52 protein-coding genes and 1 pseudogene (2 of these 53 only partly in view) are annotated in these 56775 nt (G+C 62.2%); 27 read left to right on the forward strand and 26 right to left on the reverse strand.

Annotation, left to right across the window (positions count from 1 at the left end):
* Positions 1–151: the 5' portion of a LysE family translocator gene (locus ACODTZ_RS29685; RefSeq protein WP_489030115.1), read on the reverse strand. Its footprint begins 485 nt before the window's first position; 151 of the gene's 636 nt are visible here — the first part of the coding sequence; its start codon is at positions 149–151; its stop codon lies off the left edge, out of view.
* A 128-nt stretch (positions 152–279) separates the two neighbouring features.
* On the opposite strand from ACODTZ_RS29685, the gene ACODTZ_RS29690 reads away from it, so the two are divergent.
* Complete coding sequence (locus ACODTZ_RS29690; RefSeq protein ID WP_489030117.1) at positions 280–984, forward strand: helix-turn-helix transcriptional regulator; 705 nt, start codon at positions 280–282, stop codon at positions 982–984.
* A 45-nt stretch (positions 985–1029) separates the two neighbouring features.
* Here ACODTZ_RS29690 and ACODTZ_RS29695 read toward each other — a convergent pair whose 3' ends face one another.
* On the reverse strand, positions 1030–1809 hold the full coding sequence (locus tag ACODTZ_RS29695) for an SDR family NAD(P)-dependent oxidoreductase (RefSeq protein WP_489030119.1): 780 nt from the start codon (positions 1807–1809) through the stop codon (positions 1030–1032).
* Between the two features lie 160 nt (positions 1810–1969).
* On the opposite strand from ACODTZ_RS29695, the gene ACODTZ_RS29700 reads away from it, so the two are divergent.
* The 3 genes from ACODTZ_RS29700 to ACODTZ_RS29710 all read left to right on the forward strand — a co-directional run bounded on the left by ACODTZ_RS29700 (position 1970) and on the right by ACODTZ_RS29710 (position 4227).
* A complete protein-coding gene (locus ACODTZ_RS29700; protein WP_047507681.1) occupies positions 1970–2884 on the forward strand; it encodes an AraC family transcriptional regulator in 915 nt (304 codons plus the stop codon).
* A 78-nt stretch (positions 2885–2962) separates the two neighbouring features.
* Positions 2963–3433 (forward strand): hypothetical protein, encoded by a 471-nt coding sequence (locus tag ACODTZ_RS29705; protein ID WP_489030122.1) that lies wholly within the window; start codon positions 2963–2965, stop codon positions 3431–3433.
* Positions 3430–4227: a DUF1828 domain-containing protein gene (locus ACODTZ_RS29710; protein WP_489030124.1), complete on the forward strand. Its 798-nt coding sequence runs from the start codon at positions 3430–3432 to the stop codon at positions 4225–4227. Before ACODTZ_RS29705 ends, ACODTZ_RS29710 begins: the two co-directional genes overlap by 4 nt.
* Here ACODTZ_RS29710 and ACODTZ_RS29715 read toward each other — a convergent pair.
* Entirely contained in the window at positions 4224–5072 is an 849-nt protein-coding gene (locus ACODTZ_RS29715; protein ID WP_489030126.1) for a metallophosphoesterase, read from the reverse strand. The two genes, ACODTZ_RS29710 and ACODTZ_RS29715, sit on opposite strands and share 4 nt — an antisense overlap.
* A gap of 97 nt (positions 5073–5169) precedes the next feature.
* A complete protein-coding gene (locus ACODTZ_RS29720; RefSeq protein WP_018902494.1) occupies positions 5170–5772 on the reverse strand; it encodes a superoxide dismutase in 603 nt (200 codons plus the stop codon).
* A 254-nt stretch (positions 5773–6026) separates the two neighbouring features.
* Here ACODTZ_RS29720 and ACODTZ_RS29725 point away from each other — a divergent pair, with 254 nt between their 5' ends.
* From ACODTZ_RS29725 to ACODTZ_RS29740, 4 genes are all read left to right on the forward strand, one after another.
* Complete coding sequence (locus ACODTZ_RS29725) at positions 6027–6359, forward strand: hypothetical protein (protein ID WP_489030128.1); 333 nt, start codon at positions 6027–6029, stop codon at positions 6357–6359.
* Between the two features lie 136 nt (positions 6360–6495).
* Positions 6496–6945 carry a M15 family metallopeptidase domain-containing protein gene (locus ACODTZ_RS29730; protein ID WP_489030130.1) on the forward strand — a complete coding sequence of 150 codons (450 nt, stop codon included), beginning with the start codon at positions 6496–6498 and terminating at the stop codon, positions 6943–6945.
* A gap of 136 nt (positions 6946–7081) precedes the next feature.
* Entirely contained in the window at positions 7082–7672 is a 591-nt protein-coding gene (locus tag ACODTZ_RS29735) for a TetR/AcrR family transcriptional regulator (protein ID WP_489030132.1), read from the forward strand.
* An 82-nt stretch (positions 7673–7754) separates the two neighbouring features.
* Entirely contained in the window at positions 7755–8258 is a 504-nt protein-coding gene (locus tag ACODTZ_RS29740; protein ID WP_489030134.1) for a hypothetical protein, read from the forward strand.
* Positions 8259–8266: 8 nt separating this feature from the next.
* Here the strand turns inward: ACODTZ_RS29740 and ACODTZ_RS29745 are convergent, their stop codons facing one another.
* Positions 8267–8614, reverse strand: a complete 348-nt coding sequence (locus ACODTZ_RS29745) for a nuclear transport factor 2 family protein (protein WP_489030136.1) — start codon at positions 8612–8614, stop codon at positions 8267–8269.
* Positions 8615–8894: 280 nt separating this feature from the next.
* Between ACODTZ_RS29745 and ACODTZ_RS29750 the strand changes: the two genes are divergently transcribed.
* A complete protein-coding gene (locus ACODTZ_RS29750; RefSeq protein ID WP_489030138.1) occupies positions 8895–10130 on the forward strand; it encodes a multidrug efflux MFS transporter in 1236 nt (411 codons plus the stop codon).
* Positions 10131–10417: 287 nt separating this feature from the next.
* Here ACODTZ_RS29750 and ACODTZ_RS29755 read toward each other — a convergent pair whose 3' ends face one another.
* The gene (locus ACODTZ_RS29755; protein WP_489030140.1) at positions 10418–11344 is read right to left on the reverse strand and encodes a bestrophin family protein; all 927 of its coding nucleotides are present in this window, start codon (positions 11342–11344) and stop codon (positions 10418–10420) included.
* A gap of 249 nt (positions 11345–11593) precedes the next feature.
* Positions 11594–12481, reverse strand: a complete 888-nt coding sequence (locus ACODTZ_RS29760) for a branched-chain amino acid aminotransferase (protein ID WP_112979789.1) — start codon at positions 12479–12481, stop codon at positions 11594–11596.
* Positions 12482–12749: 268 nt separating this feature from the next.
* Between ACODTZ_RS29760 and ACODTZ_RS29765 the strand changes: the two genes are divergently transcribed.
* The 10 genes from ACODTZ_RS29765 to ACODTZ_RS29810 all read left to right on the forward strand — a co-directional run bounded on the left by ACODTZ_RS29765 (position 12750) and on the right by ACODTZ_RS29810 (position 21687).
* Complete coding sequence (locus ACODTZ_RS29765; protein ID WP_489030141.1) at positions 12750–13790, forward strand: zinc-dependent alcohol dehydrogenase family protein; 1041 nt, start codon at positions 12750–12752, stop codon at positions 13788–13790.
* A gap of 103 nt (positions 13791–13893) precedes the next feature.
* Entirely contained in the window at positions 13894–14943 is a 1050-nt protein-coding gene (locus tag ACODTZ_RS29770; RefSeq protein WP_489030143.1) for a patatin-like phospholipase family protein, read from the forward strand.
* Between the two features lie 155 nt (positions 14944–15098).
* Positions 15099–15533 (forward strand): cupin domain-containing protein, encoded by a 435-nt coding sequence (locus ACODTZ_RS29775; protein ID WP_047507707.1) that lies wholly within the window; start codon positions 15099–15101, stop codon positions 15531–15533.
* Positions 15534–15926: 393 nt separating this feature from the next.
* Positions 15927–17486 carry a TerC family protein gene (locus ACODTZ_RS29780; RefSeq protein ID WP_489030145.1) on the forward strand — a complete coding sequence of 520 codons (1560 nt, stop codon included), beginning with the start codon at positions 15927–15929 and terminating at the stop codon, positions 17484–17486.
* An 18-nt stretch (positions 17487–17504) separates the two neighbouring features.
* On the forward strand, positions 17505–18275 hold the full coding sequence (gene tam / locus ACODTZ_RS29785; protein ID WP_489030147.1) for a trans-aconitate 2-methyltransferase: 771 nt from the start codon (positions 17505–17507) through the stop codon (positions 18273–18275).
* A 76-nt stretch (positions 18276–18351) separates the two neighbouring features.
* Positions 18352–18633: an antitoxin of toxin-antitoxin stability system gene (locus tag ACODTZ_RS29790; protein WP_183901090.1), complete on the forward strand. Its 282-nt coding sequence runs from the start codon at positions 18352–18354 to the stop codon at positions 18631–18633.
* A complete protein-coding gene (locus ACODTZ_RS29795; protein WP_489030149.1) occupies positions 18630–18920 on the forward strand; it encodes a type II toxin-antitoxin system RelE/ParE family toxin in 291 nt (96 codons plus the stop codon). Before ACODTZ_RS29790 ends, ACODTZ_RS29795 begins: the two co-directional genes overlap by 4 nt.
* Positions 18921–18985: 65 nt before the next feature.
* Positions 18986–20509 (forward strand): glucose-6-phosphate dehydrogenase, encoded by a 1524-nt coding sequence (gene zwf, locus ACODTZ_RS29800; protein ID WP_489030151.1) that lies wholly within the window; start codon positions 18986–18988, stop codon positions 20507–20509.
* Positions 20510–20950: 441 nt separating this feature from the next.
* Positions 20951–21079 carry a hypothetical protein gene (locus tag ACODTZ_RS29805; protein ID WP_018896989.1) on the forward strand — a complete coding sequence of 43 codons (129 nt, stop codon included), beginning with the start codon at positions 20951–20953 and terminating at the stop codon, positions 21077–21079.
* A gap of 179 nt (positions 21080–21258) precedes the next feature.
* On the forward strand, positions 21259–21687 hold the full coding sequence (locus ACODTZ_RS29810; RefSeq protein WP_489030153.1) for a hypothetical protein: 429 nt from the start codon (positions 21259–21261) through the stop codon (positions 21685–21687).
* Positions 21688–21838: 151 nt separating this feature from the next.
* Here ACODTZ_RS29810 and ACODTZ_RS29815 read toward each other — a convergent pair whose 3' ends face one another.
* The 3 genes from ACODTZ_RS29815 to ACODTZ_RS29825 all read right to left on the reverse strand — a co-directional run bounded on the left by ACODTZ_RS29815 (position 21839) and on the right by ACODTZ_RS29825 (position 23475).
* On the reverse strand, positions 21839–22516 hold the full coding sequence (locus tag ACODTZ_RS29815; protein ID WP_489030155.1) for a transposase: 678 nt from the start codon (positions 22514–22516) through the stop codon (positions 21839–21841).
* Positions 22477–22788 (reverse strand): hypothetical protein, encoded by a 312-nt coding sequence (locus tag ACODTZ_RS29820; RefSeq protein WP_489030157.1) that lies wholly within the window; start codon positions 22786–22788, stop codon positions 22477–22479. Before ACODTZ_RS29820 ends, ACODTZ_RS29815 begins: the two co-directional genes overlap by 40 nt.
* Positions 22789–23079: 291 nt before the next feature.
* Positions 23080–23475 (reverse strand): hypothetical protein, encoded by a 396-nt coding sequence (locus tag ACODTZ_RS29825; RefSeq protein ID WP_111564431.1) that lies wholly within the window; start codon positions 23473–23475, stop codon positions 23080–23082.
* 232 nt (positions 23476–23707) lie between these two features.
* On the opposite strand from ACODTZ_RS29825, the gene ACODTZ_RS29830 reads away from it, so the two are divergent.
* The 3 genes from ACODTZ_RS29830 (at position 23708) to ACODTZ_RS29840 (ending at position 27506) form a co-directional block, all read left to right on the forward strand.
* Positions 23708–25264 carry a helicase HerA-like C-terminal domain-containing protein gene (locus ACODTZ_RS29830; RefSeq protein ID WP_489030159.1) on the forward strand — a complete coding sequence of 519 codons (1557 nt, stop codon included), beginning with the start codon at positions 23708–23710 and terminating at the stop codon, positions 25262–25264.
* Between the two features lie 34 nt (positions 25265–25298).
* Positions 25299–25685, forward strand: a complete 387-nt coding sequence (locus tag ACODTZ_RS29835; RefSeq protein WP_489030161.1) for a hypothetical protein — start codon at positions 25299–25301, stop codon at positions 25683–25685.
* 294 nt (positions 25686–25979) lie between these two features.
* Positions 25980–27506 (forward strand): ABC-F family ATP-binding cassette domain-containing protein, encoded by a 1527-nt coding sequence (locus ACODTZ_RS29840; RefSeq protein ID WP_489030162.1) that lies wholly within the window; start codon positions 25980–25982, stop codon positions 27504–27506.
* Positions 27507–27592: 86 nt separating this feature from the next.
* On the opposite strand, the gene ACODTZ_RS29845 is transcribed toward ACODTZ_RS29840, so the two are convergent.
* From ACODTZ_RS29845 to ACODTZ_RS29855, 3 genes and pseudogenes are all read right to left on the reverse strand, one after another.
* The gene (locus ACODTZ_RS29845) at positions 27593–27913 is read right to left on the reverse strand and encodes a YccF domain-containing protein (protein WP_489030214.1); all 321 of its coding nucleotides are present in this window, start codon (positions 27911–27913) and stop codon (positions 27593–27595) included.
* Positions 27899–28024 (reverse strand): annotated as a pseudogene (locus ACODTZ_RS29850) (YccF domain-containing protein); the annotation flags it as partial. The gene ACODTZ_RS29845 and the pseudogene ACODTZ_RS29850, both read right to left, overlap by 15 nt.
* 179 nt (positions 28025–28203) lie before the next feature.
* Positions 28204–29436 carry an ABC transporter substrate-binding protein gene (locus ACODTZ_RS29855; protein WP_489030164.1) on the reverse strand — a complete coding sequence of 411 codons (1233 nt, stop codon included), beginning with the start codon at positions 29434–29436 and terminating at the stop codon, positions 28204–28206.
* Positions 29437–29849: 413 nt separating this feature from the next.
* Between ACODTZ_RS29855 and ACODTZ_RS29860 the strand changes: the two genes are divergently transcribed.
* The gene (locus ACODTZ_RS29860) at positions 29850–30647 is read left to right on the forward strand and encodes a transglutaminase-like cysteine peptidase (RefSeq protein WP_489030166.1); all 798 of its coding nucleotides are present in this window, start codon (positions 29850–29852) and stop codon (positions 30645–30647) included.
* Positions 30648–30764: 117 nt separating this feature from the next.
* Here ACODTZ_RS29860 and ACODTZ_RS29865 read toward each other — a convergent pair whose 3' ends face one another.
* Together ACODTZ_RS29865 and ACODTZ_RS29870 are read right to left on the reverse strand one after the other, a co-directional pair.
* On the reverse strand, positions 30765–31193 hold the full coding sequence (locus tag ACODTZ_RS29865; RefSeq protein ID WP_489030168.1) for an SRPBCC family protein: 429 nt from the start codon (positions 31191–31193) through the stop codon (positions 30765–30767).
* Positions 31194–31197: 4 nt separating this feature from the next.
* A complete protein-coding gene (locus ACODTZ_RS29870; RefSeq protein ID WP_047507735.1) occupies positions 31198–31521 on the reverse strand; it encodes an ArsR/SmtB family transcription factor in 324 nt (107 codons plus the stop codon).
* A gap of 153 nt (positions 31522–31674) precedes the next feature.
* Here ACODTZ_RS29870 and ACODTZ_RS29875 point away from each other — a divergent pair, with 153 nt between their 5' ends.
* Positions 31675–32067 carry a GFA family protein gene (locus tag ACODTZ_RS29875; protein WP_489030170.1) on the forward strand — a complete coding sequence of 131 codons (393 nt, stop codon included), beginning with the start codon at positions 31675–31677 and terminating at the stop codon, positions 32065–32067.
* Between the two features lie 6 nt (positions 32068–32073).
* On the opposite strand, the gene ACODTZ_RS29880 is transcribed toward ACODTZ_RS29875, so the two are convergent.
* Genes ACODTZ_RS29880 through ACODTZ_RS29895 form a run of 4 tightly spaced genes read right to left on the reverse strand, consistent with a single transcriptional unit; the run spans position 32074 to position 37821 of the window.
* Entirely contained in the window at positions 32074–32733 is a 660-nt protein-coding gene (locus ACODTZ_RS29880) for a ribbon-helix-helix domain-containing protein (RefSeq protein WP_047507740.1), read from the reverse strand.
* 2 nt (positions 32734–32735) lie between these two features.
* Positions 32736–34025 carry an HlyD family type I secretion periplasmic adaptor subunit gene (locus ACODTZ_RS29885; protein WP_489030172.1) on the reverse strand — a complete coding sequence of 430 codons (1290 nt, stop codon included), beginning with the start codon at positions 34023–34025 and terminating at the stop codon, positions 32736–32738.
* On the reverse strand, positions 34022–36439 hold the full coding sequence (locus ACODTZ_RS29890; RefSeq protein ID WP_489030174.1) for a type I secretion system permease/ATPase: 2418 nt from the start codon (positions 36437–36439) through the stop codon (positions 34022–34024). The genes ACODTZ_RS29885 and ACODTZ_RS29890 overlap by 4 nt, the downstream gene beginning before the upstream one ends.
* 20 nt (positions 36440–36459) lie before the next feature.
* Entirely contained in the window at positions 36460–37821 is a 1362-nt protein-coding gene (locus tag ACODTZ_RS29895) for a TolC family outer membrane protein (protein WP_047508392.1), read from the reverse strand.
* 454 nt (positions 37822–38275) lie between these two features.
* Between ACODTZ_RS29895 and ACODTZ_RS29900 the strand changes: the two genes are divergently transcribed.
* On the forward strand, positions 38276–38902 hold the full coding sequence (locus ACODTZ_RS29900) for a GGDEF domain-containing protein (RefSeq protein ID WP_245205369.1): 627 nt from the start codon (positions 38276–38278) through the stop codon (positions 38900–38902).
* Between the two features lie 542 nt (positions 38903–39444).
* On the opposite strand, the gene ACODTZ_RS29905 is transcribed toward ACODTZ_RS29900, so the two are convergent.
* From ACODTZ_RS29905 to ACODTZ_RS29915, 3 genes are all read right to left on the reverse strand, one after another.
* Positions 39445–50607 carry a T1SS-143 repeat domain-containing protein gene (locus tag ACODTZ_RS29905; protein ID WP_489030177.1) on the reverse strand — a complete coding sequence of 3721 codons (11163 nt, stop codon included), beginning with the start codon at positions 50605–50607 and terminating at the stop codon, positions 39445–39447.
* 257 nt (positions 50608–50864) lie between these two features.
* Entirely contained in the window at positions 50865–51644 is a 780-nt protein-coding gene (locus ACODTZ_RS29910) for a VOC family protein (RefSeq protein ID WP_489030179.1), read from the reverse strand.
* A gap of 73 nt (positions 51645–51717) precedes the next feature.
* Entirely contained in the window at positions 51718–52446 is a 729-nt protein-coding gene (locus ACODTZ_RS29915; protein ID WP_489030181.1) for a DUF899 domain-containing protein, read from the reverse strand.
* Positions 52447–52530: 84 nt separating this feature from the next.
* Between ACODTZ_RS29915 and ACODTZ_RS29920 the strand changes: the two genes are divergently transcribed.
* Positions 52531–52977 (forward strand): MarR family winged helix-turn-helix transcriptional regulator, encoded by a 447-nt coding sequence (locus ACODTZ_RS29920; RefSeq protein WP_111564413.1) that lies wholly within the window; start codon positions 52531–52533, stop codon positions 52975–52977.
* Here ACODTZ_RS29920 and ACODTZ_RS29925 read toward each other — a convergent pair.
* The 4 genes from ACODTZ_RS29925 to ACODTZ_RS29940 all read right to left on the reverse strand — a co-directional run bounded on the left by ACODTZ_RS29925 (position 52974) and on the right by ACODTZ_RS29940 (position 56364).
* A complete protein-coding gene (locus ACODTZ_RS29925) occupies positions 52974–53732 on the reverse strand; it encodes an RES family NAD+ phosphorylase (protein ID WP_489030183.1) in 759 nt (252 codons plus the stop codon). The two genes, ACODTZ_RS29920 and ACODTZ_RS29925, sit on opposite strands and share 4 nt — an antisense overlap.
* A complete protein-coding gene (locus ACODTZ_RS29930; protein WP_489030185.1) occupies positions 53692–54075 on the reverse strand; it encodes an antitoxin Xre/MbcA/ParS toxin-binding domain-containing protein in 384 nt (127 codons plus the stop codon). The genes ACODTZ_RS29925 and ACODTZ_RS29930 overlap by 41 nt, the downstream gene beginning before the upstream one ends.
* Positions 54076–54210: 135 nt before the next feature.
* Positions 54211–55542, reverse strand: coding sequence for an MFS transporter (locus ACODTZ_RS29935; RefSeq protein ID WP_018898984.1), 1332 nt, complete (start codon positions 55540–55542; stop codon positions 54211–54213).
* 399 nt (positions 55543–55941) lie between these two features.
* Positions 55942–56364, reverse strand: coding sequence for an organic hydroperoxide resistance protein (locus ACODTZ_RS29940; protein WP_018898985.1), 423 nt, complete (start codon positions 56362–56364; stop codon positions 55942–55944).
* A 120-nt stretch (positions 56365–56484) separates the two neighbouring features.
* Here ACODTZ_RS29940 and ACODTZ_RS29945 point away from each other — a divergent pair, with 120 nt between their 5' ends.
* A protein-coding gene (locus tag ACODTZ_RS29945) for a MarR family winged helix-turn-helix transcriptional regulator (RefSeq protein ID WP_489030188.1) crosses the window boundary here: on the forward strand, positions 56485–56775 show its 5' portion. Its footprint extends 180 nt past the window's final position; 291 of the gene's 471 nt are visible here — the first part of the coding sequence; the start codon lies at positions 56485–56487; its stop codon lies beyond the right edge, outside the window.

Raw genomic sequence — 56775 nt, forward strand, 5'->3', positions numbered from 1 at the left:
CGCCCGCCATGATGCCCGCCGTCGCCGCCATGCCGGCGCGCCGGCCTGATGTCAGCGAATTGGCGAGCACGAAGAGCATGTCCATACCCGGGACGATAATGATGCCGAAGAGAAGGGTGAAATAGAGCCAGAGGTTTTCACTGTAGGTCATGTCAGTTGCCCATCGTCGATCCGCGATGCAAAGCTTGCGGATACCGTTGAATTTCAATTCGATAGGGTGATCTGTACGACGGCCCAACTGACAGTGTAGTGTCAGGAGCGTTTGACGGAGGAGAGGATATGCGCAAGGCGTCCCGGCTTTTCGAGATCATCCAGCTGCTGCGGCTGGCGAAGCGGCCGGTGACGGCCGCCGTCATGGCCGAGGCGCTGGAGGTGACGGTTCGCTCGATCTATCGCGACATCGCGGCGCTGCAGGCGATGCGCGTGCCGATCGAGGGCGGGCGTGGGATCGGCTATATTCTCCGGCCCGGCTTCGACCTGCCGCCGCTGATGTTCACGATCGAGGAAATGGAGGCGATCGTGCTGTCGCTGGCGCTGGTGGAGCGGACCGGCGACGCGGCACTGAAGCAGGCCGCCAAGAGAGTAAACCAGAAGATCGCGGGCGCCGTGCCGGCCCCGCTGAGGGAAGCGATGGAGGGAAAGGCGCTCTACGCCTGGGGCACGATCGCGCCCTCGCCGGAGGGGTTGGACCTCTCGCTGGTGCGCGGCGCGATCCGCGACGAGCGGAAGCTGACGCTCGACTATCGCGACGAGCTCGGCCGGGGCAGCCAGCGCACGATCCGGCCGATCGCGCTGATCTATTATTCGCAGAGCTCGAACATCGTTGCCTGGTGCGAGCTGCGCGAGGCGATCCGCAATTTCCGCAGCGACAGGGTCGAGCGCTGCGTGGAGGCAGAGGGCTTCTTCAAGGGCGAAGGCGATGGTTTGCGGACGCTGTGGACCTCGGGGTGGACGCAGGCGCCGGCTGCCGTTTCGGCCATATGATGCCGTCCCCGTGGCTGGGATCACGGGGACGGCCGTTTCTCATCCTCAGAGGGCGGCGCCGCCGGAGACTTCGATGCGCTGGCCATTGACCCAGCGATTGTCATCAGAGAGCAGCGAGGCGATCATCGGGCCGATATCGTCGGCGACGCCGGGGCGGCCGAGGGCCGTCATGTCGGAGACCATCTTGTTGACCACCGGATTGTCGCGAACGATGCCGCCGCTGAAATCGGTCATGACGGCGCCGGGCGCGACCGTGTTGGCGGTGATGCCGCGGGCGCCTAGTTCCTTGGCGAGATAGCGGGTGAAGACCTCGATGGCGCCCTTCATGGCCGCATAGGTCGAGCTGCCGGGAACGCTGAAGCGGGCAAGGCCGCTCGAGATGTTGATGATGCGGCCGCCATCGGCCATCAGCGGCAAGAGCTTCTGGGTCAGGAAGAAGACGCCCTTGAGGTGGACATTGACGAGGCCGTCGAAGGCCTCTTCGGTCGTCTCGGCGATCGAGGCGTGGTAGCTGGTGCCGGCATTGTTGACGAGGTAGTCGAAATCCTGGGCTCCGAAGGCTTCCAGCGCCTGGCGGACGCTTGCGACGAAAGCGTCGAAGGAGGCTGAATTGCCGGTGTCGAGCTGGAGGGCGACGGCCCGCGCGCCTGCGGCCTCGATCTCGGCGACAGCGCTTTCGGCTTCTGCCTTATTCGTGTTATAGGTCAGGATGACATTGACGCCGCGCCTGGCGAGGCTGACCACCGTATTGCGGCCGAGGCCACGACCACCGCCGGTGACGATGGCGATCTTGTTCCTTGAATTTGCTTGGTTTTCACTCGGCATGACAGGCTCCTTGGGGCTCATTCGATGGCCTGATGCTACGCCCGCACACCCTCTTTGCTGAATGCCGGAACTCTCGAATTTCTTGCCTATTCCTCCAATCGGCTTGCGGCCTGAAGCCAGTGATCTATGATCACTCCCAGTGGTTTTGATGGAGAGCAGGATGGCGGAAGCGCTGAAGGACATGGTGTCGCGCTATATCGACCAAGTGGGTGGCGGCGATGGGTCGTTTGCCATGCCCGTGCCCGTGCCGGGGCTGGCGATCTCGCGCGTCAGCCAGCCGGTGATACCGCATCACCGCATCTACCGGCCGACCATCTGCGTGGTGCTGCAGGGCGCCAAGCGGATCTTGAGCGGCGACCGGGTGCTCGACTATGGCGAAAACCAGCTCCTCATCGTCACCGTAGAGCTCCCCGCCTCCGGCCAGATCGTCGAGGCGAGCCCTGAGCAACCCTATCTCGGCCTCAACATCGATTTCGATCCGGCACTGATGCGCGAGGTGATGGACGATCTCGAAAACCCGCCCAAGCCATCCGGCGACGGGATCGCCTGCGTCTTCGTGCAGGATTTCGACGAAGCGCTGCAGGATTGCGTGCGCCGGCTGCTCAATCTCATGGAGACGCCGAAGGCAATCCCCGTGCTGGCGCGCTCGATCATGCGGGAGATCTGCTACTGGTTATTGACCGGGCCGAACGGCCGCGAGATCTGCAAGCTGGCGCTTCCCGGCAGCCATGCGCGGCGGATGAGCGATGCGATCTACCGGCTGCGCGACAATTTCGCCGAACCGGTGAGGATCGACGAACTGGCGGCCGTGGCGCGCATGAGCCCGTCCTCGTTCCACCAGCATTTCAAGACGCTCACCTCGATGACGCCGCTGCAATACCAGAAGCACATGCGCCTGCTCGAAGCCCGTCGGCTGATGGTCACCGACGGCGCCAACGTGGCAAGCGCCGCCTATCAGGTGGGCTATGAAAGCGCCTCGCAGTTCAGCCGCGAATACACCCGCATGTTCGGCACGCCGCCGAAGCGGGATGTGAGCGAGATCAGAGGTTTGCCGATGGAGACCGCGGCGGCTTAGCACTCAAGCGTTCAGCTAGGCAACGGCTTCATGTTCGGATAGAATGAGATCATATTCCTAAAGTAATAGGTTGGCGGCATGCGCGTCAGGCATCTTATATTGCGCAGGAAGACCATTACCACCGACACTGATTGGCGCGATGATGCCTTGCCGCCAAGGTTTTCGGGCATTTACCCGAAGACGCGACCGGCGAAACCCGGTTGGAAATGGCGCAGCGCGCAGGCACACTGCTCACAGCATGATTATATTCTTCTGTGCGAGATCAACGAGATGAAGGATAACTGGCGGGCGTGGCTTATCAGGAAGAATGACGAGGAAGGCTCCCTTGTCGCACGTTACGAGTTCCATGGCAGCCATCCGGGCTTTCATGTCCATACGGATTGCGAACGCGGCGGCGTCGAAATCGGCCCGACGAGCATTAAGGCTCCATTACGCATTCCGGCCGTAGGCTCGGAGCGAATGCGGCCACCGCCGACACGACCGGGTCTGTTTTGGGAAACGGCACGCCGATACTTTAGGATGGACTACGCCAAAGGGAGTTTGCTGTGAGCGATCTGGCAACAGTTCAGGAATCGTTACATCGTTCGTTCGGCGAGGCGATCTCGGTTCGCCCTGTCGCGGCGGGGCTGGCCATCCGCTCTCCCTTTTTCGACGGAAGTGGCGATCACATCGCCTTCTATGCGCGCGACACCGAAAACGGCGTGGTGCTTGAGGACGACGGCGACTATCTCCCGCATCTGATAGCATCCGGCATCGATATCGAAACAGGGCAGAGACGACAGCTACTGGACAGCCTGCTGGCCGAATCCGGCGCCTATTGGGATGCCGACACATTCGAGATCCGCTCGCAGGAAGTGCCGACCGAACGGATCGGGAGCGCAAGTGTGCGTTTTCTCTCCGGGCTGCTCAGAATTAGAGCGCTTGAGTCGCTGACGAAGGAAACAGTTCGCTCGACATTCAAGGAGGATGCGGCGTCCGCTGTTGTGAAATCGCTGGCCGACATGTTCGACATTTCGGAGCGCAAGCCGTTGACGGAGGAGCTGTCGGAGTTTCCGGCTGATATCGTGCTGACACCACGCGATCCGGGCTTGCGCACGATCGGCCTTTTCCTGGTCAACGGTCCGACGCAGTTTCTCGAAGCCGAGCTTCTGCACACCGAGATCGAGCGGCGCCAACAAGAGAAAGATCTCCAGGCCGTCGCCCTTATCGAAGACAACAGGAAGATGGCGCTGATAACCGAGCGACGGTATCAGCGTGCGGTCAATCGCGGCCTGCAGACGCGCTTCTTCCGCGAAGATGAGACCCAAGCGATCACCGGTCTTCGCAAGCTTGCAACGGCTTAAGACCTCAGCGCCAGCACCCTGCTCTCCTCGCGGCCGAAGCCGCGGATCTCGATGCGATCGTTGTGCACGCCGACGATGGCGAAGGTGTTTTCGGTCTCGGTGTCGACCATGCCCTTGAAGTTGACGAAGTGGCAGCCGTCGACCGCGCCGTAATTGCCGACGTGGTTGTGGCCATTGAAATAGGCCATGACGTTGGGGCTTTTCGCCAGGAGCTCGATCATGCGTTCGCGGTCCCAGCAGTCGTGCTGGTTGGGCGGATAGACCGGGTAGTGGTTCATGACGATGACGCGTTCGCCGCGCGCGGCGGCGTCCGCAATCTCGGCTTTCAGCCAGTCGAACTGACGGTCGCTGATCATGGCGTTCCAGGCTTCAGCGTTGATGGCGCCGGCGGCGCGGAGTTCGGCAAGCTTCTCGGCGGCGATCTCGCGGTAGGGGTGGCCCTCCGGCGGGGCGAAGGTGCTGACTTCGTTGCCATCGAGCATGATGAAGCGCCAGCCGTGATTGGCGAGGCTGTAATAGGGTGCCGGCATGCCGAGGCGGGCGGCGACATCTTCCAGGTGCTCGGGCGCGACGGCGAAATCGTGGTTCCCGAGCAGGAAGAGATTGTCGTGCTTTAGGGCGTCATAGACGGGCAGGATGACGTCGAAGCTTGCGAAATCGCGGTCGATGATGTCGCCCAGTGTGATGACGAAGCTCAGATCCTCCGCATTGAAGACGTCGATGGCGGCTTTGAGTTTGGCGGGGCTGTTTTCGTAATAGCGGTCCATGCCGGCATGCGGCTCGCGGGCGGCATATTGCGGGTCGGCGACGACGCCGAAGCGGAACAGGGGGAGCGGTTGGGTCATGGTGCCGGATTAGGTGGGGTGGGTGACAGGGATGTGACACAAAACAAAAACACCCGGCGTCTCCACCGGGTGTTCTCATCACTCTCTCAAAACCGGCTTACTTGGTTGCGGCTTCGTAGCGTTCCAGGACGTAGTCCCAGTTGATCAGGCTGTCGACGAAGGCTTCGAGGTACTTCGGACGGGCGTTGCGGTAGTCGATGTAGTAGGAATGTTCCCAGACGTCGACGCCGAGGATCGGGGTGGCGCCGTGGACGAGCGGGTTTTCGCCGTTCGGGGTCTTGGAGATTTCGAGCTTGCCGTTCTTGACGGAAACCCAGGCCCAGCCGGAGCCGAACTGGGTGGTGCCGGCAGCGACGAAATCGGCCTTGAACTTGTCATAGCCGCCGAGATCGGAGTTGATGGCCGCTTCGAGCTTGGAAGGCAGCTTGTTGCCGCCGCCGCCCTTCTTCATCCACTTCCAGAAATGGACGTGGTTGTAGTGCTGGGCAGCATTGTTGAAGAGGCCGGCATTGGTGCCGAAGGACTTCTTGACGACGTCTTCGAGCGAGAGGTCGGCGAGACCGGCTTCCGCCGCGAGCTTGTTGCCGTTGTCGACATAAGCCTTGTGGTGCTTGTCGTGGTGGAACTCCAGGGTTTCCTTCGACATGAAAGGCTGCAGCGCTTCGTAGTCGTAGGGAAGTTCAGGCAATTCAAAAGCCATGGTCGTCTCCTTTTGGCAATAGTTTGCGTAATCGGCAGGTGTGCGGGAACATAGGAGCGCAAGCTTGGTGAGGCAACCTGCGAAATGTCAAAAAAGACCGCTGCGGAAGAAAATTTAACCGCGCTAAGGGCTTGGCATGCAAGGCGCAAATCAATCATGATGACAGTGCTTTATGGCATGGCCTTCCAAGCGTGGGCGCGAGGGCCAAAAATGTGCGAGGGCTCAGTATGAGGCTTGGCGTTACAGGGCACCCTATGCTCCGCCCGATCGGCTTTGCGGCCGTCTTCATCGCGGCTTTTCAGATCGCGGGCGGCACCGCCTTGGCCTCCTCGGGCGATGCCTGGCAGGATTTCGCCGCCGAGGTGCAGGGAAAATGCGAGATGGCGGCGCGCGCGCAGATCGAGCTGCCGCATGCCGTGGTCGATCCCTTCGGCAGCGAGAATTTCGGCATGGCGCTGGTGACGGGCAAGCCAAAGGGCGCCAACGGCTTCGTCAGCTACTTCTGCATCTACGACAAGAAGACCAAGGCGGTGGAGCTCGGCACGGAACTCGAGACCGAGCGGATGGGGATTTTGCCGGACGAGTGAGGCGGCGCCCCCCTGTCTTCAGCCACACAGTCGCCCTATGCGCAATCAAGGATTGCACTCGATTTGTGTACGCGCAACCTCCCCTTCGCTAACCTTCCCACGCCGGCCCATAGATGGCGCGGCATGGGAGGATGTCATGTTTCATTTCAGCAGCGCATCGCTTGCCGCCCTTGCGAAATGCCATCCGCATCTGCAGGCCATCGCCCAGGCGGCGATTCGCGAGATCGATTTCAAGGTGCTCGATTCGACGCGCGGGCGCGATGCGCAGGAGCGGGCGTTCAACGGCGGTTTTTCGAAGGTGCATTTCGGCGATTCAGCGCATAATTATGTGCCGGCGATCGCCTTCGATCTATTCCCGGCGCCGTATGACTGGAACGACAAGGAGGCTTTCATCAGGCTCTACGGAGTGATCATGCCGCTGCCGCAAAAGCTTGGGCTGAAAGGCCTCGACGGCAAGACGCTCCTGTTGCGCCCGGGTATCGACTGGAACATGGACGGCAACTTTAGCGACGGCTGGGACATGCCGCATTATGAGCTGCATCCCTGGCGCAAATGGTCGAAGAAATCGAAGCTTTACGAGGATTGACGTCCGCGCGTGGGAGCGGGCCGTAACGGCGTGCGGGTGCCCTGCTCCGCGCTGCCGGCAATGCCAGTTTCAGCTCGCAGTCACGTTTCCGTGCGCCCCATTGACGACCGACCAACTAGTCGGTAGATTCCCATTCATGGCATCGGACACATACACACGCATTCTCGACACCGCGCAGTCGTTGATCGTCAACCGCGGCTACAACGCCTTCAGCTATGCGGATATCTCCGCGGCGCTGGGCATTGGCAAGGCGACGATCCACCATCATTTCCCCGGCAAGGCCGATCTCGTGGTCGCGGTGATCGCCCGCTACCGGCAGGCGACCGAGGATGGGTTGGGGGCGATGGCGGCGCATGAGCCGCACGCCGGCCGGCGGCTTGCCGGCTATGTCGGTTTCTGGGAACAATGCATCCGCGACAGCAACGCGCCGTTTTGCATCGCAGCCCTTCTCGCCGCCGAGCTGCCGAGCCTGCCGGCCGAGGTCGCCGAACAAGTGAAGGCGCATTTCGACGAGCTCACCGCCTGGCTCACCGGCTTCATCGACGAGGGGCTGAGAAAGGGCGAGCTGACGAGTACAGAGGATGCGGAGCGTAGCGCCCGCATTCTTGTCGCCACGGTGCATGGCGCCATGCTGGCGGCGCGGGTCGCCGGTGGCGACGCGGAACTTTATGCAAGCATTACAGCGCCGGCGCTGCAGAGGCTGACCCGCCAGCTCGCCTCGACCTGATACGTGACGTGCATGCGCATTTCCTACCCCTCTTCTCGTTCTTCAAGCCGACCGACTGGTTGGTTCGCAAAAGGAACCAGACATGGCCAATCCGCTTTCGCTTCTCGGTGAGATCCACACCGCCATCAGCATCATCCCTGCCGTTGCCGGGCTCTACAGCTTCGCCAAATACCGGACCATCCGCCCGGAAACGACGGTCGGCAAGGTCTACCTCGCGACGCTGGCTCTATCAGCCATCAGCGCCTTCGGCCTGTCGTCCACCGGCGGCTTCAATCCCGGCCATGCGCTGGCGATTGTCGTGCTTCTTGTCTCCGCCATCTGTCTCGTACTGCCGAAACTTGGCTTCCTAGGGCGGCTGATCCCCTATCTCAGGAACCTCGGCTTCTCCTTCACCTATTTCCTGCTCTGGGTGCCCGGGATCAACGAGACCCTGTCGCGCCTGCCGCCCTCGCACCCGATCGGCAACGGCCCGGATTCGCCGCCGGTGCAGACTGCTTTGCTGATCTGGGTGGTGCTGTTTGCCGCGGGCAGCCTAGCGCAGGCCTTTCTCGTCTCGCGCGGCCAGGCGCGGCGTGTGGTTGCGTAACCCGCTGACTAGGCCTCACGGCCGAAATAGACCTCGACGGCCGCAAGCCTGTCACCCCTGAAGCGGAGCGTTTCCATGTTGCGGAACGCTCCGCCATCGTGTTTGACCGCCCGATAGCGCACCACCGCCTCATCGCCTGACAGGCCGAGATATTCGATCTCCATGCGCGTAAATGGCGGCGGCGTCGGCCAGCACCTCTCGAAATAGGCGTCGCGGTCGATGTGATCGTCGCGCGGGCTGGAGAAGGTGAAATCCTCCGTCAGCATCGCCGCGACAATATCCTGGCGGCCGTCGATATAGGCGGCGTAGAGGGCGCGGACCGTTTTCTCGCGCCTTGTGTCGGTTTCATCCGTCATGTCAGTCGTCCTCCTCCTTCAGAAACTGCGGCCGCCCAAGCAAAAGGCCAGCCCCACGAGGCGAAATCCGACATCGGGCGAACGGAATGGCCCCTTATCCGTCCTTGATGGGCTGTCTGCGGAAGGGCTATACCGATGGCGTGCCACCGGAAACGGAGGCTCTCCTGTCTTTCCTCACCCGCTCCGCCCGGCCCTCGCCCGGGCCCGACCGGTTTGCGATCGACATCAGTGCCGCCTTTCTCTTGCGATGTGGACGATCGATGATGCAGAAGGCCCTGACATGAGTGACAAGACAGAGGATGCAGCCGCAGCCGAACCGGGCTCGATCCATTGGAAACGCAATCTGGCCGTTTCGCTTGTCGGCTCGTTCACGACCATCGTCGCCATGACACTGCTTCTTCCCTTCCTGCCGCTCTATGTCGAGGAGCTCGGCGTCAGCGATCATGCCGCGATCGTGCAATGGTCGGGGATCGCCTATGGCGCCACCTTCTTCGCCGCCGCCTTCGTGGCGCCGCTCTGGGGACGGCTGGGCGATATCTACGGGCGCAAGCTGATGCTGGTGCGCGCCAGCCTCGGCATGACCGTTGCAATCTCGCTGATGGGCATGGCCGGAAACGTCTGGCAGCTGGTGGCGCTTCGGCTCTTCGTCGGGCTCGCGGGCGGCTATTCGTCCGGCTCGATGGTGCTGGTGGCGACGCAGACGCCGAAGGACCGTTCGGCCTGGGCGCTGGGGACGCTGGCCTCGGGCATCATGGCCGGCAATCTCGTCGGGCCGCTGATCGGCGGCGTGCTGCCGCCCCTGATCGGCATTCGCGGCACGTTTCTGGCCGCCGGCGCGATGATCTTCCTCGCCTTTCTGGCGACGCTCTTCCTCATCAAGGAGGAGAAGTCCCCTGCCCGCAAGAAGGCCGCCAAGCAGAGCGGCGGCTGGGCGGCCATCCCGGACAAGCGGCCGGTCATCGCCATGCTCTTCACCGGCATGCTGCTGATGCTTGCCAACATGTCGATCGAGCCGATCATCACAGTCTATGTCGCGCAGCTGGTGGACGACGCGGCGCGAGTAACCATTATCGCCGGCATCGTGATGTCGGCGGCCGCACTCGGCAGCATCCTCTCGGCCTCGCGGCTGGGCAAGCTCGCGGACCGCATCGGCCACTGGCCCGTCATCGCCGGCGCGCTGGCGATTGCCGGCCTTCTGCTCATCCCGCAGGCCTTCGTCACCTCGTCGTGGCAGCTGATCGTCTTGCGCTTCCTGATGGGCGTGGCGCTCGGCGGCCTGCTCCCCTGCATCTCCGCCGTCATCCGCCACAGCGTCCCCGACAGCGCGGCGGGCAGCATTCTCGGCTGGTCGGTCTCCTCGCAATATGTCGGCCAGGTCGCCGGCCCGATCCTCGGCGGCTTCGTCGGCGGGCATATCGGCATGCGGGCGGTGTTTTTGGGCACCTGCGTGCTGCTGCTTGCCGGGGCGGCGTATTCGTGGATGGTGCGGCCGCGGGGGGAAGCAGTGCGTTCGTAAGGTGTTGGGATCGAGACGTTTTCACGTCTGTGGCGTCATCCTCGGGCTCGTCCCGAGGATCTAAGCACGCAGCAACGCACTCGACGTGAATGGATCGACCGGGGGCGTGGGCTAGTGTTCGCGGCCACGGCTGTCATAGAAGCCGCACCGTTGCATTCGCGGAGACGTGCTTAGATCCTCGGCACGAGGCCGAGGATGACGGCGGAGAATTGGATTTCGCCCGTAGGTTATTGAAACAAAACAGTTTTCACGCCTCGCGACACCAGCCGTCGCGGAAGGCGCCACCACTACATCAACAAATAATCCACCGCCACCGGCAGCGCCGGCAGGTCCTTCTCGCCCATGGCTTCGCGGATGTTGATCTCGACGGTATCGGCGATCGCCTCGATCGGGAGTGCGTTGGGTTGTTTGCCGAAGGGCTCTTCCAGTTCGTCGCCCAGCGCGTCGAGGCCGAAGAAGGTGTAGGCGACGAGTGCGGTGCCGAAGGGCATGAACCAGCCGAGCACGTCGTCGAAGCCGAAGGGAAGCATCAGGCAGAAGAGATGGGCTGTGCGGTGGAGGAGTAGCGTGTAGCCGAAGGGTACCGGGGTCCAGCGGATGCGCTCGCAGGAGGCCTGGGCGAGCGTGAGATCGGCAAGCGTGCGGTCGAGCATCTGGTAGTTGATGTCGGTGAGCAAGCCCTTGGCGCGGAGATCGGCGAGTTCGCGGGCGATTTCCAGCGACAGCGCTTCGGGCGGGTTGCGGCTGGCGGCGTAGTGGGCGTTGATATCGTCAGGCAGCAGGCGTTCGACCTTGTGGCGGGAGATGCCGGTGCGCAGGTGCGGGACCAGCGACTGGACGAAGGCGATGACCAGCGTTAGTACGCGTTTGCGGGCGTCTTTTCCCGCTTCGCCAGACATCGTTTCAAGGATCAGTGTCTGGCGGGCAAAGTGGCGGGCGGAGAAGACGATCACGCCCCATTGCCGGCGCGCCTCCCACCAGCGGTCGTAGCAGGCGTTGTTGCGGAAGCCGAGGAAGATCGACAGCGCGATGCCGAGCAGCGCGAAAGGAGCGCCGTTGAAGACCGGCAGCATGCCCGGCCGGAGCGTGTGACAGAGCACGACCAGCGAGGAGAGCACGGCGGTGAGGATGATCTGCGGCAGGACGCGCTTGATGATCGAGCCGCGGAGGATGAAGAAGAGCTTGAAGAGGGTTGGGCGGGGGCGCACGATCATGATGCGGGGGACCAGGCTGGAGTGGGAGTGATGAGTTAACGGAGACGATGTTTAACGCGGTGCGTGTGGCCCCCTCACCCGGCCTCCGCTACGCTCGGCCACCCTCTCCCCGAGGGGAGAGGAGAAACGGTTACGCTGCGGCATCTCCCCTTCTCCCCGACGGGGAGAAGGTGCCGGCAGGTCAGGCACAACAAGTTGCGCCGGGGATGAGGGGGCCACGCGCCCGGACTTGGCCACCTCTACACCCAATCAGCTGTCGCTTGCGCTGCGACCAAATGCCCAGTTCATGTAGATTTCGAGCGCCTTGCGGGTGACGGGGCCTTCCTGCAGTTCGCGGCCGTCGAGGCGGTTGACGCCGACGACCTTGGAGTAGTTGCCGGAGGTGAAGATCTCGTCGGCCGCCATGAAATCGTCGACCGAGAGCGTCTCCTCGCGAACCTCGAAGCCGGCCTGGCGCAAAAGGCCGATGACGCGGGCGCGGGTGATGCCGGCGAGGAAGGTGCGGTTGGCGACCGGCGTCTTGACGACGCCGTCCTTGACCAGGAACACGTTCGAGGACGCGGTCTCGGCGACATTGCCGTTCATGTCACGCATCAGGGCGTTGTCGAAGCCGCGGCTTCTCGCTTCCGCGATTGCGCGGCCGCTGTTCGGATAGAGCGAGCCGGCCTTGGCGTCGGTCATCGCGGTCTCCGGCGACGGGCGGCGGAAGGGCGAGACGGTGAGCGAGTTCGGCTTGTTGTTGCCGAGCGGGGCTTCAAACAGGCAGAGCGCGAAGCGGGTGCTGTCGCCATCCACCGTGACGACGCTGCCGGCGGAGCCATGCTCGCCCCAGTACATCGGCTTGATGTAGATCGGCGTCTTGCCATCGAACTTCTTGATGCCTTCCCAGGCGAGCGCTTCGATCTCTTCGGCGGTCTTGACCGGCTTCAGGCCCATGTTGACGGCGGAACGATTGATGCGCTGGCAATGCAGGTCGAGATCAGGCGCGATGCCGTCGAACCAGCGTGCGCCGTCGAAGACGGTGGAGGCCAGCCACATGGCATGCGAGGTCGGCCCGATCAGCGGCGGGTTGCCGGTCAGCCACTCTCCCTCGACATAGGTCCAGGTGTTGGAACGGGGCGATGTATCGACGGCCATGAGACTCTCCTTCAATCAATTGCAGGGAGACAAAACCCCGCGCGCGGACGCGGTCAAGGAGAAATATGTCGCGGCGGAGGCTAAGCAAGAAACGGCATGCGGTGACGGAGCCAAGGGCAATATTCATGCGTGCTTGATGAAACATGCGCGATGGATGCATCAGTGAAAATCATGGGTAACCCGGTTGGAGGCGGTCGTGACCGCGTGTCATTATGTATGGCAACGAGGATGCCCGCGCACTGAGCGCGCCCTGCAGGAGTGAAGACCGATGAAAGCCATGTTCTACGACGCCTTCGAAAAGGCCCCAGAGATCGCCACGCTGCCCGATCCGACGCCCACCGAAGACGGCGTCGTGATCGCTGTCGGCGCCACCGGGCTTTGCCGCAGCGACTGGCATGGCTGGATGGGCCACGATCCCGATATCAAGCTGCCGCATGTGCCGGGCCATGAGCTTGCCGGCAAGGTGGTGGCGACGGGCAAGGGCGTGATGCGCTACAAGGTGGGCGACCGGGTGACGGTGCCCTTCGTTTCCGGCTGCGGCCGCTGCAGCGAGTGCCATTCCGGCAACCAGCAGGTTTGCCCGGATCAGTTCCAGCCGGGCTTCACCCATTGGGGCTCGTTCGCCGAATATGTCGCGATCGACTATGCCGACACCAATCTCGTGCACCTTCCCGAGACCGTCGACGATGCGACGGCCGCCAGCCTCGGCTGCCGCTTCGCCACGTCGTTTCGCGCCGTAGCCGACCAGGCGCGCACCGGGCCGGGCGAATGGATCGCCGTGCATGGCTGCGGCGGGGTCGGGCTTTCGGCGATCATGATCGCCACCGCGCTCGGCGCCAATGCGATCGCCATCGATGTGTCGGACGAGAAGCTGGCCTTCGCGCGGGAATGCGGGGCCGTCGCAACGATCAACGCGACTGAGGTTGCCGATGTGCCCGAGGCGGTGCGCGAGATCACCAAGGGTGGCGCGCATGTCTCAATCGACGCGCTCGGCCACCCCCAAACCTGCTTCAACTCGATCAAGAACCTGCGCCGCCGCGGCCGGCATGTGCAGGTGGGCCTGATGCTGGGCGAGCATTCGACGCCCTCGATTCCCATGGCGCAGGTGATCGGCCACGAGCTTGAGATCTACGGCAGCCACGGCATGCAGGCCTGGCGCTACGACGCGATGCTGTCGATGCTCGCCGCCGGCAAGATCGCGCCGCAGAAGCTGATCTCGCGACGCATAAGCCTGGAAGAAGGCATCCCGGCGCTGATGACGCTCGACAAGGCGGAGACGACGGGGATCAGCGTCATCACCAGCTTTTAGGCGTACAACCGCCTTCAATCAAAACGAGCTTTTCAGTTTGTTGCAATCTTTGGTTTAAATCACATACTCCCCTTCAACCGGATGAACCGGCATGGAGGGGAGCATGGCAAAGCGTTTTATTCTTTCGATCGATGGTGGTGGCATTCGCGGGATCATCCCGGCGGCCATCCTGGTGGCATTGGCCAAGCGGTTGAAGGGACTGCCGCTCCATCAGGCTTTCGACATGATTGTCGGCACGTCCACCGGCGGCATAATCGCCGCGGGACTGACATGCCCGCATCCGAATGACAAGAAGAAGGCCGCGTGCACGCCGGCCGAGCTTCTGAAGCTCTATACTGATGAAGGCGCCGATATCTTCGAGAAGCCGCTGGGAGCGGCGGTGCTCAATCCGTTCGGGATAAACGATCCGCGCTACAATCCATTGGCGCTGGAAGAGAAGCTGCGCAAACGGCTCGGCAACGCCACGCTCGACCAGGGTCTGTCGAAAGTGGTGATCACGGCCTACGACATCGAGAACCGCGCCGCTCTCTTCATGTCAAACGCCGACCCCGAGAACAGCAATTTCCGCTTCTGGGAAGCCGCGCGCGCGACCTCGGCGGCCCCTACCTATTTTCCACCTGCACTGATTGAACGCATTGGAGAAACAGATCCCCAAAAGCGCCACATCGCCCTCATCGATGGCGGTGTCTTCGCCAACGATCCTATCCTCGCTGCCTATGTCGAGGCGCGCAAGCAGCCATGGAAAGACGATGAGCTCGTCTTCCTGTCGCTCGGCACCGGCCAGCAGAATCGACCCATTCAATATCAGGAAGCAAAGGAATGGGGCATCGTCGGCTGGATGCAGGTGTCGCATCACACGCCGCTCATCTCGATCCTCATGCAGGGACAGGCGAGCACCGCATCCTACCAGGCCAACAAGCTGCTCAATCCGCCCGGAACGAAGCTGAGATTCTCGACGGTCGTAACCAATCAGAACGCGGCGACGCTCAATTACTTCCGGCTCGATCAGCAACTGACGAACGAACAGAGCGACGCACTGGACGACACCGAGGACAAGAACATCGAGCAACTCCAGAAAATCGCCGCGCAAATCATCAAGGATAACGCGCCGGCGCTCGACGAAATCGCCAAACGCATCCTGGCGAACCAATAACGGCCAAACACGATGCGGTGATCGGCGGGCTGAAAACCCGCCGATAGCGCGGGGGTGCCGATCTGTGCATCGGAGCCTTGCGTTTTAGCGGGTTGCCATTGCCCGGCTAAAGGTCTATCGCGCTCGCCGCTAAGAAAAAGAAAAAGCGAGACATCATGTCCAACTCATTTGTGAACACACATGCGCCCGAGGGCGTACAGGCCGGCTTTGCGCCGGAAGGCCAGCTCGAGCGGCACACGCGGCTTGAAGGAACCTGGCTGAATATCTTCGACGTCACGGTGCCCGCGGGCGGCCGTACGCCGCTGCATCGCCACGAAAGCCCCGAGATCCTGCGCATTATCGAAGGCTGTCTCATCATCCGCCGGATGACGGACCAGGGGCTGGAAGAATTCGAAGCCACCGCCGGCGATATCGTCCGCATCGAGGCCGATCAGGCGCATGGCTATTCCAACCGCGGCCCCGACGTCGCACGGTTTTCGGCAACGATCGACAGCGACATGTCGGACTTCTTCGAAGCCGCCGAATCGCGCACCCGCGACCTGTTGACCGTCGTCGCCAACAGCGACAGCACACGCATCCTGGCGGCCTGATCGCCGTCTCGGAGCCGTCCGGATCACCGGGCGGCCATTCTCCCCGGCCGTTCACACCGGCGTCGATCGCAAGCATGCGAACGAATTCTGCCACGCCCCTCTTGCGCTTGGTCACGTTACCCTTCAAAATTGAAGCATGCCCGACAGCGACCCTTCCAGTACCAGCTCCACCCCTTCTTCCAGCGACATGTCTGCTGATGGCGATGGGGATGGCTGTAGATGGCGTGCGCTTCGCCGCATCGGCCTTAGGTCAGGCATAGCCGCGTTCAGAGCGGCTCTTTTTCTATCCATCGCGGAGTTCGATCGCCGGCTGCTTGCGGCCGCCGTCATCCGCCTTTCATATTTTCATCGCAAAAGGAGCGGTCCCGTCAACGTGGCCGCGTTACACCATTGATGTTCTTCGACTGGATGTCCGACCCCTCCGCCTGGGTGGGTCTCGCAACCCTGATCGTGCTCGAGATCGTTCTCGGCATAGACAATCTCGTCTTTATCGCCATTCTCGCCGACAAGCTGCCGCCGCATCAGCGTGACCGCGCGCGCCTCGTCGGCTTGGGGCTCGCACTGTTCATCCGTCTCGGCTTGCTCGCCTCGATCGCCTGGATCGTGACGCTGACGACGCCGATCTTCTCGGTCATGGAGTTCAGCTTCTCCGGCCGCGATATCATTCTCCTCATCGGCGGCGTCTTCCTGCTCTTCAAGGGCACGATGGAGCTGCACGAGCGGCTGGAAGGCCATGTCGAGACATCGGAGAAGAAGGTGGTGCATGCCGTCTTCTGGCAGGTGATCGTGCAGATCGTCGTGCTCGACGCAATCTTCTCGCTCGACAGCGTGATCACCGCCGTCGGCATGGTGCAGCACCTTCCTGTGATGATGATCGCCGTCGTGATCGCCATCGGCGTCATGCTGCTGCTCTCGAAGCCGCTGACGAGCTTCGTCAACAAGCATCCGACGGTCGTGATCCTCTGCCTGGGCTTCCTGATGATGATCGGCTTCTCGCTGATCATCGAGGGCTTCGGCGTGCACCTGCCCAAGGGCTATCTCTACGCGGCGATCGGCTTCTCCGTCATCATCGAATCGCTGAACCAGCTGGCGCGGCACAATCGCGAGCGGCTGATCACGCCCACCAACATCCGCGAACGCACCGCCGACGCCGTGCTCGGCCTGCTCGGCGGCAGACGGCCGCAGGTGACGCTCGGGCCGACGGCGGAACATATCGCCGAACAGGCGGCCGAAGAGGACGTGTTCTCCAACGAGGAAAAGGACATGATCCAGGGCGTGCTGACGCTCGCCGACCGCTCGGCCAAATCGATCATGACGCCGCGCATCGATATCGACTGGCTGGACCTCGATGCGCCTGAGGCGGAGCTGCAGCGCCGCATCGTCGATCTCGGCCATTCGCGCTTTCCCGTGGCGCGGGGGAGCCTCGACAATTTCATCGGCGTGGCCAGCGCCCGCGACCTGTTGCGCGACCTGATCGTCGATGGATCGATCAATGTCGAGCGCTCGATCCGCGAGCCCTTCGTGGTGCATGAGAGCATCAGCGCGCTGAAGCTGATGGAACAGCTGCGCCATTCCAGCGAGGCGGTCGCCATCGTGCTCGACGAATACGGCGATCTCGAAGGCATGGTGACGCCGACCGACCTGCTTGAAGCCATCGCCGGCGAGTTTCCCGACGAGGACGAGGAGAAGCTTTCGATCGAGCGCGGCGAGGACGGCTCGCTGACGGTCGACGGCTGGATCGACATCCGCCACGCCTCGAAGTTGATCGATGTCGACCTGGTCGACGAAGGCGACCGGTTCTCGACGCTGGCGGGATTCATTCTCTGGCGGCTCGGGCATCTGCCGCATCAGGGCGAAACGATCCGCTTCGAGGAACTGACATTCGAAGTGGTATCGCTCGACGGCCGCAACATCGACAAGATCAGGATCAAGCGTATCGAAGACGCGGATTGAAAAAGGGAGAAAATCAACATGGCATGGTCGGCAAGCCAGTATGTGAAATTCGAGGACGAACGCACGCGCCCGGCGCGTGATCTTCTGGCGCAGGTGCCGATGGAGCGCATCGAGCGCGCCATCGACCTCGGCTGCGGCCCGGGCAACTCGACGGAGCTGATCATCGACCGCTACGGCGCTTCGGGTGTCCGCGGGCTCGACAGTGATCTCAATATGCTGGAAGCCGCCCGCAAGCGGCTGCCCGGCACCGATTTCCTCGAGGCCGATCTAGCAACCTGGCAGCCGAAAGAGCCGGTCGATCTCCTCTTCGCCAATGCCGTCTTCCAGTGGCTGCCCAATCATCTCGATATCTTCGACCGGCTGATGGATGGCTTGAAGCCCGGTGGCGCGCTTGCCGTGCAGATGCCCGACAACCTGACAGAGCCGACGCACCTCTTGATGGAAGAAACCGCCCATGCCGGCCCCTGGAAGGCCGCCTTCGAGGCCAAAAGCGTCCGTCGCAACCCGCTGCCACCGCCCTCCACCTATTACTCCCGGCTGATCGGCAAGGCCAAGCGCGTCGACATCTGGCACACCGCCTACAACCACCCGATGGCGGACGCGGCTGACATCGTCGAATGGGTCAAGGGAACGGGGCTCAGGCCCTATCTCGACCATGCCGGCGATCAGAATCGCGAGGCGTTTCTGGCGGATTATCTCGGGCGGGTGGAGAAGGCTTATCCTCAGATGTCCGACGGGCGAGTGCTGCTGAGGTTTCCGCGGTTGTTCATGGTGGCGGTGAAGGGGTAGAGTCGGGAGACGGCGTCTTTCATCTTGTGGGGGCGCCGTCTCAGCTATATCCTTGGCGCAGAGATGGAGGTTGGCCGTGGCCAAGAATGCTGTCGTCGAAATCACGCTCGATCCTGAGCTGCACGCCGAATTTCTCGCTGCCGCCAAGGCAGAGAACCGGGCTGCGGGCGAAATCGTCTCTGATCTGGTTCGCGATTACGTAGAACAACAGCATGTCTCGCCGGAATACGCCAGCTTTCTGGAATCCAAGGTGGCAGTCGCCCGGCAATCGATCGCCGCAGGAAAAGGACGCTCGAACGAAGCCGTCGAGGCAACATTCGCAGCGCTCCGCAAGAAAATCGAGAATGGTGGCCTGTGAAGGTTGCCTGGAGCGCGCAAGCCGAGCTCGATCGTCTATCCATTGTCCAATTCATCGCCGCCGATAACCCATCCGCCGCGCTCCGCATCGATAATCTTTTCAGCGAGGCGGCACGCAGGCTTTCAAACGTTCCCTATCTTGGGCGTCAGGGAACCGTGGCGGGCACCCGCGAAGTCATTCCGCACCCGCACTATCGTCTCGTCTACGAAATCGACGACGGCACAATCTGGATACTCACGCTTCTCCACACGGCGCGACAATGGCCGCCTGTCGATCCGCAGGAGTAGCCGATCCCCGCTTGGCACCCCTCCCGCCCGCTCTATCTTCCCCCTCCCATATCAAGGAGATCATCATGGACGCAGCTCCCAGCCCGCCGGTCACGCTTGTCATCTTCGGGGCCACCGGGGACCTCACCCGGCGGCTGCTTGTGCCCGCGATCATCAACCTCACGCAGAGCGGGCTCACCGGCGAGGACCTCCGTATTCTCGGCGTCGGCATCGAGCCTGGTGACGATGCGATGCTGGTAGCGCGGCTCGATGATTTCCTGAAGGCGCTCGATGATGGCGGCGCGCATGCTGAAAGTGATGGCTGGAAGAGCCTCAGCAAGCGGATCGCCTATACGTCGGGCGATTTCACCAAGGATGAGATCTATCTCGACATCAAGGCGCGGCTTGAGAAGGCGCCGAGTGGTAACGCCGCCTTCTATCTCGCCGTGCCGCCGCAATTCTTCGGGACGATCGTCGAGAAGCTTTCCGAACACGGGCTGACCAAGGAGACCGACAGCGCGTTTCGGCGGATCGCCATTGAAAAGCCGTTCGGAACCGATCTTGCCTCGGCCAAGGCGCTCAATGCGCGCATTCTTTCCAAGGTTTCGGAAAGCCAGGTCTACCGGCTCGATCACTTTCTCGGAAAGGAGACGGTGCAGAACATCCTGACCACACGCTTCGCCAACATGATGATCGAGGCGCTGTGGAACAACAACTATATCGACCATGTGCAGATCACCGCCGCCGAGACGGTCGATGTGGGCAGCCGCGGCAAGTTCTACGATGCGACCGGCGCGCTGCGCGACATGGTGCCGAACCATCTGTTCCAGCTGCTCGCGATGATCGCCATGGAGGCGCCGAACGGGTTCGGGGCCGAGGCGATCCGCAGCGAAAAGAGCAAGGCCTTGAGCGCGCTCAGGATCTACACGCCCGAGGAAGCGGCCGAGCATGGGGTGCGCGGCGTTTATACCAGCGGGCCGCTCAACGGCAACCCGGTCACCGCCTTCCGCGAGACCAAGGATGTATCGCCCGACACAAGGACCGAGACCTTCGTGGCGCTGAAGCTTTATGTCGATACGTGGCGCTGGGCGGGCGTGCCGTTCTATCTCCGGACCGGCAAGGCGATGAAGGCGCGCGATACCGAGATCGTCGTCACCTTCCGCCAAGTGCCCTTCGCGCAGTTTCGCGAGACCGACATCAAGCGCAGCCTGCCGCCGAACCGGCTGGTCATCCAGGTGCAGCCGGATGAGGGCTTGAGCGTCGAGCTGTCGATCAAGTCGCCGGGGCTTTCGGTCGATACTGTGCCCGTCTCGCTCGACTTCCGCTATGCCGACAAATTCGATATCGGCAAGATGACCGGCTACGAGTCCCTGCTCTACGATCTCTTCATCGGCGACCAGACGCTGTTTCAGCGCGCCGACGGCATCGAGGCGGGCTGGGCCGCGGTGCAGCCCTTCCTCGATCTATGGAGCACAAGCCACGACCAGCCGGAGCCCTACCTGCCGGGAAGCATGGGGCCGACCTGCGCCGACGAACTGATCCGCAAGGATGGCCGGCAATGGCACGAGCTCGGCGTTATTCTACACAACCCAAAAAGCGCACATGAATAAAAATACACTCTTATGTTAGTATATCCGGAACAACCATGCTCGCGCGCCGCCTTCTCGAAATAAACCCATAATATTTACGGGAAACGGCTCGCTTCGCCGCTGAAAGGCGGTACCAAGTACAAAAAAGGTAGAAGTTGACCGGTTACTTCCCGGGATCCAAGCTTTTACTGCTGACAGAGTTGCTTTTCCAGTGCGACAAAGAAGGCGGGGGCCCGCCACACCCCGGCGGGCCCTTCTGGACGCTTTAGTTGTTTTTTTGCTTATGTCAGGCAAAAAAATCGAATTGTTAATGACCGATTAACATATTTACTTGCGCTCTTCAGCGGCCTTGCTAAATCTACCCTCTAATCTGGGGTATTGATGATGACGGATATTCAGTCTTCCAAGAATCGATCAAATTCAGACCAACGAATGGAGACCTGCCGGTCCGAATTCGAACCCATGCTCTTCGAACTGATCCGTGACGGAGAGAAGAGAGGGTGGAAAGCCGCCGAAATCGCCATGGCCCTCGCCGACGCGGCCGATGACGTCATCCTGAAGCTTGCCCGCGAGACAAAAAGCAAGCACTGACACCCCATCCGGCCGCGAATGCCAGGATCGATTTTCCGGGCCGAAACCCACTTTCGGCGAGCGGCGATAACACATACACTCGCGACTGATTTGGCATTCATCACTGATTTGGCCTGTCGTGAGCCATCATCCGATGTCTCCCAGCAAGCAGTGTGGTCGCGCAACGGCGGGAGACAATATTGCAGTGGTTTGCGGCAGCACTTCTGGCTTGCGGATGCGTCAACCTGGCCGAATTCCCCGACTTCCCACCGGCGAAGGATTATGTCGCCACGACATCGTGCAATTTGAGCGCCGATCCCGTCGCATGCCGGGATACGCGTGCGGGGTGGGCGGCGACTTATGCGCGTGCGGTTGGTGGGGGTTACGAGAGCCAGAGGGCGGTCGCGTTGTGCCTCAGCACTGGGTGTGACAAGGCTATCGTCGAGGATCGCGTTTTGGGCTGCGCGTGGCGGCATGTGATCGTTGGGGCGAAGCATGCGGCGACGGCGGAGAGTGACCGGGCGCAGGTGGAGCGTTTTTGTGGCGGCGGCGCGCTGGATGAGGCCGATCGGCAGACGGCGCGGGATCAGGCTGCCGTGTGGATGCAGCTGGTTGGGGTGACGCAGTAGGGTTTGTTGGTGGTTTGGGTGGTGGTTAGCGTTGGCGTGCGCGGCCCCCTCATCCGACCCTTCGGGCCACCTTCTCCCCGTTGGGGCGAAGGGAAGATGGAGCGAGCGGCCCACCCCGAGTCTCTTCTCCCCAACGGGGAGCAACCATGTCTCATTCTTTCACATATTTCGGCGTCCATTCGGTCTGCCTGGTGAGGATGGTGTTGGCGAGAATGACGAGTTTGCGGGCGACCGCAATAACCGCGCACAGATGCTCCTTGCCGTTGCCGCGCAACCGCTTGTAGAAGGCCGCCAGATCCGGATTGTGCCGGCTGGCGGTGAAGGCGCACATGAACAGGCTCTTGCGCAGCCTTTCGCGGCCACCCTGGATCCTGCGCCTGCCGCGATGCTTGCCGCTGTCGTCATCATAGGGCGCGACACCGGCAAGGGCGGCGACCTCGTTGCGACCGGCATGGCCGAGCTCGGGCATGCGGATGACGAGGCACAGCGCGCTGCGCATGCCGATGCCCTTGATCGAGACCAGAAGGTCGAGCCGCCGCGCCAGATCAGGGTCGCTTCGAACCAGCTTTTCGAGCCGCAGCATATGCGCATTGCGGCAGGTCTCGAGCCTAGCGATCTCGCGAGCATGCCGGCGCTTGACGATCTCGGGCACGGCTGTCTCGGCGAATGTCTTCACCAGCGCGATCTGCTGCTCGATCTGCTCCAGATAGGTCAGCTCGGCCGAAAGCCTGTCGAAGCGGGCATCGGGCAGCGCCGGCAGCGTCTTAAGGCTGGCGGTGAAGACGGCAATCAGCGTGGCGTCCAGCCGGTCGTTCTTGGCCCGCTGCAACGGCTTCTGGCGAAGTACCGCAATTGCGCCGGCTGCAGGCGCGCCGCCGGGCGCTTCTTGCCCCGCAAATGCGCCATCAGCCGCCACTCGTAGCCACCGGAGGCCTCGAAGCCGACCCTCTCGACATCATGCTCTTGAAGAAAGGCGTCGAGCCGCTTCAGGCCCGCCGCGTCGTAGGCGACCCGCAGCCGCGCGCCGCCGGGATGGATGGCGATGTCGAGATGGCTTTTGCCGACATCGATTCCGGCACAGATCATGCTATCATCGGTCATCTTCGTCGTCCCTGTCTTGGATAAGAACCCCAAGGTTCCTGCAACCACACGGGCCTGATGAAGAGCCGGTTGCGATCCTGCTCCCCACAGCCCCGAACGGCTGAGAAGGTGACGATCCGACAACCAGCTGCCGGGCGGGTGGCCACCCGCCCGGCAGAAACAACTATCTCATATTTTGATCATCCAAGAAGGTGCCGGCAGGCGGATGAGGGGGTTGCGCGGCACAACGCTCACCCCACAACAAAACGGGCGGAAAATCCGCCCGCTGCATTATCCATCATCCCAATCCGATCAAACGAACTGGCTGAGCCCCGGTACCGAAGCCACGACCTCGTCGACGACTTCCTTGCCGGCGTGCTGTTCGGCAATTGAAAGCGTTTCCTTGGCGAGCGAGGTGATCTCCCCCATGCCGAGGCCTTCCGACATCAGCTGCTGGCCGAGGGCCATGATGCCGCCGCCGCCGAGCGCGCCCATGATGCTGCCGAGAAGGCCGCCGCCGCCGGTTTCGCCGGCGCCGTTATACTGGGCCACCAGATCGGAGGCGCCCGGGATGGCTTCGATCATCCGGGCGACCGGGCCGTCGGCCGCTTCGCGCTGGAGAAAGCCAAGCATCATGCCGAGCGCCTTTTCAGCCACTTCGGCCGGAATGCCGACCCGTGCGGCTATCTGATCCACGATTTCATTCATCGTCATCCTCCTGGTTTTATTGACGTTAACGTCAACGTTAATCGAGTTTGAGTGGCAACTCAAGGCATCCGCGACGCGATGATCGCTTATCCAGTTTTCCTTTTAATGCAGACAGTTGTCGGCATTGCGGTCCCTGCTTATAACAGTCGAAGCATATTACAATGAACATGCGGATTATGCTCTCCGCATTTTGACGCAATCGGCGTCCGTCGCCGGCAGGGAGACCTTTCGCATGCTCGAGGATGGCAAGATCTACATCGGTACCAGCCGCAACCCTGATGACAGTATCAACACCCCCGAATATCTGGAGCTCAAATACGGCAACCGCCACGGACTGGTGACCGGCGCGACCGGCACCGGCAAGACGGTGACGCTGCAGGTGCTGGCCGAAGGCTTCGCGAGGGCCGGCGTTCCTGTTTTCTGCGCCGACATCAAGGGCGACCTCTCCGGCATCGCCATGAAGGGCCAGCCGCAGGACTGGATGACCAAGCGGGCCGAGCAGATCGGCTTCGACGATTACGAAGCGGACCAGTTCCCGGTCATCTTCTGGGACCTGTTCGGCGAAAAGGGCCACCGGGTACGCACCACCATCGCCGAGATGGGCCCTCTCCTGCTCGCCCGGCTGATGGATGCGTCGGAGCCGCAGGAAGGCGTGATCAACATCGCCTTCAAGATCGCCGACAAGGGCGGCCTGCCGCTGCTCGACCTCAAGGATTTCTCCGCGCTGCTCAACTACATGGGCGAGAACGCCACCGAGCTTTCCAGCCAGTACGGGCTGATCTCCAAGGCCTCCGTCGGCTCGATCCAGCGCGCGCTGCTGGTGCTCGAGCAGCAGGGCGCCGAGCATTTCTTCGGCGAGCCGGCGCTGAAGATCACCGACATCATGCGATCAGACAATCGCGGCTACGGGACCATCTCGGTGCTCGCCGCCGACAAGCTGATGATGAACCCACGCCTCTACGCGACCTTCCTGCTCTGGCTGCTGTCGGAACTCTTCGAGGAGCTGCCTGAAGTGGGCGATCCGGAGAAGCCGAAGCTGGTGTTCTTCTTCGACGAGGCGCATCTGCTCTTCAACGACGCGCCGAAGGTGCTCGTCGAGCGTGTCGAGCAGGTGGTGCGCCTGATCCGCTCCAAGGGCGTCGGCGTCTATTTCGTCACGCAGAACCCGCTCGACGTGCCGGAGACGGTGCTGGCGCAGCTCGGCAACCGCGTGCAGCACGCGCTGCGCGCCTATACGCCGCGCGAGCAGAAGGCGGTGAAGACGGCCGCCGATACATTCCGCCCCAACCCGGCCTTCGACTGCGCCACCGTGATCACCACGCTTGGGACCGGCGAAGCGCTGGTCTCAACGCTGGAGGCCAAGGGCGCGCCATCGATCGTCGAGCGCACGCTGGTGCGGCCGCCATCCGGCCGCGTCGGGCCGCTGACGGACCAGGAACGCCAGCAGGTGATGGACAAGAGCCCGGTGCTCGGCGTCTATGACGAGGATGTCGATCGCGAATCCGCCTTCGAGATCCTGGCGGCGCGGGCGCAGAAGGCATCCGATTCCGACGCCGCCAAGCAGGCGCAGCCGACACAGCCGACCGAGGGAAGCGCCTCCGGCCGCTGGACGCTGCCGGGCTTCGGCGACGACGACAAGGACGAGAAGCCGGCGCAAGGCCGCCCCCGCTCCGGCGGCTACCAGCGCGAAACGGTGGTGGAAGCGGCGATGAAGAGCGTGGCACGCACCGTGGCGACCCAGGTCGGACGGGCGCTGGTGCGCGGCATTCTCGGCAGCCTGAAACGGTAACCCTGATCCCTCAACCCTTTTCGGAAGCGACCGCGTGACGTTGATTTGGAGAGAGTTGAACCCCGCAGAAAAGCAGATCATCCAGCGTCTGGCGCGCCACGCCGCGCGCGGCGAGGTGCCGCCAGCCTGGGACTGCGACCACTACCGCGCCGCAGAGATCGACGCATCCGGCTCGCTGCGCCTTCGCTTGCGCGACAGAACCGATTGGCCCACCGACCTGCCGGCGCATCCCGTAGCGTCGGGCTATTTCGACGACAAGGAGGTCGCCGATCCCTACGGGCCGCTTGTCGACATCATCCTGTTTTCGGCCGCGGGCGTGCTCTCGGAGTTGCAAATCTACCGCAGCGACGGCGGCGCGATCCTGAAGGCGATCGAGGCCGACGCGATCTTCCTAATCACGGTGCACGAGCATCACGGTTGAGTTTTCGCGGCGGGAATGCTATCGCTGGGATACTTGAGAAAGGAGGGTTGCGCGTGACGATACATTTCCGATTCAATCGCCAGCGTGGCCCCGTCAACGCCCTGCAAATGCGTTTGCAGGGCTGACCAGAGACCGTTTCTCGACACCCTCTTCCTGGTCCGCCCCTCGTGGCACTGCAGCCGTGAGCCTATGCTCGCCTGCATGTTTCTAGATCCCCCGAGCTGAGCATACGCGCGCGATATAGGCTGATGCCCGCGACGCGCCTGTGCCTGCTCGCAAGACCAGAGCAAGATCATGACGACAATCCATATCCGCAATCTCGGCATCACCCTTGGCAAGCCGCTGTTTTCCAACCTCACGCTTGCGATCGGCGCCGGCGACCGCATCGGCCTTGTCGCCGCCAACGGGCGCGGCAAGTCCACGCTGCTGCGCTGCCTGTCCGGTGCGATAGAGCCGAGCGAGGGCGACGTCACCCGCTCGCGCGGGCTCACCATCGGCCATGTCGAACAGGACGTGCCGCCTGCCCTTCTTTCTCTGCCGTTGCACGAGGCGGTGCTGAAGGCGCTGCCCGAGGACCAGCAGCTCAACGAGAGCTGGCGGGTCGACATGGTGCTTGCCGGCCTCGATGTGCCCGACGAGATGCGCGAGCGGCCGGTGGGGCAGCTCAGCGGCGGCTGGCAGCGGCTGGCGATGCTGGCGCGGGTCTCCGTCACCGAGCCCGACGTGCTTCTGCTCGACGAGCCGACCAACCATCTCGACCTCGGCAAGATCGCCCGGCTTGAGGACTGGCTGAACGCGCTGCCGCGCGACATGCCCGTCATCATCTCCAGCCATGACCGCGCCTTTCTCGACGCCACGACGAACCGGACGCTGTTTCTGAGGCCCGAGCAATCGGCGCTGTTTTCGCTGCCCTATTCGCAAGCGCGGGCAGCGCTCGACGACAGCGATGCGGCCGACGAGCGGCGTTACCAGCGCGACATGAAGACGGCGGAGAAGCTGCGCCAGCAGGCCGCCAAGCTCAACAATATCGGCATCAACTCCGGCAGCGACCTGCTCGTCGTCAAGACCAAGCAGCTGAAGCAGCGGGCGGAGAAGCTGGAGGACGCGGCCAAGCCCGCGCATCTGGAGCGCTCCTCTGGGGCGATCCGGCTTGCCAATCGCGGCACGCACGCCAAGGTGCTGGTGACGCTGGACGATGCGATCGTGGCGCGGCCCGACGGCACGCCGCTCTTCAAGACCGGCAAGCAGTTCATCTGCCAGGGCGACCGCATCGTTCTGCTGGGCGCCAATGGCATGGGCAAGAGCCGGATGGTGACGATGCTGCGTCGTGCGATCCTGGAGGCCGAAGGTACTGTCGAGGGCATCAAGGCGACGCCGTCGCTGGTGCTCGGCTATGGCGACCAGGCGCTGAACGAGCTGATCGACGAGGAGACGCCGATGCGGATGATCCTCAGGCGCTTCGATGTCGGCGACGCGAGAGCCCGCGCGCTGCTTGCCGGCGCCGGCATGACGATCGAAATGCAGGGTAAGCCGATCGGCAGGCTCTCGGGCGGGCAGAAGGCGCGGCTTGGGATGCTGGCGCTGCGGCTGACCAACCCGAATTTCTACCTGCTGGACGAACCGACCAACCATCTCGACATCGAGGGCCAGGAGGCGCTGGAGAGCGAATTGATGGCGCAGCAGGCGAGCTGCCTGCTGGTCTCGCACGACCGCGATTTCATCCGCAACGTCGGCAACCGCTTCTGGCAAATCGACGGCAAGAGGCTGGTGGAAGTGGAGAGCCCGGAAGGCTTCTTCGCCGTTGCCGCGACGGCTGCCTGATCGGGCGGCCGTTGGTTAGCGTCAGAACGAGGCTGGCGGCGGAATGCGATTTCCGCCGCCCGGCCAGCAACGTTAATCGATCGCTATCAGCCCTGCCGAAGGGCCGCGAGTTGCGCCTGCGCATTCGCGGAGCGCGCCGCGGCCATCAGCTCCTTGGTGACGACGCGCTTGCCAACGGGAAACAGTGAGATGCCCGCGAGCTTGAAGTCCTGGAGACCGAGCGGAATGCCGATGATCGTCACGAACATCAGGCAACCATGCAGCACATGAGAGATCGCCAGCATGACGCCGAATGGCAGCCAGATGATGTTTGCGATCAATCGGAATATTGTCAGCCCGGCGCTGCTTTTACCGGTGAGTTCGGCATGCGATACGACATCCCGTCCGAAGGGCCACAGGCTGAGCAAGCCGATCTCCCAGCAGGCGCGCGCCCACGGCAAGCCGATGATTGAAATAGTCATCAGTGCGGCAGCGAACCACCACATCAGTGCCAATGCCCATCCGCCAAGTATGAACCATAGAAAATTCGCGCCAGTACGCATGATGAAATCCCCTCATATCTATAAGGCTAGATGAGCAACAGATCGCGCCGCCGTCAATCTGTGCGCGAAGAATTTACATCTACAATTCACGCCGAACTTGCCCTTTGCAGGCCAAAGGCGAAGTGCTGTCAGCGTCAGGGAAATGTTTGCTCGCTTCAGAACGAGGCCGGCGCCTGAGCCAGCACGTTGAGCTTGCCGCCGCCGATGGCGTAGAGGCTCAAGCGGCGCTCGACCTGGCCCGATGGCGTCAGGCGGAACAGGCCGGTGACGCCGCGGAAGCCGACCTTGCTGGTCAGCGTCTCGGCGTTGAGGCCCGTCGGACCCTTGGTGCGGATGATGCCCGACGCGATGGCGATGGCGTCATAGCCATAGGCGGCATCGGCGGAGAGCGGGCGCTTGTAGTGGCGCTGGTAGCGCTCCGAGATCAGCGAGGTGGCCTCGGGCTCGACCATGGCGATCAGCGTGCCGTTGGCGGTCGGCTCGCGGTAGGTCTGCGGCGGCCAGGCGCTGGTGCCGACGAAATTGAGATTGCTCTGGCCGCCGGCCTTGATCGCCCCTTCGATGGTGGTGGTGATCGCGGTGCGGCCTAGGATGAGCACCGTATCGGCCTGCTGCAGCTGCGGCTTGGCCGTCTGCACGGCGGCAGCGGCCGCGGCATCCGTCAGGTCATATCTGGTGATGCCGAGAAAGGTGCCGCCCGAGGCGCGGATGGCGTCCGCCAGCCTGAGATCGGCAGTTTGCGGGAGATCCCGCTGTGCGAAAACGACGACCTTCTTGTGGCCACTGGCAGCGGCTGTGCGCAGGCCTTCCAGCGCGCTGTCGGTTTCGCTCGATGCGAGATTGTAGACATTGCCTGATGTGGCCGGCACCGGCTGGCCGAGATTGAGGAGCGGCGGGCGCTGGTCGGACGGCATGGCGGCAACGGCGGCCGTGGTCGCCGGCGGCAGGTAGCTGATGAGGATCGCCGAGCTTCTGGACTTGGCGGCGGCTACCACGGCGGATGCGGCGGCGGGGCTTGCAACGTCGATCACCTTGACGAAGGCCTGGTTGGCGCCGAGTTCGCCGATGCCGAGGGCAGCGGCATCTCTCACATCGCGCGACGGGCCTTCGAAGAGCCCGTTCGAGCCCTTCTGCATCAGCAAGGTGATCTCGGCACCGTTTTCGCCGAAGCTTTCCTCGACGTCGCTCGATGGCGGCTTGATATCGTTGGTCTTGACGTTCCTGGCGATGCCGTCAACGTCGGACTGGCAGGCGGCAAGTGCGCTGCAGGAGAGGACGACGGAGAGAAGCAAGAGCGATCGAGCGGTTTTCGCCCCCTTGCGGGCTGCGCGAAGGACGCCGCGTAAACCATGCGCGCCACGCGCCTCATCCCTGCCCTTAACGATCACTGCTTCCCCCAAACCCTGTCAGGCCGTCTGTAGCGGCCATTTCGCGGCCTCATATCTGCATAGGCATTTGGCGAAAGCAAACCCTTCCCCCAAACTTGGTTGACGGAAAAGCTAAAATTTTCAGCTTTTTTGAGCGGATAACTTCGTTCTAAGTTATCCACGCTTCCAAACCCGATATTTATGGCTGATCGGTACATTTCTCCCAACAAGTGGAGAAATTAAGTCCCGTGACCAAAAGAACAAAAACAAACAAAATCGCTTTTATCGCACTTCTTTCGGCATTTTCTTCTTTTTCTTACAATCATGCTTCGGCTTCTGTTCTTTATAATACAGAAGCATACGGCGCATCATACTCCAGCTATATTTCGGCAAGCATTGCCGAACAGGCGGCAAGCGCCGTCAGCGTCGGCGGCATGGCGCGCCTCGTCACGCTTGCCGGACGCGGCCTCGCACGGGCTTTCGGCTCGATCGATCTCGCGGCCCTGAAGACGCCGGCGCCGGTTGCGGCCGCCGCGTTCAGCCCCGAGACCACCTCATCCGTGAAGCCGGCAACCCGCCCGTCGATCGCCGCGCGCCCCGATGATGGCGGCGTGTTCGGATCGGTGGCGATCCCCTTCAAGCGCCTGGCAGCCCTGAAGCGGCTGGCGCCTTCGCTGGACGAAATGACCAGCGGCACCGCCATTTCCTGCGGCGCGGGCAAGTGCACTGAGGCCGTCAGCGCGGTCAAGGCATCTTTCGCCAAGACCTCGCAGGCATCGCTGCGCGACAAGATGAATGCGATCAACACCACGATCAACCACACGATCCGCTATGCCCGCGACATCGACACCTACAAGGTCGCCGATTACTGGGCGACGCCTTCCGAGACGCTGAAGCGCCAGCAGGGCGATTGCGAGGATTTCGCGATCCTGAAGATGGCGGCACTCAACGCTGAGGGCGTCGACCTGAAGGACATGGCGATCGTCGTTCTCTTCGACCAGAAGCGCCATTTCTACCACGCCGTTCTCTCGGTCTCGGCCGGCGGCAACCACTATATTCTCGACAACATGCGTGACGAAGTTCTCGCCGACAGCCGGCTGCCCGACTACATGCCGCTCTATTCGATCGCCGGCGGCAAGGGCTACCTGCACGGCTCGCGCGTTGGCGGCAGCCAGATGGCATCTGCCATGCCGATCGAAAAGGTCGCGCCTGGCGAAGGTGTTGCCTTCTGATCCGAAGGCAATGGCGAGGGCCGGGGCTGGCCTCCTCTCGCATCCCGCTTCGATACCGAGGCGAAATGAAGCCGCCGGCGCTGCATTGCCGGCGGCTTTTTCATGTCGGTCCCTGACTTAGCCGAGATATTTGTCGAGTTCGCCGAGGATCGAAGTCCAGCCCTGGATATGGCCGTCGCGGGCGCCTTCGCTGCGGAATTTCACCTGCTTCAGCGTCAGCTCCGTCGTTTCAGCGTCGACCTCCTTGAGATCGATGGTGACGACGCTGTCATCCAGCGAATGCGGGGATTCCCAGGTGAAGGACAGGCGCGAATAGGGATCGACTTCGAGATAGGTGCCGGAATGCGGGATCTCGCGCTCCGGTGTGACCATCACGATCATGAAGCGGCCGCCCTTGACCGGATCGGTGGTGACATTTCGGGCATCGAAATTGCCTGAAGGCGTCTTCATGAATTTCGCCAGCGCCGTGGGCGAGAGCCAGGCGTTGAAAATCTTTTCGCGCGAGGCGGCGATCTTGCGGCTTACCGTCAGTTCAAGTTCGGACATGACTTCACTCCTTTGAAACGAGTAACTCTTCCAACGCCGTCAGGCGCAGCTCCCATATCGACTTCAGTTGCGCGAACCAGTCTTCCGTCAGTCTCAGCGGTTCAAGCTCCGCGGCAATGAAATGCTCGCGGCCCAAAGTACGCCGGGTGACCAGCCCCGCCTCCTCCAGAACCTTGATGTGCTTGGAGACGGAATTCAGGGACATGTCGAAATGAGCAGCGAGCCCCGTCACCCTGAGAGGCCCCTCTTGCACGAGGAGCGTCAGGATCTGCCGCCGCGTGGTATCCCCCGCGGCCTTCAATATCCGTGACAGTGCGTCTTCATCCATTTCATTCACCCATGTGGTTGAATATATCCATATCCGAGGGATAGTCAACCACATGGGTGAATATCTTTACAGAGGCGAAAGCCGCCCTCCCCTGAAACTTTTGAGCTACGGTGCCGTTTGCCTGAAATCTTTTGCTGACGGAGGAGAGACGCAATGAGCGAAATTACCGGAGGATGCCTTTGCGGACGCATTCGTTTGACTGTATCCGGTGCGCCCTATCGGGTCGGGATCTGTCATTGCATGGATTGCCGCAAGCATCATGGGGCTCTGTTTCATGCCTCGGCGATCTTTCCCGAGGATGCGATGCGGGTCGAGGGGGAGATGGGGGAGTATAATGGGCGGTTCTTTTGTCCGCGTTGCGGGTCGCCGGTGTTTGGGCGGAGCGGCGATGAGGTCGAGGTCAATCTCGGGTCGCTTGATAGTAAGGACCAGTTCCAGCCGACGTATGAGCTGTGGACCATCCGCCGCGAGGGGTGGCTTCCGACGTTTCCGTTGAAGCATCGATACGAGCGCGACCGGGATGCGGCGGGGCGTTTCGAGGATTGAGGTGGATCAGTAGCGGGAGATGTAGCCGATCAGCATCGACTTCTCGTGCGTCGGCGCCAAAGCCAGGTTGATCTGGCCCTTCATGGTCTGGGTGCCGACGGTGATGGTGAAGCCTGTCGCCAGCGTCTTGCCCTTGTTGCGCGACAGGGTGGCGATGGCTTCCTCGATCTGGGTGTCGATCGAGAAACGCAGGCTCTTGGTCAGTTGCGCGAGATCGCCGAGCGGCAGGCGCTGGCGCAGCATCGACAGGAAGGCGTCGTTGAAGAGCTGCACTTTCTTCTCATGCGTCAACAGGATCGCCGGCGACGGAGAGGCCTGGATGATGGCGTTGACATTGGCGAGCGAGGAAATGTCCTCGACCGTATCCAGCCGGCGCAGCGCCCATTTCAAGCTCAGGACGCGCAGAAGCGAGGCGAGATTGCCGGATTCCGGCATCTGCGAGGCGGTGTAGTGCACGAGATCGGCGGTCGACATCTTGCCGGAGGCCGACATGCGGCCGAGGCCGTCCCAATAGATGCGCTCCAGCCGGATGCCGCGACGCTCGCCGCCACGACCCGCGACAGCCCGGAAACGCGGCTCGATCTCGTCGGCGTCGATCGCGGGCAGTTGCTCGTCTGATGGTTCGAGGTCGGTTGCGTCCTGAATTCCGGGCTTGACGATCAGCATGGTCAGCGCTCCGTCAGCGCTTCGGTGCGCGCCTTGTTGATCGGCTTCATGAGATAGCTGAGCACGGTCTTGCTGCCGGTCATGATCTCGACCGAGGCGACCATGCCCGGGATGATCGGATAGGTCTTGCCGCCGCGTGAGAGCTCCGACTTGTCGGTCTTGACCTGCACGAGATAGTAGGTCTCGCCCTTTTCCTTCTCGACCAGACTGTCGGCCGAGATGTTTTCGACGATACCTTCGAGGCCGCCGAAGATGGAGAAGTCATAAGCCGTGATCTTGACGATGGCCGGCTGGCCACGGCGGATGAAGGCGACGTCGCGCGGCGAGATCTTGGCTTCGACGAGCAGCGTATCGGCCGTCGGAACGATGCCGGCGATGACGCGGCCGGGATCGACATAGGCTCCGATGGTGTTGACCTCGAGCGTGTTGACGATGCCATCGACAGGCGAGCGGATATCGGTGCGCTTGACGCGATCGGATGCGCCGCGCACGGTTTCGTCGACGACGGAGAGCTCGGCCAGCGCCTGCGCCTTGTCCGTCAGCGCCTGCTGGCGCAGCTCAAGCGCCAGATCGCCGAGCTGCAGCTTGGCTTCCTGCACGGCGGCCTGAAGGCGATCGATGCTCTCCTGATAGACCTTGAGCTGGCCCTGCTGATCGGTGAGATCGCGCTCGGTCTTCAGCACTTCGGTCTCGGCGACCAGCTTCTTCTTGGCGAGCGGGCTGATCAGGTCGTACTGGCGCTGGGCGCCGTCGATGTTCTGCGTCAAGCGGTCGATATTGGCGTGCGCCTCGCTGAGCTCGTTTTCGCGCTGGCGGACGCGCTCTTTCAGCACGCCGAGCTTGTTGGTGTAGCTGGCCCGATCAGCGGCGAAAAGCTGGGCTTCGTTGGCGCAGACTTCCTTGGCGACGGCCAGAATATCCTCAGGGCAATTGTAGGGCTCGTCGTATTTGCCCTCTTCCTCGAGCTTCAGGCGCGCCACCTTGGCGCCGAGCGCACGGGCCTTGGCGACCGATTCACCGAGCGTCGAGGTGGTGGTGGTATTGTCGAGCTGGACCAGGAGCTGGCCCTTGCGCACGACCTGGCCGAGAACGACGGCGATCTGCTGGACGACGCCGGGTTCCGACGACTGGATGATCTGCGTCTTCGAGACGGGAATGACCTTGCCTTCGCCGCGGGCGATCTCGTTGATCTTGGCGATCGCCGCCCAGGCGACGAAACTGGCGATGACGAGCGCCACGAGGCCGAGAATGGCGCGGGCGAGAAAGGGCGGGTTGTCGTGCTTGTTCTTCATGACAGCTTAACCCCCGGTACGATCGGCGTCACGTTTGCGGCAGCTGCCGGGCCGACAGGCGCGCCGGAGGCGACCGGGATCGGATGGGCGTGCGCGGGCGCAGCGGTTGCCACCTGCGCGACCGGCATGGCGGCGGAGCCGGCGGGGGCCGGCGCAACGGAGGTGACCGGGGCGACGGACATGGCGACCGGCGTGACCGGAGCCTGCCTTGCGACCGGCACAGCCTGCGGTGCCACGGCCTGCGGGGCCACGGCCGCCGCGGATGCGCCGGGCTTGCGCTGCATGGCTTCGATGACAGCCTGCTTCGGACCATCGGCGATGATGCGGCCCTTGTCGATGACAATCAGGCGATCAACGAGATCCAGCATGCTGTAGCGATGGGTGGCGATGATCAGCGTCGTCTTGCGGTCGAAGGCCTTGGAGAGACGGGCGATCAGGTTGCGCTCGGTCGCGAGATCCATGGCGCCCGAGGGCTCGTCGAGAAATACGACCTTGGGGCGGGTGAGCAGGAGACGGGCAATGGTGAGCGCCTGCTTCTGGCCGCTCGACAGATTGCTGCCGCGCTCGCCGACGGGCATGTCGAAGCCGCGCGGATGGGTGCCGACGAACTCATCGACGCCAGTCATGCGGGCGACTTCGAGCAGGTCCTCATCGGTGGCGTCGGCGCGGCCGAGCAGCAGGTTTTCCTTCACCGTTCCCGAGAAGAGATCGGAGGACTGGCCGGCGACGGCGACATTGGCGCGCACTTCGGCCATGTGATACTGGCGGATATCCACACCATCGATCAGCACGCGGCCGCCCGACGGCGCGAACAAGCCATCCAGCAGGCGGCCCAGCGTGGTCTTGCCGGAGCCGATGCGGCCGATGATGCCGATGCGCTCGCCTGGATTGACGTTGAAGGACAGCTTGTTGATGACGGGATAATCCGAACCCGGATACTGGAACGAGACATCCTGGAAAGAGAAGGCGCCGCGGGTGATCTCGCGATTGACGAAACCCACCGTCGAGGGGCGGTCATCGGGCTGTTCCATGATCTTGTCGAGGATGCGCAGCGACATGGTGGCCTGGCGGAAGCGCGCCAGGGTCATGGCGATCTGGCCGAGCGGTGCGCCGGCGCGGCTGGCCAGCATGACGGTCGCGACGATCGCGCCCATGGCGATGCGGCCTTCGGAGAACTCGTAGGTGCCGGCGATGACGATCAGGACACTCACCATCTGCTGCACGAACATGGTCATGTTGATGGCGTTGGTGGAGACGTGCTTGATCTCTTCGCTGGTGCGGCTCGAATATTTCGTCAGCTCCTGCCAGCGGCGCAGCATGGTGGCTTCGGCGCGCAGGCTCTTCAGCGTCTCGATCGTCGAGATGGTTTCGACCAGCAGCGACTGGCGGCGCGATGCCTCGTTGGCGGCGGTCGCCATGCGCTTGCCGATGGCAGCCTGGGCGTAGAGACCGATCACGACCGAGAGCACGAAGGCGACGGCGGGGATGACGACCAGCCAGCCGGAGATGAGATAGATGACGGCAAGGAAGATGAAGACGAAGAGGCTGTCGATGATGACGCCGATCGTGTTCGAGGTGAAGAATTCACGGACGAACTCATATTGCGTGACGCGGTTGGCATATTCGCCCGTCGACATCGGGCGCGAGGCCAGCGTCGAGTTCAGCACCTTGTCGAACAGCATCTGCGAGAGGCGCAGATCGGCCTTGCGGCCGGCATAGTCGATCAGCGAGGAGCGCGCGGTTTTAAGCAGAAAATCAAAGAGATAGGCAAGCGTGATGCCGGCGGCGAGAACCCAGAGCGTCGGGATCGCCTTGTTGGGCAGAACGCGGTCATAGACGTTCATCGTAAACAGCGGCGAGCCGAGCGCGATCAGATTGATGAAGAGCGCCGCCACCATGACGCGGACATAGGTGCGCCAGTAAGGCGCGAGCGTCGTTGCCAGCCAATGGCGCTTTTCGATCTCGACGGCATTACCAACAAGCGCCTCTTCCGAGGCATTCTGATAATAGAGCGTGAAGGCGAAAGCCGTCTCGGGCTTCAGCGCGATCAGATCCTCGCGCGACAGACGCGAGGAAACGCCGGCGACGGGAACGATATCGGTGATGTAAGAGCCATCCTCGGCCATCTCCAAAAGCGGGAGCACGCCGCCATCGGCAAAGGCGACGATGGCGGGACAATCGAAATTGCCCAGCCGGCAATCGCGCTCCGGATGCTTGATGACCTGAAGGCCGATGCGCTCGGCCATCTGCTCGACATCATCGCCCTCGAGCGATTCGGTGATCTCATCCGGAAGGCCGGAGAAGAGCACCGTATCGGAGCTTGGTCGACCATAGAACGCTGCCACGGACTTGAACGCGGCCTTGAATGTTTGAAGCGGCATGCTGCCGTTCGTCTCAGATGCAACGTTCCGCATGTTCTATGGTCACCTGACTACTACTGCTGCCGGATCGGCGCCAGCAGGTCCATAGGCATGCCAGCCTTCTGATGAGAGTCGACTTCGGCATATCCGGGATTCTGAGCGGCCGCTGGAACAGCGAACTCTTCTCGTGCGTAAGGCTTGGCCTGATCCAGCGGCTTCAGCTTCATGGTCTGAAGCAGATTGCCGGATGCGGCGAGGATCTTGTATTCCGCAAACAGCGAGGCAACGCGGGCGGTATCAGCCAGCACCTTGGTGTTGAAGCGGGTGTTCTGCGCATCGAGCACGTCGAGCAGCGAGCGCTGGCCGACCTTGAACTGCTCGCGGTAGGAACCGACCAGCTGGTTGTTGATCGACGACTGCTTGGCAAGAATGCCCGACAGTTCGCCGCGGCTGACGCGTTCGTTCCAGGCGGAGCTGACCGATTCCTTTACCTCGCGCTGGACCTGGGCGAGCGCATAACGCTCTTCGCCGGCGCGGCGGATCTGCTCCTGCTCGCGGGCGACATCGATGCCGCCGCGATAAAGGTTCCAGCGGGCGACGACGCGCACCTGGTAATCGTTGGTGTTGCCTTCATCGCCGTCGATGTCGTTACCAACGCGGGCAGTACCTTCGAGATTGACCTTCGGCAGGTAGTTGGCGCGCGCGCCGCGAACGCCGGCATCGGCCGCGTCAACATCGGCATTGGCCGAGAAGATGCGCGGGCTGTTCTTGTTTGCGACGAACAGTGCATCGTCGAGCGTCTTCGGGATATACTTGGCGACCGACGGCGGGGTCTGGGCATTGACGATCGGCTGGCCGACGGCCTTCATGAAGCGGATCTTCGTTGCTTCCAGCTCTTCGAGCGCTTCGCGCATGCGGGCCTTGGCGGCCTGCAGACGTTCGCTGCCCTGAAGACGGTCGGCATCGGTGAGCGCGCCGCCCTTGATGCTTTCATTGATATCGCCGACCATCGCCGTGTGGAAGGAGACGTTTTCCTTCGCGGCGGCAACGATCTGGTTTTGCAGCATATATTCCAGGTAATCCTGGGTTACTTCGAGCGCCAGCGCTTCGGAGCGCTCGAGGACCCGAAAGGAAGCGCCATCGACGCGCGAGGCCTGCTGATCGACCTGCGACTTGCGCGCGCCGCCATCAAACAGCGTCTGCGTGACCGTCACGCCGACATCGCCGGGCGACAGGTAATCATGGTCGGAGCTCAGCGTGCCCGTGGTCGAATTCGACAACCGGCGGCGGCCGATGCCGCTCTCCAGATCAACCGACGGCAAGTATAACCCGCGCGCCTGACGAAGCTCAAACTCGATTGCTTCTTTGTCTTTTGCAGCCTGAAGTATCTGCGGATTGGTTTTCATCGTCGTTTCGATGGCCTGCTGCAAAGACATCGCATTGGCGTCGACGAAAAACGAGAAATTCAGAGCAACAGTGGCAGACAATGCTGCAATAATGCTTTTGGTTTTAAACAAGACGGATGCCCCTCAACATCTAAATTCACCGAGTGAACCCGTATACCGAACGCTTTCATTCGGCAAACAAGTAACACCTATTTTTCCACATTCCAATTCCGGTACAGGTCCTTCCTGCGGAGACGGTTAATTCCCTAGTATCAAGCGCTAAAGCTAGAATTTTACAGGGTTTTTTAACGCCAACTTTTCCCGTCCGTGTTTATCTGCCGTTACTTCCACAGGGACCTGCCCCGCGATGAAATTCCGTCAGCGTTACCAATCCGCAACAAACCTTTCCGCACTCCGCATCGCATCGATCGTTTCGATCTGCTTCGCGGCCTTCTCGGTCGGTTTTTTACTTATCTTAAACCTTCTGATGCCGGAGCGACCATTTTTGGTTGGATTCGTCGGAGCCACCGCTATTTCGCTTTTTGTTGCATTTCCGCTGCTGATGATGCTGCAGATCAAGAATAACGAGCTCAGAAAACTGCAGGAAGCCGTTAACTATTCTCAACGGCACGACAGCGTTACAAAGACGTTGAACGGAACAGCCTTCGCGGCCGCCGTCGAACACTATATCGACCGCCGTAAGCGAATCTCTACTGATGCGGGCGGCGTGATGATCGCCGTCGTCATCGACACGCTGGACGCCATCAGCCGCCGCTATGGGCCGCAATGGGCCGATACCGTGATGCAGTCGCTTGCCGCGATCACCCAGTCCTCGGTGCGCTCCGGCGACCTCGTTGCCCGGCTTGCGACCAACGAGCTCGGCGTGTTCCTGCCCGGCGCCACGATCGAGAACGCCCAGGATGTCGGCATGCGCATCCGCCGCCGCTGCGAACAGGCAGCGTTTACCGCCGGCGACGCACCGCTTTCGCTCGACATCCGCCTCGGCGGCGCCGTTTTCGACGGCCCGACCGACTTCAACCACATCCGCCAGCTGGCCGACGAAATGGCCATGGACCGTGGTGGTGGAGAGGGCGACGAGATCGTGCCGATCTCGAGACTGCCGGCGGCCTGAGGGCTGACGCGGATGGCAACAATCGCGACGTGATCTTGAGGCGCCATGGGGCGCCTCTTTTCGTTTGGAGCGTTTGGCGTACGGATCGCGGGTTCGGCCAGGCGGTGGCATGGCGGGCGAACGCAGGCGTCAATGCCGACGAACGCTAGCTTGAGGCTGTAGGCTGGAGGCTGGAGGCTGGAGGCTGGAGGCTGGAGGCTGGAGGCTGGAGGCTGGAGGTGTATCGCAATCACCGCAGCTTGCCGCAACGGTGAAAACCTGCCGCAACCATCAAGATCCGCCGCGCCTCACTAGCCACTGATATCGCAACGCTTCTGGCCATCCGAAGCGAAACAGTCCACGTGGTTTCATTCGCCATCCACCGACCACGCAACCAGGCTGGCCGTAACGGCCGACTGCCCGACCATGCTCCGTATCTCGATCGTACGGCGATGGGGAGCCGGCCTCCCCTCACCCCTCACATCCCTCAAAACGCGAAAAAGGCGCTCGCGCGCCTTTTCCCTTGTCATGTCATGCGGAGCGTTCCGCCTGTCCGTCACCGCTTAGCCGACATGCGGCGCGGTGGTGGTGTCGTGCTTGTCGTCGAACAGGATCTTGACCGCTTCCGTGGTATTCTGGAGAACAGCCACATCGTGCCAGCCGCCATTGGCATTGACGCTGACCACCGTGTCGGCACCCTGGACCGTCGTCTTGACGCTTGAGAGCGCCTCGGCTTCGGTCGCCTGGTGGCCGAGCAGGCTGTCGAGCAGCTTCGACACGTCGAGCGTGTCGCCCTCGCCGGCCTTGTAGTCGGTGATCACGTCGGCGATCTTCACATCCGAAAGCGCGTCGGCATCGAGCACGAATGTATCGGCGCCCGCGCCACCCGTCAGCGTATACATGCCGCCGGCGCCCGAGAGCGTGTCGTTGCCATCGCTGCCGATCAACGAGTAGGCATGATTGTCGTCCCCGCTGCCGAGCGTGGCATCGAAGGCAACCTCGACGAAGTGGCCGGTGGAGCCATCCGTCAGCGTGTAGCTGCCATCCGCCAGGATCGCCTGACCGTTGATCGCGCTATCCGACGCATGCGCATCGAGCGACAGGCTGGCGATCTGATGATCGGCGAGGCTCGAAAGCTCGCCGGCATCACTGATGCCGTTATGGTTCAGGTCCTGCCAGATGGTGAGCTTCGAGAAGGCCTCATCATTGGCATCGATCTTGCCATCATGGTTGCTGTCGAGCGTCGCAAGCGCCTGAAGACCATCGACATAATTGCCGCCGGCAAAGTGCGGCGAGAAGATCTCGCTGCCGTTGTCGATCTTGCCGTTGCCATCCACGTCATAGGCCAGGATGCCATCCGTGCCCGCCGTCCAGGCGATCTTGTCCTGGTGACCATCGGCATTGATGTCGAAGGAGACACCGTTGTCGAGGGTGGTCAGGGCGATGCCGTTGTGGTCGAGGTCGAGGATGATGGGGTCGATGGCGGAAGTCGCGCTGCCGAAGAGAGGCTTCAGGCCCTGGTTCGTCAGCGAGTAGCCCTTCAGATCGACCAGGGTGTAGTCGGATCCCGTCTGGTGTTCGAACAGGAAAGTGTGTTCCTTAGAATCACCTGGGAACGTCGCCTTGAAGGCAACGATCGTGTTGTCCCCGAGCGCCTGCAGGTACTTTACCGCCACCGCCAGATCGAGCATCGAGTTGATCGGCATGTTGCCATTGCCGTTGCCGTTCTTGAAGGTAACGACACCGTTGACAATGGAATGACCCGTGATTGTCGAGCTGGCACCATTGCCGAAGAGTACGGTTTCCTTGAGCGTCACATCGGCAAAATCGCCCTTTGAAACATCAGCGGCAATCTTCAAGCTTCCGCTGTTTGGAAGCTCGATCTTGTCCTGGCTGGCGTCGAAGTCGGTGATCTGATCGTAACCGGTCACCGAGTAGCTCGAACTAAAGATAGAGCTAGACAATTCTATGGAAGGCTTCGAATCTCCGGCCGCGATCCTGAAGATGTCAGCACCCGTGCCGCCAGTCAGAGTATCGGCGCCGCGGCCGCCGACGAGGATGTCGTCACCAGCTCCACCATTCAACGTATCGTCGCCGTTACCGCCGATCAAGATGTCATTGCCAGCACCACCGCTCAGCGTGTTGTTGCTGCCATCACGACCGATGATGATATCGTTGCCGGCGCCGCCTGTGAGCGTGCTCGTAAAGTAGTTGACGTCGACATCGGCATGGCCCGTGGACGTCGTCTTGCCGTCCGACACGGTATAGTCGAACGAGCCGCCGCGTAACCCTGCATCCGTGAACGTGACAGACGGCGTGGTGTCCGAGTGATTCGCGCTATCCAAGAAGGCGTTGCTGGTTACATCAAAGTAGCGAGGATTGCTCGCATCGATGACCTTCAGGCTATCGCCATTGGCGTCGCTATCATTCCGAAGCAGCGCCCAATCCGGAATGGAGATGGTGGAGCTGTTGGTGATGATGGTGTCGTTGACGACCACAGGCGCGCTGTTCGGCGCGACGTCATCGGCACCGTTGATGGTAACGGTGACCGTCTTTGGCGTACCATCCACCGTGGTCACGGTGAAGGTATCGGTCAGTGTGCCGTTCTTGTTGAGCGCATCCACCTTGGGGTTTGCGTTGTTGAGCTCATAGCGCCAGTGACCCGTTTCGTCGATCGTGAAGCTGCCGTAGCCGGACTCGGTTGTCTTTGCCGTCGCGACAACAGTCCACTTGTCGTCGGGATTATCGACATCGGTCGAATTCAAGTTACCGGTCGCAACCGGCGTACCGCCTGCGTTTGCATAGCCTGCTTCCGTTACATTACCGCTGTTGTCGCCCGTGATGACAGCCGCATCGTTGGTGCCGTTGACCGTGATCGTCACGACATGGGAAGCGGAACCGTCCTTGGACCAGACGGTGAAGCTGTCTGTCTTGTGGTCGTCGGCGCCTAGCGACTGCAGCTTGCTGTTGTCGGCGGCGTAGGTCCAAGCGCCATCGGTGCCGATGGTGAACTTGCCGTAGGTGCCGACGCTGTTGGTCTGCGCCACGAACGCCTGTTGGCCATTGTCGACATCGACGATATCGAGCTTGCCGCGGGCATCGTAGTCGCTGTCTTCGGTCACCGAGAGATCCGCGCCTGAAGCGGCCGAGATAACCGCCTTGTCATTCGTGCCATTGACGGCGATTTCGATGACCTGCGAGGCCGAGCCGTCCTTGGACCAGACGGTGAAGCTTTCCGTCTTGTGTTCGTCGGCGGCGAGCGATTGCAGCTTGCTGTTGTCGGCGGTGTAGGTCCAGGTGCCATCGGTGCCGATCGTGAACTTGCCGTAGGTGCCGGCGCTGTCGGTCTGCGGCGCGAACGCCTGCTGATCGTGATCGACGTCAACAATGTTGAGCTTGCCGCCGGCGGTCAGGTCGCTCTCTTCGGTTACGGAGAGATCGGCGCCGGAGGCCGCCGTGATCACCGCGATGTCGTTGCGACCCTCGACCGTGACGGTCACCGTCGCGGTGCTGAAGCCGCCCTGGCCGTCGCTGATCGTGTAGCTGAAGGTATCCGTCGCCTTCTCGCCTTCGGCAAGATGCTGCAACGACGCAGAAGCGCTGGCGTCGTAGCTGAAGGACGTGCCGTCGAAAGAGATCGCGGCACCCATCGTGGAGATTGCAGCCTTCGCGCCGGCCTGATCGAAGCCGATGACGCTCAGCTTTTCGCCGATGTCGACGGTCTTGTCGTTGGCGAGCAGCAGGCTGGCATCGATCTTGTAGGAATGATCCTCGTTGATCGCGGCGTAATAGGAGCCGGGGGCGCCCGCTTCGGCGACGTAGCCGAACTGATAACCGCCGAAGGGCAGGCCATTGCTCGGCGCGTCATTCCACACGCCGTCGCGGAACTGGCCGTAGAGCCACAGGATGTTTTCGTTGCCGTTGCTGTTGTTGGGCTCGTTTGCATCCCAGTTCGTATAAACGAAGGGCTGGCCGGCCTCGGGGCCGGTTGCCCAGACCCAATGGCCCTCATGACCTTCGTCCGTGCCGCCGAGATAGGCGATAATTTCCGCCTTGCCGCCATCGTGATTGACGACACCAAGAACGACATTCTGCTCATGCGCCGAGGTGATGGTCGCCAGATAGCTCTTGTTGTCGGCCAGCAGCTGGGCCGCATCCACCCGTGCCTTGTCCCAGGTCTCGGAATTGTCGGTGGGCTTGAAAGTGTAGGCGTGACCGCTGGCGGCATCGAGCGTCCAGCCGTTCGGCACGCTGGAGAAGACGTCGTCATTGGCGATCGGGTTGTCGTTGGCGCCGTGGATGGTGACCTGGTAGACGGCGGACTTGCTGTCGCCGTCGGCGTCAGTGACAGTGAAGGGAACCGTCAGCGTCGCGATCTCGTCCTTGCTCAGGGCGTTGAAGCCGCTGCCGGGATGGATCGTGAAGATGCCGGTGTCGGCATCATAGCTGTAGGACTTCGGGTCTAGCGTGACGGTCATGCCCGATGGCGTCGAGATGGTGACCTGCGAGGTCGCGAAGGTCACCTCGCCCGCGCCGTCGGCGCCGAACGAGAAGGTGTTGCCATCATGCAGGTTGAAGGTGATCGCGCCGTCATCTTCACCGGCGTTCGCCGTGAAGACTGGAACCGGTGCGCCGTGAGTCAGGCTGACATTGGCGAGATAGGTGCCGACGTTGTCGGTGGCGTCGCCGGTTTCCTTGAAGGTCAGGGTGTTGGCACCGTTGTCCGCCGTCACCTCAAGGGTGACGACCTTCATCTGACTGGTGACCGGGATGGTGTAGACTTGGTTGTTCCAGTGAACCTCAAGGTGAGCCGAATTGTAGTTCGACGAGCCGACTTCGAAGCTGATCGTGTATTTCTCACCCGCCGTCAGGCCGGTAACGCTTTGCGAGATCGCGACGTTGCCCGGCGTTGCGCCGAGATCGACCATCGGATGGCCGTTGGATGTTGAGAGACCACCGTAACCGGAGGCGATCTTTTCGAGCTGCACGCCGGTCTGGCCGGCAACCGTTCCATCGATCTTCCAGCCAGTCGCTTCCGTTGCCCAGACGCCCCAGCTCTCGGTGTGCGCCCAGGTGCCGCCCGAGAAATCACCGTTGGTGAGAAGGTTCACGGCATGCGCCGTGCCGTTGATGGTCGGGCCGCCGTCGTTGATGTCGATCTGGACGCTGCCGTTGACGCTGTCGCCGTCGGCGTCGGTCACGGTGTAGACGATCTTCATGCGAAGGCCGTCGTCGGCACCGGTCTTGGCGCTATCGGGATGGTCGATCGGGCCAAGCTGCGTGAACTTGTATTCACCCGTCGCCGCGTTGAGGACCTCAACCTTGAAGATCGTCGTGCCATCGGCAAGCTTGCCGAAGAGGGTCAGCGCACCGGCCTGCTCGATGTGGATGGTTTCGCCGCCCGACTTGAGCGGGACGGTCACAACCGGAGTGGTCACATTGGCATCGAAGATGGACGGCGTCGTGTTGCCGCCGCTGACACCATAGGCGATCGAGGTGATCTTGGCGCCGTCGGCACCAGCGTGGAAGCTCATCGTGCCGGTGGCGGAGGTCTCGTGGAAGGAGCCGTCGGTGTTGGCGGTTTCCTGGACGGTGATGCGTCCGGCGTAGCCCGCGGTCGGCGCGTCGTCGCGGATGTCGACCTGCACGGCGTTGGTTGCCGTGTCACCATCCTTGTCGGTGACGACGAAGTCGAAGACCATGCGCAGCGAATCGTCGGCGCCGGACTGCCCCTTGTCGGGATGATCGATCGGGCCGGACTGGGTGAAGGTATAGGCACCCGTCTTCACGTCGGTGACGTGCAGCGAGAAGATCTCGACGTTGCCGACCTTGCCGGTGACCGTCAGGCCGTCGGTGGAGGTGGTGACCGTGATCGCCTGACCGTTCGACGTCAGCGCCGGCCAGCGGATGCTCTCGCCCTGAGCTTCCGGCATTTCCATGATCGTGTTGCCGAAGCGATAGACGATGCTGGTGATCTGGGCGCCATCAGCGCCGCCGTCGAAGAGCAACTTTCCGTCGACGCTCTGCTGGATGAACTGGCCGTTGTCGGTGCCGGCTTCGGTCACCGTCACGGTGTTGGAGAAGTAGGCCTTCGGGCCATCGTCGTTGACGGCGATCTGCAGGCTGCGGCTTGCCGTATCGCCATCACCGTCGGTGACGGTGAAGCCGATCTTCATCACGATGCCATCGGCCGAGCCGGTTTCGTTTCGGTCCGGCTGGTCGAGCGGCAGCGACTGCGTGTACTTGTATTCGCCGGTCGCGGCGTTGGTGACCTCGACCACGAAGACGGTCTTGCCGTCGGCGCGAACGCCGGTGAGCGTCAGGTGATCGGCGGATTCGACGATATGAACCGCCTGACCGCCCGACGTCATGGCGTTCGCGGTGTAATCCTTGGCATCCTCGTCGGCGACCTTCGGGGCCGCGTTCGTGCCGAGTTCGTAGGAAATCGCGGTCACCTTGGCACCATCGGCGCCGGCGACGAACTGTATGGTGCCGGTGGCCGAGGTCTGGTGGAAGGAGCCATCGGTGTTGGCCGTTTCCTGAACCGTGATGCGGCCGGAATAGCTTGCCGTCGGGACATCATCCTTGATGGTGACGGTGAAGTTGCCGGTGATGGAATCGCCGTCATTGTCGGTCGCGGTGTAGGTCACGGCGACGTTCAGGTTGTCGGCGCCAACACCTGTGTGAGCCGTGCTGTGCAGCAGCGTGAAGGTATATTTGCCGTCGTTGCCGAGCGTGACCTTCCAGGAGCCGTCGCCGGCCGTCAGGGTCTTGCTTGCATCGTCCCACTTGGCGCCATCGGCCGCTAGAACGATCTTGCCGCCGTCGACGCCAAGCGAAATGTCGAGATCGCCCTTGACGGAAAGATGGCTGCTGTCGGGAGACGAGCCGTTGGCGAGATCGTCCTCGCTGAGGCTGACGCTGCTCACAGCCTTCAGAACCGGCGCGTCGTCGCGGAACTGGATCTGCTTGCCGATATCAACCGACTTGGTGACCGTGTCGCCATCATAGTCCGTCGCGGTGACGACAGCCGAGATCTTGCCAGTTAGATCGACAAGGTCATTGGCGTTGCTGCCATCGGGATGCTTGATCGCCTGGTACTGGGCAATGCTGACGCGGCCGTCGCTGTCGATATTGATCGCGAAGACGGCCTTACCGTCGCTGTCGCGGCCGATGACGAGGCCGTTGCTCATCGAGAGCGTAATCGCCTTGCCTGCGGTCGTGAGCAGACCGGATTCGCTGTTAGTGATGCTGAGGGTCAGCGTGGTCTTGCCCTGGCCGTCGGTGCCGACGCTGGAGCCGTAGTTGACGATCGCGCCCGTTTCGCGGGCATAGCCGAGCGCGGTCACGTGGGCGCTGTTTTCGAAAGCGGTGAAGATCGACTTGACGCTCTGCAACGTCGTGTCATCGCTGTTGGCGCTAACGCCGGTGCTTTCGTCATGGGTGACGATGCGGCCGGTGAGCGAGATCGAGACCGTGGGGACGTCGTCGGTGATCTTGACGACGAGCTTACCGCCCAGCGTGATGCTGTCGCCGTCGCCATCGGTCGCCTTGATGACCGAACCGAAGTCGATGCCGGCGACAGAGCCGGTGGTGGTCTTCAGGTCGGTGTTGGCGCCGTTGCCGGCAACGTGGTCGAGCTGATCGTACTGCTGGAACTTGAAGCTGCCGTCGCTATTCAGCGTCAGCGACAGGACCGGGCGGTCAAACAGCGGATTGTAGCCCTGACCGATGACGTTGACGTAGCCGATGATCGCGTTGCCGACCACGGCATAGGAGAGCTGGCCGCCCTGCGACGACAGACCGAGAGCCGTCAATGTGGCTGTGGCGTTTGCGGCAAAGGAGAAACCGCCGCCATTGGCAGCGCCATCGGCGCCGAAGGAGACGGTCGAGGCGATCGAACCGGACACAGTCGCGGCAAGGCCGACGCCGAGCACCGAGAAGTCCGACGACGAACCGTCGTGCGTGCCGTCTTCGGCGCTGTTGCCCTGCGACAGGATGTTGAAGATGTCGCCTTCATCGGCGGTAACCGTGACGGAGGAACCGGAGAGAACCGGTGCGTCGTCGCGGAACTGGATCTGGCCACCGATATCGACGGACTTGGTGGCAACGTCGCCGTCATAATCGATGGCGGTGACGACAGCCGAAATCTTGCCGGCGAGGTTGACCAGATCGTTGGCATCGGTGCCGACAGGATGCTGGATCGCCTGATACTGCGCGATGCTGACGCGGCCTTCGCTGTCGAGGCTGATTGCGAATACGGCGTCGCCATGCGCGTCGCGGCCGACGACCAGGCCACCTTCCTCGTGCAGGGTGATCGCTTCGTTGTCGATGGTCTTCAGGCCGGATGCTTCGTCGGTGACGTGCAGCGTCAGAGATACCTTGCTCGGCTCATCCGTGCCGACGCTGGAGCCGTAGTTGACGATTGCGTTGCCGTTGCGGGCATAGCCGAGCGCATGATCGATATGGTTGGCCGTTTCGAAGCCGCCGAACGGTCGGCTTGCGGCATTTGCAGTGCTGTCGTTGCTGTTAGCATCGCGGCCAGCGGTTTCGTCGTGGATGACGGTGCGGCCGGTGAGCGAGATCGAGACCGTGGGAACGTCGTCGGTGATGGTGACGACGAGCTTGCCGCCGATGACGACGCTATCGCCGTCGCCGTCGGTTGCCTTGATGACCGAGCCGAAGTCGATGCCGGAAACCGTGCCGGTGTCGGTCTTCAGGTCGGTGTTGGCGCCGTTGCCGGTGGCATGGTCGAGCTGATCGTACTGCTGGTACTTGAAGCTGCCATCGCTGTTCAGCGTGAACGACAGGACCGGACGGTCGAACAGCGGATCATAGCCCCGACCGATGTTGTTGACGTAGCCGATGATCGTGTTGCCGACGACGGCATAGGCGAGCTCGCCGCCCTCGGAGGAAAGGCCGATGGAGGCAAGCGTCGCTGCGGCATTCGCAGTGAAGGAGAAGGCACCGGTGGCGGCGGAACCGTCCGCGCCGAAGGCGACGGTGGAGGCAACCGAGCCGGAAACGGTGGCGGCGTAGCCGACGCCGAGAAGCGAAAGGTTGGAGGTCGAGCCGTCGCCCGAACCGTCGAATGGCGAATTGCCATTCGAAAGCAGGTTGGAGATATCGCCTTCGTCGGCGGTCACAGCGACAACGGTTCCCGTCGTGGTCGGAATGTCGTCGTTGACGTTGATGGTCAGCGAACCCTTGGCGATGTCGCCATCGCCATCCGTCACCTGGAAACCGATGGTCACAGGAAGGTTGTCTTCCGTGGCGCCCGTGGTGCCGTGCACCAGCGGCGCGGAGAGGTCGAAGGTGTAGCTGCCGTCGGCCTTGACCGTCAGCGTGAAGACGAGGTCGCCGCTGTCCTTGCCGGTTGCCGTCAGGATCGTCGCGCCGGCGTCGTTCGTCGTGGTGGTGTAGACGAGGTTTTCAGCGACGCCGTGGCCGTTGACGTCATGGATCGCCTGAATGCCCGTCGGAGCCGTGAAGGCAACGGACTGGATGCCATCGGCGCCAGCCTTGAAGAGTGTGCCGGCCTCGCCGGAGATCGACTTGGCGTCGGCCACATCGCCGTTACCACCGGCATTGCCGGGGAACAGGGTCTGGGCGTCGTCGTCGAGCTTGGTTTCTACGTTTACCATGCTTGCGGTGGGGGCGTCGTCGTTGATGGTGACGTCGAGCCAACCATGCGAGGTGTCGCCATCGCCATCGGTGACGGTGAAGTTGACTGTCAGGCCGAAATTGTCCTGGCCGCTTTGGCTGTGAACGATCGGGGCGCTGACGATGAATTCATAAGAACCATCCGCATGCACGATGAATGTCGCGACGGTCTGTTTGCTGTGTTCACCTGTTGCCGTAAAGGTGGTGTCACCGCCGTCGACGACGCCCTTGCCCCAGCTGACGCTTTCCTGCGCCGCGAAGCCCTTGTCGGTCTTGTAGATGGCCGAGAAGCTCATCTGCTCGCCACCGAGCACGATGCTCTTGAAGCCATCGGCACCCGTCGTGAACAGGGCGCCGGCCTCACCCTTGACGCTCGTTACGCCAAGGTTGCTGTTGCCGGGGAAGAGTGTCTGCAGGTCGTCCTGCATGATGGTTTCGTTGGTGACGGTGTTGGCGGTCGGGACATCGTCGTTGACTGTCACGGTGAAGCTCGCCGGTACGGTGTCGCCATCGGCGTCCTTGGCGGTGACGGCAAACGTCAGGTCGATCTGCTGGTCCTGCGACGGGGCGACGTCGAGAAGGATGATCTCGCCCTCGCCGGCTCCGGGACCCGACTGCGGATGGTCGATGCTGGTCAGGAGCGTGAATGTGTAAGCGCCATGCTCGGCGGTCGGATCGAGCGTTACCACGAAGACGTCGGTGGTCTTGACGACGGCTTCCGAGCCTTCGCCGATGACGGTTTCGGTATAGCCGGTCAGCGTGTGGCCGTCGGCGGAGATTCTATAGAGGATGTCCTGGCCGTGCGACTGCAGGCCCGACGGCGCGCTCTGCGCGTTGAATGTCAGGTCGCGGCTGCTACCGTTGTCGGCGCCCCACTGTACGCCGAGCGAGATGCTGCCGGTGACAGCCGGGCTCTCGGCGCCGCGCAGGCCGCCTTCGCTGACGACGCTGTCGTCGCTTGCACCCTTGAGATCGATAACAGGCGCGTCATCGCGGATGTCGACCGAGCCGATGCCGGTGACGCTGTCGCCGTCCTTGTCGGTGACGGTGTAGCTGAACTGCAGGCGCAGCACGTCATCGGCGCCGCTTTCGCCCCTGTCGGGATGATCGAGCGGGCCGAACTGCGTGAAGGTGTAGGCGCCGGTCAGGGTATTCGTGACCGTGAGCGTAAAGACCGGCTGGCCGTCGACCGAGCCGGTGATGGTCAGGCCGTTGATGGTAACCACGACCGGCTGGCCGTTGGAGGTCAGATCGACATGCGTGCCGTTCTGGGTGCCTTCATCCATATTGAGCGAATCGGAGAGACCGACGGCGGTGATGACGCCGAAGTCCTTGCCGGGGATGAAGCCGAACTGGCCGTTGACGACCTGGGTCGAGAAGGCGCCGTTGGCATCGCTGACTTCCGTTACCAGCGAAATGCTGCTTGCCGTGATGAGGGGAACGCCGTTCTGCTCGTCCGGCGTGCGGCTGGGCGCACCGTCAGCCTGCTGCGTATCGGCCAGCAGCGAAGCGAGCTGCGTCGGGTCGCCGGCGTTGCCCGGTGTCGTGTCCTGGAAGTTGGCGCCGGAGCTCGATGGGGAGGAGCTGGCGGAATAGGAGCCGTCGGGGCCGGCGGCGACGTTGATGTTGCTCTGTTCGAGAGCGGCGATCACGGCCTGCTGGGGAAGCTCGACTTCGCCGAGCAGGAAGGTCGGGACGTGGAGCGCGCCGTTGACGATGACGATCTCGGTGCCATCGGCCTGGACGAGGACGAGGTCGTTGCCGCGGACGTGGATATCGTCGATCGCAGTACCTGCAGGCAGATGGGCGATGTTGTTCTGATCCGGGACAACCTGGCCGGCCGGTGCGGCGGCGGCTGCTTCTTGAGCTGCGGGCAAGCGGCCGGTCGTTTCAGTTACCTGAGCGCCCTGCTGGTCTGCCGGCTGAGTGCTATCGGCCTGTGCGACCTCGACGCCACCCAGGGCGGAAGTCTGCAGGCGGGCGTCCTGATGAATATCGGAGATCAAGTCATGCGATGCGGTTTCATTTTCAACGGCAGAGATGCGAGAATCTTCGATAGACATACAAAATACCCCAATGAGAAACTGAGGCCAAATAATTCTGCCGAAGATACAAAAGCAATACTGCCCTATAGGCGCCGATATAGCGGGTTATGCATCCACCCAGAAATGTTTAAGAACGGTTAACCGCAAAACCGCTTAGTCGGTAAAATTCTAATAAAAATAGAACGATAGAGGCTATTCGGCCACAGCAGAACGGCCCCGTTTCCGGGGCCGATTCGAGCGCGTTTCGGGTGCTTGCAAGCGAGGCTTTCTAGGCCTCAGCGGGCCGGCGCCACGAGGCAGAAGAAGGCGCCCTGCGGGTCGATCGCCTGTATGACCCAGCTGCCGCCGGGCACTTCCATGGGGCCGTTGACGACCTGCCCTCCGCCAGCCTTGACCCGCTCGATGGCGGAATCGATGGCGGGCACGTTGAAATAATAGGCCCAGGCCGGCATCGGCACGTTCTCAGGCTTGGTCATCATGCCGCCGACTGGCGTGCCATGTTCGGCGAAGATGCGGTAGACGCCCATCGGGCCCATGTCGAAATCATGGTCCTTGGTCCAGCCGAAGAGCTTTTCGTAGAAGGCGAAGGCCTCACCGCCGTCGCCGGCATAGAGTTCGCTCCAGCCGAGCGTGCCCGGCGCGCCCATCGCGGCTTCAGGCGGCGGGCTGTCCATCGGGGCCGGCGTCATGATGCAGATCACGGCGCCATGCGGGTCGGCGACCACGGCGAAGCGGCCGATTTCGGGGATATCTTCCGGCGGGCGGCGGACGGAGCCGCCATTTGCGGCGAAATCCCGGGCGCTCTGGTCGACATCGTCGACGGCGACATAGCCGGTCCAGTTCGGCGGGATGCCGGTGCCTTCAAGCTCGGCGGGAAAGACCATCATGCCAGCGCGGCCGACGCCATCTGCCTCGAAGATATTGTACGGTGGCATGCCGGGGACGGTCATTTCGCTGGTCGTCCAGCCGACGACCTTTGTGTAGAAATCCTTGGCGCCCTTGGTATCGGGCGTCATCAATTCGCACCAGATGAACTTGCCGTGGGTCTCCGACATCGTGATCTCCCTTTCACGTTCTTCGTTGCGTCGATACAGGCGTGATGATCTCAGGCCGCCATAATCCTGGGTATCAGTGGCAGCAGGATGACGTCTTGGGCGCCTCAGCATACTCGTCGTGGCGCTTGACGAAGTTCATCGTCGAGTCCTCGTTGCGGCCCTTCGGCGCGCGGTCGAGGATCATCAGCGTGCCGATCAGCTCTTCCGGGCCGCGGGCGTAGCTTGAGTAGGTGTGGAAGATCTCGCCCTTCTCATCTTTGTAGAAGGCGCTCAATCCCGGCAGTTCGTCATTGGCATCTTCCGGCGGGATCGAAGTAAAGTTGTAGAATACCTTGTCCTTGCCGAGATCTTCCTGGCTGAACGACACGTGATAGTCGAAGTTGAAGTCGCTCGATGCCGAGGACACCCAGGGGAACTTCCAGCCCATCCTGGTCTTGTAGGCCTCGATCTTGGCCACGGGGGCGCGCGAAACGGCGACCCAGGTGACATCGTGATTGTTCAGATGCGGCAGCGTGCCATCGACATGGTCGGACAGGAACGAGCAACCGGGACAACCGGCCTCCCAATCGGGACCGAGCATGAAATGGTAGATGATCAGCTGGCTGCGGCCATCGAAGAGCTCGCTGAGCGACCTCTTGCCATCGGGCGTGTCGAAGGCATAGTCCTTATCGACCTTGACCCAGGGAAGCGCCATGCGCTCGGCATTGACCTTGTCCCTCAGATGCGTTGCTTCCTTCTCCTTGAGAAGCAGCGCGCGGCGGGCTTCGAGCCATTCTTCGCGGGAAACGACTTGGTTCTGCATCGTGTGCGCCCTCCTCCGGCGCGACCGAAACGGTCCATTCTCCTTTTCCTTGACTATATACATTGATATCAATAGAAATTGGACATGTCAAACGCTACCGAGATTCCTTTCGCAACGACGCTTCTGGTGCGCGACACGTGCCTGTGCCTGCATGCGCAGCGGGCCGCCAGAGCGCTTGCGCGGTTGTTCGACGATGCGCTGAGGCCGGCGGGGCTGACCAATGGCCAATTCTCGCTGATGATGTCGCTGAACCGGCCGGAGCCGCCGCCGATGGGGCCGGTCGCCAAGCTGCTTGCCATGGACCAGACGACGCTGACGGCGGCGCTGAAGCCGCTGCAGCGGCGTGGCTGGGTCGAGGTCTTTCCGAACCCACGGGACAAGCGCGGACGACTGTTGCGGCTGACGCCCGAGGGTATGCGCGTGCTCACCGCGGCGCTGCCGATCTGGGAAAGCACGCATGCGGCGCTGGAACAGACGTTGCCCGAGGGCAATGCCGAACGGCTGCGGCAGGATCTGCAGGCGCTGGCCTAGCTCCGCGCTGCGATGCGTGGGTCATCGCCGAAATCGGCGCGGGTAAACCCAATTCTTGCCTTCGGAAATTCGCAGAGCGCCTGGACGCCTGTTGCGGAGAGGCGCAGGCGCCATGTCTGGCGCTCGACCGGATCGCGCGCGGCGAAGGCCGATGCGGTGAGCAAAGCGATGTTGCGGCGATGGCCGGGATCGCGGACCGAGGCGTAGAGGATTGCCTGGCAATCGGCCTCGCGGGCGGCATCGGCCAGCGCCTGGCAGGGCTCGTAGCGCTGGGGATCGATCCAGACCACATGGTCGCGATCGAGCGGCGGCGCGGTGAGGTCGATGGCGCGCGGCGTCTCGATGGCCGCGGCAAAGGCGGTGTATTCGGCGGCGTTGGCGGGAAGCGGCGTATCGGGGGAATCGGCGAAGAACAGCAGCCGGTAGAAGGCCATCTCAGCGATGGCGGTTTCGACCGCTTCCGATGCGTAGTAAACACCGAGCGTGCGCCCTGCCCGGCGGAAGCGCGAGCCGTGGGGATAGATGGCGCCGTAGCGGAAGGGTGTCGCCAGCAGATAGTCGAGGCCCTTGCATTCCGGCGGCAGGACCGGCTTGCTTTCTTCCAGCAGTGTCTCAAGCAGGGCCTGCTCTTCCAGCGTATCGACGATCTTCAAGGTCGAGATCTGATGCTGCGCCTCCACCAGTCGCCAGAAGCGGCCGGAGACGGGTCGCGCTTCAGACGATAGCGCGGCGGGCGTCCAGGTAGGCGAGGACATCGGTCAATCCTGATATGCTGACGATCTTTTCGAGCGGCGTGGCGCCGAGCGCGGTGTTGGCGTTGCGCAGCCATGAGCGCGCGACGGCCTCGTCACCACCGACGATGGCATCAAGCGAGCGGAACAGGCGCACAAGCAGGATGGCGAGTTCGAAGGATTTCGAGCCGCGCTCGAGCAGGTAGTCCTGCCTTTTCATGCGCGATACGGTGGCTTCCGACAGGCCAAGCACTGAAGACAGCGTGCGGGCGCTGATGCCGAGGCGCTCGGCGGCGGCAACGGCGGCCTTGGTGATGACGACGGCTTCCTGGGGATGCGTGCCTTGTAGCGGATGGACGATGGCCATGGCGAACTCCTTTCCTTGGAAATAATATAGTGATTTTATTTCTTATGGAAAGATGGTTGGCGGAAATTCCGCCCCAAACGAAAACAACCCGGCCTGTGGTGCAGACCGGGTTGCCAATCGTTGTAACGGCTAGGCTTACTTCGCCGATGGGTCCTTGATGGTCTTGCCGATCGAGAAGGCCAGAAGGGCCGAGATCAGCATCAGGGCGCCGACGATGAACATCGGCATCTCATAGAGACCCGTGGCATCCTTGACAGCACCGGTGATGTAGGGTGCCGCGAAGCCCGCGATGTTGCCCACGGTGTTGATGAGCGCGATGCCTGCGGCAGCCGCGGCACCCGTGAGGAAGCGCGAGGGGAAGGACCAGAAGTTCGGGAGAGCCGAGAAGATCGCGCAAGCGGTGAGCGTGATGGCGATGACGGTTGCCTCAGGGGACGACATCAGCAGAGCGAGCGGGATGCTGATCGCGCCGACCAGAGCCGGGATGCCGACGTGCCAGGCGCGGACGCCACGCTTGGACGCATCGCGGCTCCAGAAGAACAGCGCGACGGCGGCCGGCAGATACGGGATCGCCGTGATCAGACCCTTGTCGAAGACGTTGAACTTGGTGCCGAACTTGGTCTCGAAGCCCGCGATGATCGTCGGCAGGAAGAAGGCCAGCGCATAGAGGCCGTAGATAAGGCCGAAATAGATGACCGAAAGCAGCCAGACGCGCTTGTCCTTGAGCGCCTGCAGGGTCATCGAGCCGTGGCCGGAGAGCTTGCCAGCTTCTTCCTTGGCGAGTTCGCGGTTCAGCCAGTCACGCTCTTCCGAGGTCAGCCACTTGGCGGCGGTCGGGGTGTCGGGCAGGTAGAACCAGGTGATGATGCCGACGATGATCGCAGGAACGGCGACGCCGAAGAACATGATGCGCCAGCCTTCGTAGCCGAACAAGCCGTGCGCCTGGATGAGCAGCGAGGCGATTGGTGCGCCGATAACTGTCGTCAGCGGCTGGGCCAGATAGAAGAGCGCCAGGATCTTGGCGCGATGGCGGCCGGGAACCCAGGTGCTGAGATAGAGGATGGCGCCGGGGAAGAAGCCCGCCTCGGCAACGCCGAGCAGGAAGCGCAGCGAATAAAGGCCGGTGACGCTGCTGACCCAGGTGAAGAGCATCGCAACGACGCCCCAGGTCACCATGATGCGGGCGAGCCAGCGGCGGGCGCCGTATTTGTGAAGCGCCAGGTTACTGGGGATTTCCAGAACGATATAGCCAACGAAGAAGATGCCGGCGGCAAAGCCGAACTGGGCCGCGGTCATGCCGAGGTCCTGCGTCATCCCGTTCGGGCCGGCAAAGGAGATTGCCGTACGGTCGAGGAAGTTGATGAAGAACATCAATGCGATGAAGGGAACCAGGCGAATGGAGATCTTGCGGATCGCCGATTTTTCGACCTGCTGTTCCTGGTCTGATAGTTTAAACGTCGCGTTCACATAGTCCTCCCGACAAGACCGCTGCGGCCCATCGAGCCTACGAGTGCGACTTGCGCTATGCAGCCCCGTTGTGTCGGGAATGCTGGATGTTGATCTCTAGCCCTACCGCGAAAGTCGGTCTCCTATGTCCGATACTTGTGCAACTGATCGCGCCCGATTACCGAATGCGCCTTGTCACACGAGCCCCAACGGACATGCCTCCTCCCCTAGCGAGCGACACATTTCTTTCAAATTACCAGCCACTCGTCAACTGGTATGATGAGATGGTGAGTATTCTTTAACAGAATATTAGAACATGTTCAAAATCCGCGTACACTGAATCGCGCGCTTCTAGACAGCAAAAAGCGCCGCGCTCCGAAAAGCACGACGCTTTGGCGGTCGTTATCAGGTTCTACCTGATCAGGCGACAGTGACAGGCACTTCCGTGGAGGTGCGCATGGCGTGGCTGTAGGGGCAGACGATGTGGGCGGCAGCGGCCAGCTTTTCAGCGGTCGGCTTGTCGAGGCCCGGGATATTGACCGTCAGCGCAACTTCGATGCCGAAGCCACCGCCATCTTCACGCGGGCCGATGCCGACGGTGGCCGAGACGGTCGTGTCTTCCGGAATCTTGACCTTCTGCTGGCCCGCGACAAATTTCAGAGCACCGAGGAAGCAGGCCGAGTAGCCGGCCGCGAAGAGCTGTTCCGGGTTGGTGCCGGTGGCGCCGTCGCCGCCAAGTTCCTTCGGAACCGTCAGCGTAACATCGAGAACGCCGTTTTCGGAAACGGCGCGGCCTGCGCGGCCACCGGTGGCGGAAGCTTTGGTTGTGTAGAGGATCGGCATGTCAGTCTCCTTCGTTGGGGCTGGATTTTGTATATCGCGCAATTAAATTGTACGCAAGTGAATTTTGCAAATTGCATTCGGAATCCGAAAAGACGACAATGCAAACGCCGGGGAAGCACGATGACGAAAGCGCAGACGACAAAGACGATGAAAATTCCGGAAGAGGAAAAGCGGCTGGAGCGACAGCTCTGTTTCGCGGTCTATTCGACGGCGCATGCCTTCACGCGCGCCTACAAGCCAATCCTCGACAAGGTGGGCCTCACCTATCCGCAATATCTCGTCATGCTCGTTTTGTGGGAGAAGGCCGCGCTGCCGGTGAAGACCATCGGCGAACAGCTCGATCTCGATTCGGGCACGCTGTCGCCGCTATTGAAGCGCCTCGAGCAGAGCGGGCTCATCGTTCGCACCCGC

The sequence above is a fragment of the Rhizobium sp. FG113 genome (genome assembly GCF_057809895.1).

Excerpts from the sequence above, each read along its gene's own strand:
- ACODTZ_RS29895 (WP_047508392.1), bottom strand. The coding sequence starts at position 37,821 with ATGTCTTTGCAGCAGGCCATCGAAACGACGATGAAAACCAATCCGCAG.
- ACODTZ_RS29920 (WP_111564413.1), top strand. The coding sequence starts at position 52,531 with ATGTCAAACGCTACCGAGATTCCTTTCGCAACGACGCTTCTGGTGCGC.
- ACODTZ_RS29805 (WP_018896989.1), top strand. The coding sequence starts at position 20,951 with ATGCTCTTCGAACTGATCCGTGACGGAGAGAAGAGAGGGTGGAAAGCC.
- ACODTZ_RS29840 (WP_489030162.1), top strand. The coding sequence starts at position 25,980 with ATGACGACAATCCATATCCGCAATCTCGGCATCACCCTTGGCAAGCCG.
- ACODTZ_RS29940 (WP_018898985.1), bottom strand. The coding sequence starts at position 56,364 with ATGCCGATCCTCTACACAACCAAAGCTTCCGCCACCGGTGGCCGCGCA.
- ACODTZ_RS29910 (WP_489030179.1), bottom strand. The coding sequence starts at position 51,644 with ATGTCGGAGACCCACGGCAAGTTCATCTGGTGCGAATTGATGACGCCC.
- ACODTZ_RS29715 (WP_489030126.1), bottom strand. The coding sequence starts at position 5,072 with ATGACCCAACCGCTCCCCCTGTTCCGCTTCGGCGTCGTCGCCGACCCG.
- ACODTZ_RS29720 (WP_018902494.1), bottom strand. The coding sequence starts at position 5,772 with ATGGCTTTTGAATTGCCTGAACTTCCCTACGACTACGAAGCGCTGCAG.
- ACODTZ_RS29780 (WP_489030145.1), top strand. The coding sequence starts at position 15,927 with ATGTTCTTCGACTGGATGTCCGACCCCTCCGCCTGGGTGGGTCTCGCA.
- ACODTZ_RS29865 (WP_489030168.1), bottom strand. The coding sequence starts at position 31,193 with ATGTCCGAACTTGAACTGACGGTAAGCCGCAAGATCGCCGCCTCGCGC.
- ACODTZ_RS29870 (WP_047507735.1), bottom strand. The coding sequence starts at position 31,521 with ATGGATGAAGACGCACTGTCACGGATATTGAAGGCCGCGGGGGATACC.
- ACODTZ_RS29735 (WP_489030132.1), top strand. The coding sequence starts at position 7,082 with ATGGCATCGGACACATACACACGCATTCTCGACACCGCGCAGTCGTTG.
- ACODTZ_RS29875 (WP_489030170.1), top strand. The coding sequence starts at position 31,675 with ATGAGCGAAATTACCGGAGGATGCCTTTGCGGACGCATTCGTTTGACT.
- ACODTZ_RS29700 (WP_047507681.1), top strand. The coding sequence starts at position 1,970 with ATGGCGGAAGCGCTGAAGGACATGGTGTCGCGCTATATCGACCAAGTG.
- tam (WP_489030147.1), top strand. The coding sequence starts at position 17,505 with ATGGCATGGTCGGCAAGCCAGTATGTGAAATTCGAGGACGAACGCACG.
- ACODTZ_RS29915 (WP_489030181.1), bottom strand. The coding sequence starts at position 52,446 with ATGCAGAACCAAGTCGTTTCCCGCGAAGAATGGCTCGAAGCCCGCCGC.
- ACODTZ_RS29750 (WP_489030138.1), top strand. The coding sequence starts at position 8,895 with ATGAGTGACAAGACAGAGGATGCAGCCGCAGCCGAACCGGGCTCGATC.
- ACODTZ_RS29740 (WP_489030134.1), top strand. The coding sequence starts at position 7,755 with ATGGCCAATCCGCTTTCGCTTCTCGGTGAGATCCACACCGCCATCAGC.
- ACODTZ_RS29825 (WP_111564431.1), bottom strand. The coding sequence starts at position 23,475 with ATGAATGAAATCGTGGATCAGATAGCCGCACGGGTCGGCATTCCGGCC.
- ACODTZ_RS29890 (WP_489030174.1), bottom strand. The coding sequence starts at position 36,439 with ATGCGGAACGTTGCATCTGAGACGAACGGCAGCATGCCGCTTCAAACA.
- ACODTZ_RS29745 (WP_489030136.1), bottom strand. The coding sequence starts at position 8,614 with ATGACGGATGAAACCGACACAAGGCGCGAGAAAACGGTCCGCGCCCTC.
- ACODTZ_RS29695 (WP_489030119.1), bottom strand. The coding sequence starts at position 1,809 with ATGCCGAGTGAAAACCAAGCAAATTCAAGGAACAAGATCGCCATCGTC.
- ACODTZ_RS29705 (WP_489030122.1), top strand. The coding sequence starts at position 2,963 with ATGCGCGTCAGGCATCTTATATTGCGCAGGAAGACCATTACCACCGAC.
- ACODTZ_RS29760 (WP_112979789.1), bottom strand. The coding sequence starts at position 12,481 with ATGGCCGTCGATACATCGCCCCGTTCCAACACCTGGACCTATGTCGAG.
- ACODTZ_RS29770 (WP_489030143.1), top strand. The coding sequence starts at position 13,894 with ATGGCAAAGCGTTTTATTCTTTCGATCGATGGTGGTGGCATTCGCGGG.
- ACODTZ_RS29730 (WP_489030130.1), top strand. The coding sequence starts at position 6,496 with ATGTTTCATTTCAGCAGCGCATCGCTTGCCGCCCTTGCGAAATGCCAT.
- ACODTZ_RS29755 (WP_489030140.1), bottom strand. The coding sequence starts at position 11,344 with ATGATCGTGCGCCCCCGCCCAACCCTCTTCAAGCTCTTCTTCATCCTC.
- ACODTZ_RS29820 (WP_489030157.1), bottom strand. The coding sequence starts at position 22,788 with ATGACCGATGATAGCATGATCTGTGCCGGAATCGATGTCGGCAAAAGC.
- ACODTZ_RS29905 (WP_489030177.1), bottom strand. The coding sequence starts at position 50,607 with ATGTCTATCGAAGATTCTCGCATCTCTGCCGTTGAAAATGAAACCGCA.
- ACODTZ_RS29860 (WP_489030166.1), top strand. The coding sequence starts at position 29,850 with ATGGCGCGCCTCGTCACGCTTGCCGGACGCGGCCTCGCACGGGCTTTC.
- ACODTZ_RS29830 (WP_489030159.1), top strand. The coding sequence starts at position 23,708 with ATGCTCGAGGATGGCAAGATCTACATCGGTACCAGCCGCAACCCTGAT.
- ACODTZ_RS29765 (WP_489030141.1), top strand. The coding sequence starts at position 12,750 with ATGAAAGCCATGTTCTACGACGCCTTCGAAAAGGCCCCAGAGATCGCC.
- zwf (WP_489030151.1), top strand. The coding sequence starts at position 18,986 with ATGGACGCAGCTCCCAGCCCGCCGGTCACGCTTGTCATCTTCGGGGCC.
- ACODTZ_RS29930 (WP_489030185.1), bottom strand. The coding sequence starts at position 54,075 with ATGGCCATCGTCCATCCGCTACAAGGCACGCATCCCCAGGAAGCCGTC.
- ACODTZ_RS29885 (WP_489030172.1), bottom strand. The coding sequence starts at position 34,025 with ATGAAGAACAAGCACGACAACCCGCCCTTTCTCGCCCGCGCCATTCTC.
- ACODTZ_RS29690 (WP_489030117.1), top strand. The coding sequence starts at position 280 with ATGCGCAAGGCGTCCCGGCTTTTCGAGATCATCCAGCTGCTGCGGCTG.
- ACODTZ_RS29925 (WP_489030183.1), bottom strand. The coding sequence starts at position 53,732 with ATGTCCTCGCCTACCTGGACGCCCGCCGCGCTATCGTCTGAAGCGCGA.
- ACODTZ_RS29725 (WP_489030128.1), top strand. The coding sequence starts at position 6,027 with ATGCTCCGCCCGATCGGCTTTGCGGCCGTCTTCATCGCGGCTTTTCAG.
- ACODTZ_RS29775 (WP_047507707.1), top strand. The coding sequence starts at position 15,099 with ATGTCCAACTCATTTGTGAACACACATGCGCCCGAGGGCGTACAGGCC.
- ACODTZ_RS29880 (WP_047507740.1), bottom strand. The coding sequence starts at position 32,733 with ATGCTGATCGTCAAGCCCGGAATTCAGGACGCAACCGACCTCGAACCA.